This window comes from Methylobacterium marchantiae (assembly GCF_042679825.1).
Taxonomy (GTDB): Bacteria; Pseudomonadota; Alphaproteobacteria; order Rhizobiales; family Beijerinckiaceae; genus Methylobacterium; species Methylobacterium marchantiae.
In genome coordinates, this window is the sequence record NZ_JBHTND010000008.1 from 112,610 (window position 1) to 164,469 (window position 51,860).

The 51,860-nt window shown below is 65.6% G+C and carries 43 protein-coding genes, 2 pseudogenes and 1 riboswitch (1 of these 46 cut by a window edge); of the genes and pseudogenes, 23 read left to right on the forward strand and 22 right to left on the reverse strand.

The features are described from left to right. A protein-coding gene (locus tag ACFQ4G_RS08145; RefSeq protein ID WP_238205447.1) for an FAD-dependent monooxygenase crosses the window boundary here: on the forward strand, positions 1-110 show its end. The gene continues 1,141 nt to the left of window position 1, outside the view; 110 of the gene's 1,251 nt are visible here — the last part of the coding sequence; its start codon lies off the left edge, out of view; its stop codon occupies positions 108-110. Between the two features lie 21 nt (positions 111-131). Here ACFQ4G_RS08145 and ppa read toward each other — a convergent pair whose 3' ends face one another. The 3 genes from ppa to ACFQ4G_RS08160 all read right to left on the reverse strand — a co-directional run bounded on the left by ppa (position 132) and on the right by ACFQ4G_RS08160 (position 1,832). Beyond that, positions 132-668: an inorganic diphosphatase gene (gene ppa / locus ACFQ4G_RS08150; protein WP_238205449.1), complete on the reverse strand. Its 537-nt coding sequence runs from the start codon at positions 666-668 to the stop codon at positions 132-134. A 192-nt stretch (positions 669-860) separates the two neighbouring features. Next, positions 861-1,202, reverse strand: coding sequence for a hypothetical protein (locus ACFQ4G_RS08155; RefSeq protein ID WP_238205450.1), 342 nt, complete (start codon positions 1,200-1,202; stop codon positions 861-863). Between the two features lie 123 nt (positions 1,203-1,325). After that, on the reverse strand, positions 1,326-1,832 hold the full coding sequence (locus tag ACFQ4G_RS08160) for a GNAT family N-acetyltransferase (RefSeq protein ID WP_238205452.1): 507 nt from the start codon (positions 1,830-1,832) through the stop codon (positions 1,326-1,328). A gap of 205 nt (positions 1,833-2,037) precedes the next feature. Here ACFQ4G_RS08160 and ACFQ4G_RS08165 point away from each other — a divergent pair, with 205 nt between their 5' ends. Beyond that, on the forward strand, positions 2,038-2,763 hold the full coding sequence (locus tag ACFQ4G_RS08165) for a fused DSP-PTPase phosphatase/NAD kinase-like protein (RefSeq protein ID WP_238205453.1): 726 nt from the start codon (positions 2,038-2,040) through the stop codon (positions 2,761-2,763). Between the two features lie 4 nt (positions 2,764-2,767). Here the strand turns inward: ACFQ4G_RS08165 and ACFQ4G_RS08170 are convergent, their stop codons facing one another. Then, complete coding sequence (locus ACFQ4G_RS08170) at positions 2,768-3,625, reverse strand: prephenate dehydratase (protein ID WP_238205454.1); 858 nt, start codon at positions 3,623-3,625, stop codon at positions 2,768-2,770. An 18-nt stretch (positions 3,626-3,643) separates the two neighbouring features. Next, a complete protein-coding gene (locus ACFQ4G_RS08175; protein ID WP_238205455.1) occupies positions 3,644-4,387 on the reverse strand; it encodes a 3-deoxy-manno-octulosonate cytidylyltransferase in 744 nt (247 codons plus the stop codon). Between the two features lie 241 nt (positions 4,388-4,628). Between ACFQ4G_RS08175 and ACFQ4G_RS08180 the strand changes: the two are divergent. The 7 genes and pseudogenes from ACFQ4G_RS08180 to ACFQ4G_RS08210 all read left to right on the forward strand — a co-directional run. Continuing rightward, positions 4,629-5,276: pseudogene (locus tag ACFQ4G_RS08180) on the forward strand (c-type cytochrome); the annotation flags it as partial. Positions 5,277-5,722: 446 nt separating this feature from the next. Beyond that, positions 5,723-6,988: an alpha-hydroxy acid oxidase gene (locus ACFQ4G_RS08185; RefSeq protein WP_379040046.1), complete on the forward strand. Its 1,266-nt coding sequence runs from the start codon at positions 5,723-5,725 to the stop codon at positions 6,986-6,988. Between the two features lie 150 nt (positions 6,989-7,138). Continuing rightward, entirely contained in the window at positions 7,139-9,007 is a 1,869-nt protein-coding gene (locus ACFQ4G_RS08190; RefSeq protein ID WP_238205458.1) for an extracellular solute-binding protein, read from the forward strand. Next, positions 9,004-10,866: an extracellular solute-binding protein gene (locus tag ACFQ4G_RS08195; protein WP_238205562.1), complete on the forward strand. Its 1,863-nt coding sequence runs from the start codon at positions 9,004-9,006 to the stop codon at positions 10,864-10,866. The genes ACFQ4G_RS08190 and ACFQ4G_RS08195 overlap by 4 nt, the downstream gene beginning before the upstream one ends. 9 nt (positions 10,867-10,875) lie before the next feature. Further along, a complete protein-coding gene (locus tag ACFQ4G_RS08200; protein WP_238205459.1) occupies positions 10,876-11,982 on the forward strand; it encodes a microcin C ABC transporter permease YejB in 1,107 nt (368 codons plus the stop codon). Continuing rightward, on the forward strand, positions 11,979-12,482 hold the full coding sequence (locus tag ACFQ4G_RS08205) for a GNAT family N-acetyltransferase (RefSeq protein WP_238205461.1): 504 nt from the start codon (positions 11,979-11,981) through the stop codon (positions 12,480-12,482). Before ACFQ4G_RS08200 ends, ACFQ4G_RS08205 begins: the two co-directional genes overlap by 4 nt. 36 nt (positions 12,483-12,518) lie before the next feature. After that, positions 12,519-13,465: pseudogene (locus tag ACFQ4G_RS08210) on the forward strand (alpha/beta fold hydrolase). A 129-nt stretch (positions 13,466-13,594) separates the two neighbouring features. On the opposite strand, the gene ACFQ4G_RS08215 reads toward ACFQ4G_RS08210, so the two are convergent. The 4 genes from ACFQ4G_RS08215 to ACFQ4G_RS08230 all read right to left on the reverse strand — a co-directional run bounded on the left by ACFQ4G_RS08215 (position 13,595) and on the right by ACFQ4G_RS08230 (position 20,641). After that, the gene (locus ACFQ4G_RS08215; protein WP_238205463.1) at positions 13,595-15,679 is read right to left on the reverse strand and encodes a hypothetical protein; all 2,085 of its coding nucleotides are present in this window, start codon (positions 15,677-15,679) and stop codon (positions 13,595-13,597) included. 196 nt (positions 15,680-15,875) lie between these two features. Further along, positions 15,876-18,701 carry a DUF4159 domain-containing protein gene (locus tag ACFQ4G_RS08220; protein ID WP_238205465.1) on the reverse strand — a complete coding sequence of 942 codons (2,826 nt, stop codon included), beginning with the start codon at positions 18,699-18,701 and terminating at the stop codon, positions 15,876-15,878. Between the two features lie 10 nt (positions 18,702-18,711). Next, entirely contained in the window at positions 18,712-19,626 is a 915-nt protein-coding gene (locus ACFQ4G_RS08225) for a DUF58 domain-containing protein (protein WP_238205467.1), read from the reverse strand. Between the two features lie 4 nt (positions 19,627-19,630). Continuing rightward, positions 19,631-20,641 carry an AAA family ATPase gene (locus tag ACFQ4G_RS08230; protein ID WP_238205469.1) on the reverse strand — a complete coding sequence of 337 codons (1,011 nt, stop codon included), beginning with the start codon at positions 20,639-20,641 and terminating at the stop codon, positions 19,631-19,633. Positions 20,642-21,243: 602 nt separating this feature from the next. Here ACFQ4G_RS08230 and ACFQ4G_RS08235 point away from each other — a divergent pair. Both ACFQ4G_RS08235 and ACFQ4G_RS08240 read left to right on the forward strand, forming a co-directional pair. Further along, complete coding sequence (locus ACFQ4G_RS08235) at positions 21,244-21,444, forward strand: hypothetical protein (RefSeq protein WP_238205471.1); 201 nt, start codon at positions 21,244-21,246, stop codon at positions 21,442-21,444. A gap of 98 nt (positions 21,445-21,542) precedes the next feature. After that, the gene (locus tag ACFQ4G_RS08240; RefSeq protein ID WP_238205472.1) at positions 21,543-21,935 is read left to right on the forward strand and encodes a hypothetical protein; all 393 of its coding nucleotides are present in this window, start codon (positions 21,543-21,545) and stop codon (positions 21,933-21,935) included. Between the two features lie 91 nt (positions 21,936-22,026). Here the strand turns inward: ACFQ4G_RS08240 and thiL are convergent, their stop codons facing one another. The 8 genes from thiL to ACFQ4G_RS08280 all read right to left on the reverse strand — a co-directional run bounded on the left by thiL (position 22,027) and on the right by ACFQ4G_RS08280 (position 28,642). Continuing rightward, entirely contained in the window at positions 22,027-23,034 is a 1,008-nt protein-coding gene (gene thiL, locus ACFQ4G_RS08245) for a thiamine-phosphate kinase (RefSeq protein WP_238205474.1), read from the reverse strand. Then, positions 23,031-23,510, reverse strand: a complete 480-nt coding sequence (gene nusB / locus ACFQ4G_RS08250; protein ID WP_238205476.1) for a transcription antitermination factor NusB — start codon at positions 23,508-23,510, stop codon at positions 23,031-23,033. Before nusB ends, thiL begins: the two co-directional genes overlap by 4 nt. Positions 23,511-23,516: 6 nt before the next feature. Continuing rightward, positions 23,517-24,026, reverse strand: coding sequence for a 6,7-dimethyl-8-ribityllumazine synthase (gene ribH, locus ACFQ4G_RS08255; RefSeq protein ID WP_238205478.1), 510 nt, complete (start codon positions 24,024-24,026; stop codon positions 23,517-23,519). 207 nt (positions 24,027-24,233) lie between these two features. Then, on the reverse strand, positions 24,234-24,869 hold the full coding sequence (locus tag ACFQ4G_RS08260) for a riboflavin synthase (protein WP_238205480.1): 636 nt from the start codon (positions 24,867-24,869) through the stop codon (positions 24,234-24,236). Beyond that, positions 24,870-25,997 carry a bifunctional diaminohydroxyphosphoribosylaminopyrimidine deaminase/5-amino-6-(5-phosphoribosylamino)uracil reductase RibD gene (ribD, locus tag ACFQ4G_RS08265; protein WP_238205481.1) on the reverse strand — a complete coding sequence of 376 codons (1,128 nt, stop codon included), beginning with the start codon at positions 25,995-25,997 and terminating at the stop codon, positions 24,870-24,872. After that, entirely contained in the window at positions 25,994-26,566 is a 573-nt protein-coding gene (gene nrdR / locus ACFQ4G_RS08270) for a transcriptional regulator NrdR (protein ID WP_238205483.1), read from the reverse strand. The genes ribD and nrdR overlap by 4 nt, the downstream gene beginning before the upstream one ends. A gap of 112 nt (positions 26,567-26,678) precedes the next feature. Continuing rightward, on the reverse strand, positions 26,679-27,983 hold the full coding sequence (gene glyA, locus ACFQ4G_RS08275) for a serine hydroxymethyltransferase (protein WP_238205485.1): 1,305 nt from the start codon (positions 27,981-27,983) through the stop codon (positions 26,679-26,681). 515 nt (positions 27,984-28,498) lie between these two features. Next, complete coding sequence (locus ACFQ4G_RS08280) at positions 28,499-28,642, reverse strand: DCC1-like thiol-disulfide oxidoreductase family protein (RefSeq protein WP_379040052.1); 144 nt, start codon at positions 28,640-28,642, stop codon at positions 28,499-28,501. Positions 28,643-28,998: 356 nt separating this feature from the next. Here ACFQ4G_RS08280 and ACFQ4G_RS08285 point away from each other — a divergent pair, with 356 nt between their 5' ends. Continuing rightward, on the forward strand, positions 28,999-29,406 hold the full coding sequence (locus ACFQ4G_RS08285) for a hypothetical protein (protein ID WP_379040054.1): 408 nt from the start codon (positions 28,999-29,001) through the stop codon (positions 29,404-29,406). 126 nt (positions 29,407-29,532) lie between these two features. On the opposite strand, the gene ACFQ4G_RS08290 is transcribed toward ACFQ4G_RS08285, so the two are convergent. Next, positions 29,533-30,831, reverse strand: coding sequence for a L,D-transpeptidase family protein (locus tag ACFQ4G_RS08290; RefSeq protein WP_238205489.1), 1,299 nt, complete (start codon positions 30,829-30,831; stop codon positions 29,533-29,535). 305 nt (positions 30,832-31,136) lie between these two features. Here ACFQ4G_RS08290 and ACFQ4G_RS08295 point away from each other — a divergent pair, with 305 nt between their 5' ends. The 7 genes from ACFQ4G_RS08295 to ACFQ4G_RS08325 all read left to right on the forward strand — a co-directional run bounded on the left by ACFQ4G_RS08295 (position 31,137) and on the right by ACFQ4G_RS08325 (position 38,879). Beyond that, the gene (locus ACFQ4G_RS08295) at positions 31,137-31,475 is read left to right on the forward strand and encodes a hypothetical protein (protein ID WP_379040056.1); all 339 of its coding nucleotides are present in this window, start codon (positions 31,137-31,139) and stop codon (positions 31,473-31,475) included. A gap of 41 nt (positions 31,476-31,516) precedes the next feature. Next, positions 31,517-32,518 (forward strand): DUF1775 domain-containing protein, encoded by a 1,002-nt coding sequence (locus ACFQ4G_RS08300; RefSeq protein WP_238205490.1) that lies wholly within the window; start codon positions 31,517-31,519, stop codon positions 32,516-32,518. Between the two features lie 133 nt (positions 32,519-32,651). Further along, complete coding sequence (locus ACFQ4G_RS08305) at positions 32,652-34,739, forward strand: TonB-dependent receptor family protein (protein ID WP_238205492.1); 2,088 nt, start codon at positions 32,652-32,654, stop codon at positions 34,737-34,739. 400 nt (positions 34,740-35,139) lie between these two features. Further along, positions 35,140-35,661 (forward strand): hypothetical protein, encoded by a 522-nt coding sequence (locus tag ACFQ4G_RS08310; RefSeq protein ID WP_238205494.1) that lies wholly within the window; start codon positions 35,140-35,142, stop codon positions 35,659-35,661. A 625-nt stretch (positions 35,662-36,286) separates the two neighbouring features. Beyond that, positions 36,287-37,228, forward strand: coding sequence for a helix-turn-helix domain-containing protein (locus tag ACFQ4G_RS08315; protein ID WP_238205496.1), 942 nt, complete (start codon positions 36,287-36,289; stop codon positions 37,226-37,228). Between the two features lie 165 nt (positions 37,229-37,393). After that, positions 37,394-37,954, forward strand: a complete 561-nt coding sequence (locus ACFQ4G_RS08320) for an HAD domain-containing protein (RefSeq protein WP_238205498.1) — start codon at positions 37,394-37,396, stop codon at positions 37,952-37,954. Positions 37,955-38,141: 187 nt separating this feature from the next. Continuing rightward, a complete protein-coding gene (locus tag ACFQ4G_RS08325) occupies positions 38,142-38,879 on the forward strand; it encodes a hypothetical protein (RefSeq protein WP_238205499.1) in 738 nt (245 codons plus the stop codon). Between the two features lie 129 nt (positions 38,880-39,008). Here ACFQ4G_RS08325 and ACFQ4G_RS08330 read toward each other — a convergent pair whose 3' ends face one another. Both ACFQ4G_RS08330 and ACFQ4G_RS08335 read right to left on the reverse strand, forming a co-directional pair. Further along, positions 39,009-41,432 carry a penicillin-binding protein 1A gene (locus ACFQ4G_RS08330; RefSeq protein WP_238205501.1) on the reverse strand — a complete coding sequence of 808 codons (2,424 nt, stop codon included), beginning with the start codon at positions 41,430-41,432 and terminating at the stop codon, positions 39,009-39,011. A gap of 173 nt (positions 41,433-41,605) precedes the next feature. Beyond that, the gene (locus ACFQ4G_RS08335; protein WP_238205503.1) at positions 41,606-42,898 is read right to left on the reverse strand and encodes an N-acetylmuramoyl-L-alanine amidase; all 1,293 of its coding nucleotides are present in this window, start codon (positions 42,896-42,898) and stop codon (positions 41,606-41,608) included. Between the two features lie 761 nt (positions 42,899-43,659). Here ACFQ4G_RS08335 and ACFQ4G_RS08340 point away from each other — a divergent pair. Together ACFQ4G_RS08340 and ACFQ4G_RS08345 are read left to right on the forward strand one after the other, a co-directional pair. Next, positions 43,660-46,797 (forward strand): Rne/Rng family ribonuclease, encoded by a 3,138-nt coding sequence (locus ACFQ4G_RS08340; protein ID WP_238205505.1) that lies wholly within the window; start codon positions 43,660-43,662, stop codon positions 46,795-46,797. Between the two features lie 297 nt (positions 46,798-47,094). After that, positions 47,095-47,204: riboswitch (guanidine-I (ykkC/yxkD leader) on the forward strand. 60 nt (positions 47,205-47,264) lie between these two features. After that, positions 47,265-48,239: a TorF family putative porin gene (locus ACFQ4G_RS08345; protein ID WP_238205507.1), complete on the forward strand. Its 975-nt coding sequence runs from the start codon at positions 47,265-47,267 to the stop codon at positions 48,237-48,239. Positions 48,240-48,380: 141 nt separating this feature from the next. On the opposite strand, the gene ACFQ4G_RS08350 is transcribed toward ACFQ4G_RS08345, so the two are convergent. Next, a complete protein-coding gene (locus ACFQ4G_RS08350) occupies positions 48,381-48,698 on the reverse strand; it encodes a DMT family transporter (RefSeq protein ID WP_238205509.1) in 318 nt (105 codons plus the stop codon). A 121-nt stretch (positions 48,699-48,819) separates the two neighbouring features. On the opposite strand from ACFQ4G_RS08350, the gene ACFQ4G_RS08355 reads away from it, so the two are divergent. Together ACFQ4G_RS08355 and ACFQ4G_RS08360 are read left to right on the forward strand one after the other, a co-directional pair. Further along, entirely contained in the window at positions 48,820-49,371 is a 552-nt protein-coding gene (locus ACFQ4G_RS08355) for a TetR/AcrR family transcriptional regulator (protein WP_238205511.1), read from the forward strand. Between the two features lie 495 nt (positions 49,372-49,866). Then, positions 49,867-50,694 carry a hypothetical protein gene (locus tag ACFQ4G_RS08360; protein ID WP_238205513.1) on the forward strand — a complete coding sequence of 276 codons (828 nt, stop codon included), beginning with the start codon at positions 49,867-49,869 and terminating at the stop codon, positions 50,692-50,694. A gap of 515 nt (positions 50,695-51,209) precedes the next feature. Here ACFQ4G_RS08360 and ACFQ4G_RS08365 read toward each other — a convergent pair. Beyond that, complete coding sequence (locus ACFQ4G_RS08365; RefSeq protein ID WP_379040061.1) at positions 51,210-51,470, reverse strand: hypothetical protein; 261 nt, start codon at positions 51,468-51,470, stop codon at positions 51,210-51,212. Positions 51,471-51,860: the final 390 nt, after the last annotated feature.

A 51,860-nucleotide genomic window follows, 5' to 3' on the forward strand; every position in this document is an offset into this window, starting at 1 on the left:
TCGGTCTCGGGCTGGTCGACCGACTACCCGGATTGAAGACGTTCTTCATCGGTGAGGCCTCGGCGTCGCGGAGAGCCTCACCCCGGCTGTTGCGGGGAGAAGCCCTGTAGGGGGTCCGTAGAAGACCGGCTTTAAGCTTTCTCTGCCTTGGCCCGCTCGATCCCCTCGAGGATCAGGCGGTGCGCCTCGGCCTTGTCGCCCCAGCGCTTGATCTTCACCCACTTGCCGGGCTCGAGATCCTTGTAATGCTCGAAGAAGTGCTGGATCTGCTGGATCGTGATCTCCGGCAGATCGGTATAGTTCTCGATCCGGTTGTAGCGCATCGTCAGGTGACGGGACGGCACCGCGATGATCTTCTCGTCCTCGCCAGCATTGTCCTCCATCACCAGGACGCCGACCGGACGAACGCTGATGATCGCACCCGGAGCGATGGCGCGGGTGTTGGCGACGAGGACGTCGCAAGGGTCGCCGTCGCCCGACAGGGTATGGGGGATGAAGCCGTAATTTCCCGGATAATGCATCGCGGTGTAGAGAAAGCGGTCGACGACCAGGGCGCCGGATTCCTTGTCCATCTCGTACTTGATCGGATCACCGCCGATCGGCACCTCGATGATGACGTTGACGTCCTCTGGCGGGTTCTTTCCGATCGAGACAGAATCGATGATCATGGGGTCCTCTCCCAGCCTGCAGCAACCTTGAGCGCTGTTTCCGCGTCTCTTAAATCCCTTCCGACATAAAGGAAATCGGCCGCGGTATGATGCGTTGAGCTTTTGCCGGAAACGTAACATGGAGGCGGCGGTACCGAAACGACAACGCCGTTCTGGCGGCCATATCCGCCGTCGACAACGCTCCGCCCCGCGTCAGGATTTCTCGTTACGTGAGCCGAACCAGCGGTTCCAGATCCTCTCGCACCAGCGAGCGGCGCGTTCGAGCGGGATCTTCAGGAAAGGGACGTCCTGACTGAGGAGAGCCAGACCCACCGGCAGCATCCATAGCCCGAGCACGGGCAGGATAGAGAAGATCCCGCCGAGAATGAACAGGATCGCCGCGCCGATGCGCAGCCAGCGGCGGGACGGCACCCGAAGCCACTCGATCCCGCGCCGTATCCTGTCAGGAAGTTTCTCGGTGAGGCGGGTGACCCGTTCGTCCCAATCCTCCGCCGTACAATCCTGACGGGATGCATCATGCGGGCTGGCGGTCATTCTAGTCCTTGATCCAATTCGTGAAGCGGCGCGTTCCCGGCATATGGGGACGCGCCGCACCGAGATCAGGTCGTCAGACGTTGGTAATCCCCGAGGTGGTCGCAGAGCGCGACCTGCCAGGCCTCACTCGAAACGGTACGCCACTTTGGGAAGGACAGCGCCGGCCATGCGGTCGACCGCTTCTGCGACGCGCTTGCCGCCGAGGCCGGCATAGAAACCGCAGGCGCGCTCGTTGCCCGAAAGCGTCCAGACTCCGACCCGCGTCAGGCCGTGATCGGCGAGATCGTTGCGGATCGCGCGGAACAGCCGCCGGCCGAGGCCCAGCCCCTGATGGGCCGGCAGGATGTAGAGTTCGTCGACCTCTCCCGAAGCCTTGAGGGCACTCCCCCTCGCCTGCCCGTAGATCGCGTATCCCACCACTTCGTCAGCAGTCTCGACGACGACCAGGGGGCGGTTACGCTGCGCCGCGCCGAGCCACCATTGCGAGGAGCGCTGGGAGATCATCCGTTCCAGGGAGATGCCGGGGATGATGCCCCGATAGGCCTCCCGCCACGCTTCGTCGAACACGTCACTCAACCGATCGGCGTCTCCCGAGCGGGCGCGGCGAATGCTGGTGGTACTCGTTCTCATGACTGTCCCTGCGCGCGTTGGAAACGGGAACGATCTCGCATCGAAATGGACGATGCGGGCATGATGAAGGCAAGCCGGATGCCGAGTTGTAAAAGGCGACTTCCAAAGGCTTGCGCGGGCCAATCGGGCCCCACGCGTTTGCCCGGCGCTCCCTCGGCTGTTAGAGCCGCGTCATTCCCCTCTCGACCGGTCCTTGCCGCCACCCGTGTTCAACAGATTCATCAAGCCCGAGATCCGCTACGCACGGCGTATGGCGCGGATCGCCCGGTTCGAGCAGCCGATCGCCGGTCGCGGCGCGCGCATGCGGGCCTGGGCGAACATGCTGCTCGTGGATCACGGCGTGTTCCGATTGGCCTATCTCAACCGGCACAAGGTCGGCACCGGCAAGATCTGGCGCTCGGCCCAGCCGACGCCGCACCAACTGGCGTGGTTCCGACGCCAGGGCGTTCGCACGGTGATCTCCCTGCGCGGCGGACGCGAGCACGGCTCCTGGCCGCTTCAGCGCGAAGCTTGCGTACAGCAAGGGTTGGAACTGGTGGAATTCGTGCTGCGCTCGCGCGAAGCGCCATCGAAGGAGACCATCCTCGGCGCCAAGGCCTTCTTCGACGGCGTGCAGTATCCGGCGGTGATGCATTGCAAATCAGGAGCGGATCGGGCGGGTCTCGGCGCCGCTCTCTTCCTCATCCTGCACGAGGGCATGCCCGTCTCCGAGGCGAGGGGGCAACTCTCGGCTCGCTACGGCCATTTCCGCTTCGCCAAGACCGGGATCCTCGACGCGTTCTTCGATCTCTACCTACGCGAGGGAGAGGCCAGGGGCATGGACTTCCTGACCTGGGTCGAGACCGTCTACGACCCGGAGGCGCTGAAACGCGACTTCAGGCCGGGCTTCTGGTCCGACCTTGTCGTCGATCGGGTGATCAAGCGGGAATAGTGCGCTATTCCGCCGCCAGCCGCGTCATCTCGCGGAACGGATGAGCCGGGTAGGTGCCGATGATCCGCAATTCGCGCGAGAAATAGGCAAGCTCGTCCAAGGCACGGGCGAGGCCTGGATCCTTTGGATGTCCGTCCACCTCGGCATAGAACTGCGTGGCCGAGAACTGGCCCTCCACCATGTAGCTCTCGAGCTTCGACATGTTAACGCCGTTGGTGGCAAAGCCTCCGAGCGCCTTGTAGAGCGCGGCTGGAATGTTGCGCACGCGGAAAATGAAGCTCGTCACCGTCGGCCCGAGATCCGGCGGGATCGGTACGGCATCGGGCGAGAACACTACGAAACGGGTGGTGTTGTGGCTCTCGTCCTCGACATCGCGCGCTAGGATGTCGAGCCCGTACACGCCGGCCGCCATGGCCGGGGCCAGGGCGCCGCGACTCGGATCGCCGGCCTCTGCCGCCTCGCGGGCCGCGCCCGCCGTATCGCCGGCCACCACCGCCTTGAGGCCGAGGCGCCGGATGATCTTTCGGCACTGGCCCAGGGCGTGGACATGGCTGTGCACCGTCCTGAGCGCCTCGATCGGCGTTCCGGGAAGCGCCATCAGTTGAAAATGGATCGGCAGAAAATGCTCGGCCACGATATGCAGGCCCGAGGTCGGAATGAGATGGTGGATGTCGGCGACGCGGCCGGCGATGGAATTCTCGATCGGGATCATCGCCAGGGCGGCGCGGCCGTCATTCACCGCGGCGAAAGCTTCCTCGAACGAGGCGCAGGGCAGCGTCGTCCAGTCTGGATAGGCCTGGGCGCAGATGATGTGCGAATTCGCGCCGGGCTCTCCCTGATAGGAGATCGTGGTGCTGGACATGGATTGAGGCCCGGTTCGTCAGTTGAGGCGCCGGGCCAGGAGCACGGCCCGCGCCCGCTCAAGGTCGGCCGGTGTGTCGACGCCGAGCGGCAGGTCGTCGACGATGATGGCGTCGATCCGCATGCCGGCTTCCAGCGCCCGCAATTGTTCCAGCTTCTCGCGGGTCTCGAGTTCGCCGGGCGGCAGCGACATGAAGCGGGCGAGCGCCCGGCGGCGATAGGCATAGAGGCCAATATGATGAAATAGCGGCCCCTCGCCCCAAGGGGCCTGCGCCCTGGTGAAGTAGAGCGCACGCAGGCGGTTCGGCCCGACATGATGGCCGACGAGCTTGACCACGTTGGGGTCATGCCGCTCCTCGTCGCGGGTGATGACGGCGCATAGCGTGGCGATATCCACCGCGCGATCGGCGAGCGGCGTGATCGCGGCACCGATGACGGCCGGGTCGATCGTCGGCAGATCTCCCTGCAGGTTCACCACGACGTCGTGATTACCCTGTGGATCGATGATCTCGAGGGCCTCGGCCAGTCGGTCGGATCCCGATGGGTGGTCCGGCCGGGTGAGAACCGCGAGGCCACCCACCCGCTCGATCGCATCGACGATCTCGTTGGTGTCGGTGGCGACGACCACGGGGCCGATGCCGGCCTCTACGGCGCGGCGCCAGACATGCACGATCATCGGCTCGCCGGCGATGTCGGCGATCGGTTTGCCGGGCAGCCGGGTGGCCGCCATGCGTGCGGGGATCAGGACGAGGGGATCTGACATCGACCGGCGGATTTATCCAGCAAGCGGGCGGATTAGCAGGGGCGATGCAGGTTGTCATCGTCGCCCGGATGCCACGCCGCGTGACAGCTTTGCCTCTGCGACTACGCGACCGACGACTCCGCCATTGTCAAGGTCGGTCCAGTACCGCTATTCACCCTCGAACATTTCCAGAGTCCGGGGCACCTGCTCGCCGGGCCTCGCCTGCCGCCGAAACCGGCGGACGCCCCCGGAGTTGTCGAGAATGGACTCTTTCGAGCTGAACAAGGTCGCGGGCGCCGTACTCGGCACCCTCCTTCTGGCCCTGGGTTCCGGGTTCGTCGCAGAACTGATCTACTCTCCGAAGCCGGCGGGAAGTGCCGGTTACGCGCTGCCCGAGCCACAGCCGGAAGCGGCCGGCGGGGCGGCTCCCGCCGCCGCCAAAGCGGAGCCTCTTCCGATTCGCCTTGCGAGCGCCAGCGTCGAGAAGGGTACGAGCGCCGCCAAGAAATGCGCAGCCTGTCACAGTTTCGAGAAGGGCGGTCCTAACAAGGTCGGTCCTCACCTGTGGGGCGTCGTCGATCGTCAGCGCGCCCATGAGGGTGGTTTCGAATATTCCGCGGCCCTGAAGGAGAAGGGCGGCACCTGGACCTATGACGAGCTCGACCACTTCCTCGCCAATCCGAAAGGTTATGTGCCTGGCACCAAGATGGCCTTCGCTGGGATACAGGCCCCGCAGGAACGCGCCGACGTGATCGCCTATCTGCGTTCGCTCGCGGATGCACCCGCTCCCCTCCCGACTGTGGAGAAGGCTGCGGCGGCCGAGGACAAACCTGCGGACGCCAAACCTGCTGAGCAGAAGCCTGCGGATCAGAAGGCTTCCGACGGGAAGCCCGCCGAGGCACCGGCAGAGAAGCCAGCGCAATAGTCGCTGCGCGCAGTCGGAGTCTGCCCTTTCACGAATCCTCGAACAGGCCGGGCATCGCCCGGCCTTCTTCGTTTCAAACGCTGCTTTTCTCGGAGGTGTCGCGACTGGCCGTACGACCATGTTGCGGTGCCGCAACAAGTTCCAACTCGCATCTCTGCTGTGACGGGATGTCAGCGTACATCGCGCCATCGTGAACCAATGGCGAACCATCCATCCCGCAAACCAATCCTTCGGGCGGCAGCCTAAGGGCGCAATTCGATAATAATACTGCACGAATCGGATGTTTCACGCGACTACTGTGAAATTTCGCCCCTGAAATAAGAATTATACCAGTTATTGCAATGCACAATGAAAATGGTGCAGGAAGGCGTACCTTTTCAAAGCAATTAAGAGCAGAACGAATGTCTAACGGGGTCGCTGGAAGGTACGGAATGGACGAACAGACGTCGATCCACCGCCGGAAACTGTTGGAGTTCTTTTCCGCCAGTCCCCTACTGGCCCCGAGCGCAGCCCGGGCTTTGGCCGGTATCGCGGCCTTTGGAACGACCGAGGCGGTGGCACAAAGCTACGATGTGCTTCGAGCGGCGCCCGTGATGAACGGCGATCTCATCGCCTCTCCGGCACAGGCCCTCAACGTATTCGACTTCGAGCCCGTAGCGAAGAAGGAATTGCCGCCGGCGCATTACGGCTATCTCGCCAGCGGCGTCGACGCCGACAAGACGCTGAAGGCCAACCGCGACGATTTCGACAAGATCCATGTCCGTGCCCGTCGCCTGATCGACGTCCGCAAGATCGACACGACCGTGAAGATATTCGGAGAGACCTGGGCGAGCCCGATCGCGCTGGCGCCCGTCAGCAGCGTGGGTGCCTTCCACCCCGAGGCCGAGGCTGCTGCCGCCCGCGCCTGCAAGGTGAAGGGCCACCAGATGATCCTGTCCACGGTGGGCAGCACCTCCATCGAGGATGTCATCAAGGAGCGTGGGGCCCCCGTCTGGTACATGCTCTACCCCACCGACGACTGGGCCGTGACCGAGAAGCTGGTGAAGCGGGCCGAGGCGGCGGGCGCCCCGGCCATCGTCCTGACCGTCGACCGGCAGGGCGGCCGCAACACCGAGACGCTTTTCCGCGAGCGCCGTTCCGACACCCGCACCTGTACCGATTGCCACACGCCGGGCTTCAAGAACGAAGTCAGCCGCAAGCCGATGTTCGACGACATCGACGTGTCGAAGGTGACGAACCTCTACGGCACCGGCATGACCTGGGATTACGTGAAGCGCCTGCGCGGCATCGTGAAGGGCAAGCTCGTGCTCAAGGGGATCATGACCCAAGAGGACGCCAAGATCGCCCTGACCCACGGCGTCGATGCGCTCATCGTCTCGAATCATGGCGGCCGCGCCGAGGAAAGCCTTCAATCGACCATCGGCGCGCTTCCGGAGGTGGTCGGAGCGGTGAACGGCAAGATCCCTGTCCTGATCGACGGCGGCTTCCGTCGTGGTACCGACGTGCTGAAGGCCCTGGCACTCGGCGCGACCGCCGTCTGTGTCGGCCGTCCCTACGTCTGGGGCCTCGCCGCATTCGGCCAGCCCGGCGTCGAGATGGTGCTCACCCTAATGCAGCGCGAGTTCGAGACGATCATGCGACAGGTCGGAGCCACGAAGCTCTCCGAGATCACGTCGAAGAGCGTCCGGATCGTCTGAGATCCTTCACCTGACGGATCCTCCGGTGCGTTCGACCGACGCGCCGGAGGGTTGTCCGCTTGGCGTGGCCTGTCCCGACGTCCTAGAAGGATATCCCGCCCGCGTCCTCGACGGCACGGGCAACGGAATTCGGGAGACAGCCGCCTCGTGATGCGAACAGCCCTGATCGGACGCTTTCTCGCTGCCTCCCTTGCGGTGGCCACCTTCGTCGGTGACGCGCGGGCCGCCGCCCAAGACGGAGGATGGGCGCACGCCCTCACGCTCATGGGTGAGCCGAAATACCCGGCGGGTTTCAAGCAGTTCGACTACGCGGATCCGAAGGCCCCCAAGGGCGGCCTCGTCCGCCTCGGCGCCCAGGGCGGCTTCGACAATTTCAACCTCGTCGTATCGGGCCTGAAGGGCGATCTCGAAGGCGGGGTCGCGCAGATCTACGATACGCTGATGACGGAATCCCTCGACGAGCCGTTCACCTCCTACGGGCTCCTCGCCGAAGGGGTGAAGCTCGCCGACGACTTTTCCTCGGTCACCTACCGCCTGCGCGAGAACGCCCGCTGGCACGATGGCAAGCCGATCACGCCTGAGGACGTGGTCTGGTCCTTCGAGACCCTGAAGGCCAACAGCCCGTTCTACGGCGCCTATTACCAGACCGTGACGAAGGGCGAGGTCTCGGGTCCACGCGAAGTGACCTTCACTTTCGCCGAGAAGGGCAATCGCGAACTGCCCCAGGTCCTCGGCCAGCTCCGCGTGCTGCCCAAGCACTGGTGGACGGGCAAGGATGCGGAAGGGCGCCAGCGCGACGCTACGCAGACCACACTCGAGATCCCCCTCGGCTCGGGCCCTTACCGCCTCGCCAAGTTCGAACCGGGCCGCAGCGTCACCTACGAGCGCGTGCCTGATTACTGGGGCGCCGACCTGCCGGTGAATGTCGGCCGCAACAACTTCGGCACGATGCGCAACGAGTACTTTCGCGATTCCACCGTGCTGATCGAGGCGCTGAAGGGTGACCTGTTCGACTTCCGAGCCGAGAACATCGCCCGCAATTGGGCCACGGCCTATGACGACTTCCCCGCCGTGAAGGAAGGCCGCCTGATCAAGGAGGAGTTTCCCGATCGCGGCAACGGCAACATGCAGGCCTTCGTCTTCAACACCCGCAAGGGCAAGTTCGCCGACGAGCGTGTCCGGCGCGCCTTCAATCTCGCCATGAACTTCGAGGAGATGAACCGGTCCCTGTTCTATGGACTCTACAAGCGGATCGATTCCTACTATTTCGGCTCCGAGCTCGCTTCCTCCGCCCTGCCCCAGGGTGAGGAGTTGGCGATCCTCGAAGGCGTGAAGGACAAGGTCCCGCCCTCCGTCTTCACCACTCCTTACGTGAACCCGATCAACGGCACGCCGGATGCCGTGCGCGCCAACCTGCGCGAGGCGGTGCGCCTGCTGAAGGAGGCCGGCTACGAGCTGCGCGACGGCCGGATGACCAACATCAAGAGCGGCGAACCGCTCACCGCTGAGTTTCTTGAGTTCCAGAGCGTGTTCGAGCGGGTGATCCTCCCGTTCTCGGCCCAGCTCAAGCTCATCGGCATTCAGACGTCACTGCGCGTCATCGATCAGGCGCAATACCAGAACCGGCTGCGCGCTTTCGATTTCGACATGACCACGAGTTCATGGCCCCAATCCCTCTCGCCCGGCAACGAGCAGCGTGAGTATTGGGGCTCGGCCACCGCCGACAAGCAGGGCTCGCGTAACCTGATCGGGATCAAGGACCCGGCCATCGACACGCTGATCGAGCAGGTGATCTACGCCAAGGACCGCCCCGGCGTGCTGGCTGCGACTCATGCCCTCGACCGGGTGTTGCTCGCCCATAACTACGTCGTACCGCAATGGGCGGCGAATGTGTCGAGGACCCTGCGCTGGAACCGGTTCGGGCACCCGGCGACCCTGCCGCTCTACGGCTCGTCCGGATTCCCGGCCACGTGGTGGTACGACGAGGCGCTGGCCGCCAAGACCGGGGCGCCCCGGTGACCGGCGCGCCGACCCGCCGGGACTTCGTCGTCGGGGCCGGCGCCCTCGGCATCGCCACAGCCCTGCCGAGGGCGGCTCACGCCGTCCTCGCCGGCCCGAGTCATGGAATGTCGAGCTTCGGCGAACTGAAATACGCGGCGGACTTCCCGCATTTCGCCTATGTCGACCCGACTGCCCCGCGCGGCGGCCGCTTCTCGGCGCAGCTTTCCTCAACCCTCGGCAATCAGGCAAGCGATACGTTCAACACGTTGAATGTCTACGTCCTGCGCGGCGACGGCGCGGCCGGAATGAACCTGACCTTCGATTCGCTGATGGTGCGGGCGCTGGACGAGCCTGACGCACTCTATGGCCTCGTCGCCCGCAACGTCGAGGCGAGCGAAGACGGTCTCACCTATCGCTTCGCCCTGCGCCCACAGGCGCGATTCCATGATGGTTCGCGTCTTACTGCCGCCGATGTCGCCTTCTCGCTGAACCTGTTGAAAGAGAAGGGGCATCCCGAGATCGCGCAGGTGATCCGAGACATGACGGAGGCCGTCGCAGAGGGCGACGAGATCGTCATCGTGCGTTTCGAGAAGGGCCGCAGCCGCGACCTGCCGCTCTTCGTTGCGACCCTGCCGATCTTCTCGAAGGCCTATTACGCCAATCGGGATTTTGAGGCTTCCACGCTTGAGCCGCCGAGAGGATCCGGCCCCTACAAGGTCGGTCGCCTCGAAGCGGGCCGCTTCATCGAGCTGGAGCGAGTGGCCGATTACTGGGCTGCGGAATTGCCGGTCACGGTCGGCCACAACAATTTCGACCAAATCCGCTACGAGTATTTTCGCGACCGCCAAGTGGCGTTCGAGGCATTCAAGAGCGGCATCTTCACCTTCCGCGAGGAATTCACCGCTCGCGTCTGGGCCACCGGTTACGACTTCCCCGCCTTTCGCGAGGGTCGCGTGCGCCAGGAAGTCGTGCCGGATGCGCGCCCCTCCGGCACGCAGGGCTGGTGGATGAACACCCGTCGGGAGGCCTTCCGCGACCGTCGCGTCCGCGAGGCTATCGGCTTGTGTTTCGATTTCCCCTGGGCGAACAGAAATCTGATGTTCAGCGCCTATATCCGAACGGCCTCGTTCTTCGAGAATTCGAACCTCAAAGCCACCGGCAAACCCTCGTCGGAAGAACTCGCCCTTCTCGAGCCCATGCGTGCCGACCTGCCCGACGAGGTCTTCGGCGAGGCTTGGCAACCGGCCCAATCGGACGGGTCTGGCCAGGATCGGGCGCTCCTCAGCCGCGCCGTGGCGCTCTTGCGCGAGGCGGGCTGCACCCGCGACGGCGGCACCATCAAGCTGCCGAACGGCAAACCCTTGGAGATCGAGTTCCTGGATGCCGACCCGGCCCTCGAGCCGCATACGCAATCCTTCATCCGCAATCTCGGCCTGATCGGGATCAGAGCGAGCATCCGGCGGGTGGACACGTCCCAATATCAATCACGCCTCAAGGATTTCGACTTCGACATCACCTCGCGCCGCTACGGCAGCGGCCCGACCCCCGGCCCTGAGCTGCGGCAGGTCTACGGCTCGGGCAGCGCGGCGACGCCGGGTTCGGACAACCTCGCCGGCGTATCGAGCCCTTCGGTGGATGCGCTGATCGGCCGGGTGCTCGATGCCTCGTCACGGGCCGACCTCATCGTCGCCGCTCGCGCCCTCGACCGCGTGCTGCGCTCGGGGCGCTACTGGATACCGATGTGGTACAAAGCGGATCACCGGCTCGCCCTGTGGGACGTCTACGGCCACCCTGCCCCGGGCCCGGCCTACGATCTCGGCGCGCCCGCGATCTGGTGGCACGATTCCGACAAGGCCCGGCGCATCGGCAGGAACTGAGGACCACACGTGCTCGCCTACATCCTGCGCCGCATCGCCCTCATGGTCCCGACGATCTTCGGGATCATGCTCATCACCTTCGTCATCGTGCAGTTCGCCCCCGGCGGCCCAGTGGAGCGCGTGCTGGCGCAGTTGCAGGGGCAGAGCGAAGGCAGCCTGTCCCGCGTCACCGGCGGTGCGGGCGATCTCGGTGGTGGCGGACGCAGCGCCGGCGGCGGTTCTGAGGCCAATTCGCGCTATCGTGGCGCGCAAGGTCTGGACCCGGCCTTCATCAAGAAGCTCGAACAGCAATTCGGCTTCGACAAGCCGGCGCCCGAGCGCTTCGCCAAGATGCTGTGGGACTACGCCACCTTCGATTTCGGCAAGAGCTACTTTCGCGATGTCTCGGTTCTGCAACTGATCCGCGAGCGCCTGCCGGTCTCGATCTCCCTCGGCCTCTGGATGACGCTCCTGTCCTACGCGATCTCGATTCCGCTCGGCATCCGCAAGGCGGTGAGGGACGGGTCGCGCTTCGACCTTTGGACATCGACCGTCGTCATCATCGGCTACGCCATCCCGAGCTTCCTGTTCGGCATCGCGCTCATCATTTTGTTCGCCGGCGGCTCGTTCCTGCAGGTCTTCCCGATCCGCGGGCTCACCAGCGAAGGCTGGGAGAGCTTCACACTTTGGGGCAAGATCGTCGATTACGCTTGGCACATGACGCTGCCGCTCACCGCCCTGGTGCTCGGCGCCTTTGCCACCTCGACGCTGCTCACCAAGAACTCGTTCCTCGACGAGATCCGCAAACAGTACGTGCTGACGGCGCGGATGAAGGGACTCACCGAGCGGCGCGTCCTCTACGGGCACGTCTTCCGCAACGCCATGCTGATCGTGGTGGCGGGCTTTCCCGGCGCCTTCATCTCGGCCTTCTTCGCCGGCTCCCTGCTGATCGAGACGATCTTCTCCCTGGACGGGCTCGGGCTCCTGTCCTTCACCTCCATCGTTGGGCGCGACTATCCGATCGTCTTCGCCACGCTCTACATCTTCTCGCTGATGGGGCTGGCGGTGAACCTACTCTCCGACCTGATCTACACCTGGATCGATCCGCGCATCGACTTCTCGGCGCGGGCGACATGACCAGCCTACCCCTGGTCATCCGGCCCGAGAGGCCGGGCGACATCGACGCCATCGACCGCCTCCATGCTCGCGCCTTTGGGCCGGGACGCTTCGCCCGCACCGCGTATCGCCTGCGCGAGGGCACTTTGCCGCTCGTCGAGCTCTGCTTCACTGCGCTGGTCGGCACCTACCTCGTCGGCTCCGTCCGTGTCGGCCCGGCCCAGGCGGGTGGTCTTCTCCTTGTTCTGGGACCGCTCACCGTCGACCCGAGTTTCGAGAAGCGCGGCATAGGCGGATCGCTGATGCAGGCGAGCCTCGATGCGGCGCGGGCCGGCGGCCACGGGCTCGTCGTGCTGGTGGGCGACGCGCCGTATTACCGGCGCTTCGGCTTCGTGCCGGTACCGCCCGGCCGCCTGTCGACTCCCGGTCCGGTGGATCCCTCGCGTTTTCTCTGGCTCGAACTCCGCCAGGGCGCCCTCGACACCGTATCGGGAAACGTCAGCGCTGTCCGTCCGCGTTGACCTCTCTGGCGCCAATCGGCGCCGCGGGAGCGATGAATGACGGGATCGAACCACTCCATCACACACCGGACGATCGGGGTGAACGGCGTCACGCTGCATGTGGCATCCGCCGGCAAGGGGCCGGCCCTCGTCCTGCTCCATGGCTGGCCGGAATTCTGGCTCACTTGGGAGCCGGTCATGCAGCGCCTCGCCGATCGGTTCGAACTGATCGTTCCCGATCTCAGGGGGTTCGGCGCCAGTGAGAAGCCGACTATCGAGCCATCGGACGAGGCCAGGGCGAAGGTTCATGCTGCGGATGTGGCGGGGCTTCTCGACGCCCTTGGGATCGAGCGCGCCGGGTTCGTCGGCCACGATGTCGGCGCTTATGTCGGGCAGGCGTTGGGGCGTCGCATACCGGAGCGTCTCACTGGGCTATTCTTCTTCGATTGCCCCTATCCTGGCATCGGCTCCCGCCTCGCGGCCCCGGAGATGCTGAGCGAGATCTGGTACCAGTCGTTCCACCTCAAGCCGTTCGCCGCCGCCACGGTCGGCGCATCGCGCGACTCCTGCCGATTGTATATCGGCCACTTCCTACGTCATTGGGCCGGCGGTAACCCAGCCGCTTTCGACGATGTGCTAGAAGAGTTCGTCGACAATTTCCTGGTCGCCGGTAACCTGCAGGGTGGCTTCAACTGGTATGTCAGCGCACAGGCCGGGCGGCTCGCCATGATCCGTGGCGAAGCGCCCGCATTGCCGACAATCTCCGTGCCGACCTGCATCCGCTGGGGCACGCGCGACCCCCTCTTCCCCTCTTTCCCTATGCCCGGACCGATCGTCTCGGCGAGACATTTTCGAATCTCGACCTCGCACCCTTCGAGGGCGTCGGTCACTTTCCGCACCGAGAGGCGCCGGATGATGCGGCGGCGGAGATAGCGCGATTCTTCGGGCGATTGATCGGGCGGACACCCGTTAATCGTCACATTCGTTGTCCCGGGTCCGCGTAGCGGAGCGCAAGATCCTGATCCGCCAACGGATTAGGATGAGGTGCATCGGCGGCTCTGGATTCCGGGTTCCGCTATGCGGCCCCGGACCGACGGTGCTCAGCTATCCAATCAGGATTGACGTCCGCGAACTTACGCGGCTCGCCCGCGCCGCCCTTCCACGAGCCACATCGCCAGCACTGCCCCGGCAAGAGCCACGAGCGCCCACAGCCCAAGCGCGAGGGGATAGACCTCGACACCGCGGATAACGGCGCTGTCGCTCGGGCGGAAGCCGATCCAGTCGGCTCCGGCGAGCCGCCCGCTGCGCAGGGATTGCAGGCGGGGCACGACGGTTCCGCCGCCGGCATCGGCCAAGCGACGGATCGAGCCACCCGTCCCTTCGGCCAGGGCCTTGAGGCGTTCCGTGTCGCTGAAGACGTCGGTGAGTTCACGCGGATTCGGTGGTCCGACGCTGACGAAGGCGATGAGCGAGCCCGAGCGCAGGGTATGCAGGCCGAGTTCCGTCGCCTCGAATGTCGTCGTGAACAGGCCGGGCTCGGCCGGGCTGAGACTCAGTGTCCGCTCCGGCCCGGTGGGCCCTTTCACGGTAACGGGTTCGGCGGTCTCCGCCATGGTCTGCCGCTCGACACGGACCTCCCGGCCATGCCCCGTCATCTGAGCCCGCAGGGTCTCCTCTTCGAGCGCCGGCTCCTTCATCAGCCAGTGACCCAGCCGGCGCAGGAGGTCGAGATAGGGGCCGCCTTCCTGGTAGCCACGCGCCCAGAGCCAAGCATGATCGGACAGAAGCAGGGCGACGCGGCCTTTTTCCTCCCGTGAAAGAGCCAGGAGCGGCAGGGCGTTCGGCCCCTGCAGGATCGGCTGCACACCGGCTTTTGTCTGGGCGGAGACGATACGGAGCCAGTCGCCCCAGGCCGGGGGCGACGCGTCGGAACCGGGTAGTGCGCGGGTAACGGGATGCCGCGTTCCAGTGCTCGTCAGAGTCGCCTTGTAAGGCTGTTCAACGACGCGCCCGTTGGGCTCGCCCGGCAGGATCTGCGAGAGCCGGGTACGCGACAGGCTCGCCGACGAGGCGAATTCCGGACCCGCCGCGATGAGGAGTGCGCCGCCATCCCTGACATAGCGGACGATGTTGTCAAAATAGGCCGAGGGCAGCACGCTCTGGTTGGCGTAGCGGTCGAAGATGATGAGGTCGAAATCCTTGATCTTCTGGACGAACAGTTCGCGCGTCGGGAAGGCGATGAGCGAGAGTTCGGAAATCGGCGTTCCATCCTGCTTCTCGGGCGGCCGCAGGATCGTGAAATGAACGAGATCGACGTTCGCGTCGGATTTCAGGAGGTTTCGCCAAGTGCGCTCGCCCTGGTGGGGCTCGCCCGAGACCAGCAGCACGCGCAGTTTCTCGCGTATACCCTCGATGGGCAGCACGGCGCGGTTATTGATGGTGGTCAGCTCGCCCGGCAAGGGCTCGACCTCGATCTCGACCACGTTGGGCCCGCCATGCTCGATCTTCGTCGTCAGGGAGAAGGGCTGGCCGGTGGGGAAGGTGCGGCGCCCGATCTCTTCGCCGTCCCGCCGCACCGTGACGGTGGCGCTCCCGGTGCCGCCTCGCTCCATCACCTCGGCACGGATGGTGAGATCGCGCCCGACGATGCCGAAGCGCGGCGCTTCGATCAGCTTGATCTGTCTGTCGCGCTCGTCCGGATGCCCGGTGACGAGGACATGGAGCGGCGCCTTGATGCCGAGTGCCGCGACGGAGGCGGGGATGTCGTGCACGACGCCGTCGGTGAGCATGACCACGCCTGCGAGCCGGTCGGGCGGCACGTCGGCCAGCGCCTGGGACAGGGCAGTGAACAGTTTCGTGCCGTCATCGCCGTCCTTGGCGTCGGGCACGTCGATGAAGCGCGGCTCGATATTGGTGAGTGCTCCGAAGCGCCGCTGCAATTCGGCGCGGACCGCATCGGTCATGGCAGGACGATCGCCGAGGGTCTGTGAGCCCGAGCGATCGACCACGATGGCGGCGATATCTTTGACCGGCTCCCGGTCCTCGCGCACCAGCGATGGGTTGGCGATGGCCAGCAGCACGAGCCCGAGAGCTACTGCCCGCAGGATCGCCGTGCGACCGCGAGCAGCGAAGGCGAGGACGATGAAGACGGCCACCAGCACACCGAAGCCGGTGATGACTGGCCACGGTATCAGGGGGGTGAAGCTCAGGCTCAGCATGGGCTGGCGACTTCCGAGTTTCGCATTCCAACGTTCTGCTGCCAGGTCACCTCATCTCGAGATGCCCGCTTGGCGGGCCTCGGAGAAGCCTTCCAAACCCCGCCGATCGGACTGGAGGGCTCCTTCGAGGCCTCCGCTGCACTCCGGCGCCTCAGGATGAAGTCCAAGGAGAGGATGCCGCGCTTAATGTGACCCATCACTGTCCCAACCGCTCCAGCAGGGCCGGCACGTGGACCTGATCCGCCTTGTAATTGCCGGTGAGCGTGTAGATCACGAGATTGATCCCGCCGCGGAAGGACATCTCTCGCTGACGCTGATCACCGCCGACGATTGGGTAGAGAGCTTCGCCGCGCTTGCCCACCGCCCAGGCTGCGGCGAGATCGTTTCCGGTGATGACGATGGGAGAGACGCCATCGCCGGCTCTTGCCGGTCGACGCTCCGCTCCGTCTCCGGCCGGCGGCAGAGTTTCGACCCAGGTCTGGCCGGTGGCATAGCGACCCGGGAAACTGTCGACGAGGTAGAACGCCTTCGTCAGCACGTGGTCCGCGGGAACGGGCTCGAGTTCCGGCACTTCCAGCGTCGAGAGCATCTTGCGCAGATAGGCCGCCTCCGGCGTCGGCGGACCGCCCGGGCGCGCTGTCAATGCATCGCGAGTGTCGAACAGGACAGTGCCGCCGTTGCGCATGAAGGCGTCGATCCGGCGGATCGCGGCTTCGCTCGGTTGTGGGCGGCTGGCCACGATGGGCCAGTAGATGATCGGGTAGAAGGCGAGCTCATCCTTGCCCGGATCGATGCCGATCGGGTTGCCCGGCTCCAGCGCCGTGCGGCTCGCGAGCATCTGAGTCAGGCCGTTGAGCCCGGCCCGGCTCGCCGTATCGGTCGCCTCGTCTCCGGTGACGATGTAGGCGAGGCGCGTGGCAAGGGCGGATTCGAAGGCGTTGGATCGCGCGGGTTCTTGCGCATGCGTGCCATGCGACGAGGCCGTTATGCCGATGCCGGCCAGGAGAAGCACTGCCGCCGACCGACCGGCGAGGCGACCGAGCAGCCCTCCGCGCGATCGGTTGAAGAGGCCGCCCAGCCACAGGCCGGCGAGGGTATCGAGGATCAGGAGCATCAGCGCCAGCGTAAACAGCGCGGCGCGCAAGTCGAGGGTATCTCCGCCGGCGAGCGACCCGGTGCGCGCGTCGGTGAGAGCCGAGAAGTCCAGGGGCTTCAACCGATCGTCGGGTCTCAGCGCGTTCACGGCCACGCCGCCATCGGCCGGCCCATAGAATCCGGCCGGGTGTTCGAGGTTGGCGCGCTCGCCGTAATCGGCCGGAACCGCCGTGGCTCCCGCAGGCGGGCTGCCGAGCGCACCGAACCCGTCGAGGGTCAGGCGCGGTGCCAGGACGGCGGCAGCAGGCCGTGCCGTCCCATCGCTGCCATTCGGTGATGTGCTGCCCGACAGGGCGACGACCCGGCGCAGCATGTCGATGAAGAGGCCCGAGAGGGGCAGGTTCGACCAGGTCGTGTCAGCGGTCACGTGGAACAGGATCACTCGGCCCTGACCGCGTTTCTCGGCGGTGACGATCGGTGTACCGTCCTGGAGCGACGCCCAGGTCCGTCCCGGCAAGTCCCCATCGGGCTCGGCGAGGATCTGGCGGCGCACGCCGATATCGGCCGGCGGCACTAGCCCGGCGAAGGGACTCTCGGGCGCAAAAGCCGCGAGGGTCTTGGGGCTGTCCCAAGAAAGGGTGCCTCCCAGCGTCCGGCCGCCCCGGCGCAGGCGGACTGGCACGAGCGTGTCGTTGCCTGCAGCGAGGCGGGGCCCGGCGAAGCGCACAAGCAACCCGCCTTCGTCCACGAACTTCGCCACGCGGCGCATCGTCTGTTCGTCGAGGGCGCCGACATCGGCGAGCACCAATACGGAAACCTGGTTGTCGAGGAGCTGAGCCACCGAGTCGGCGACACCCTTGGCCCCGCGTGCCTCCTGAACATCCGCGAAGGGTGTGAGCGCGCGTGATAGGTAGTAGGTGGGCGCCAGGAGTGGCTGAGCCTGATCGCTGGTGCCGCCGAAGACGAGGCCGACACGGCGCCGCTTGCCGCGCTCGTCCATCAAAGTCACGGCGCCTGCCGAACGTTCGGCAGCGATTTCGAGGCGACTGATGCCGTTGCGAAGCTCAACCGGAAGCTCGAACATGATCTCCGCGTCGGTGGCACCGTCTCGGAAGGCGAAATCATGCTCGGCCAAGGGCAAGCCCTTCTGGTCGAGGGCGCGGACAAGCCCGGTATCACGTCCGTTGGGCGAGGCGCGCAGCACGTGCGCCGTCAGCTTGCCGGCGGTCTCGGCAGCGGATAAGGCCAGCGCCGGCGGCTGATCGGCTCGAAGGATCGTCAGCCGGCCGCCCGCCTTCTTCACGGTGTCGGACAAGTTTTTCCCGAATTCGTTGGCGCCGATCCCGGCGATCCCGTCGCTGATCCAGACCACGGCCGCTCCTGGGACACGGTCGAGAAAGGTGCCGATCGCGGACAGATGCCCGTCGCGATCGGCCAGATGTGAGCGTGGTGCGATCGCCCGGATCCTATCGAGAGCGGCGGCCGGCGTCTTCGCCTCGAAGGCAGCTGGAGCATCGGCAAGAGCGATCACCGCCACAGGACGGCCATCGCGAGAGGCCGCTTCGATTTCATCGGTGGCGACGCGCATGCGCTCTCGCCAATCGTGCGCAGCGGAAAATCCGTTGTCGAGCATCACGAGGAGCGGCGTCCGCCCCGACGCCGCGCCGATGCCGGCCGGATTCCAGACCGGACCGGAGACCGCGAGGATCAGGCAGGCGGCCGCGATCATCCTCAAGATCAGCAGCCAGGGCGGGGTCCGCGCCGGTGTCTCGCGAGTGCCGATTAGGTCGGCCATTATCCGCAGGGGCGGAAACTCGATCCGCTGAGGACGCGGCGGCGTCACGCGAAGCAGATACCATAGAGCCGGTAGCGCGATCAGCGCCGAGAGGGCCAGGGGGGCGGCGAAGGTCAGAGGCAAACCGAACACGCGAGGCTCCTCAACCCGTGCCGCGGGCTGCGGCGACCAGGGTGAGGAGGCGCAAGGCCGCCTCGCTCGCAGGTCGATCGGTGCGATGGATCGTCAGGGTCCAGCCCTGGACACGGGCGATGTCGGCGAGACCTTCGCGATGTGCGGCGATGCGCATGCGGTAGGCCGCTCCCCAGGATGCGGCATCGCCGATATCGAGGCTCAGTCTGGTCTCGGGATCGTGCAGCACGGCCTGTCCGGCGAAAGGGAAGGTCTCCTCCACCGGGTCCACCACCATGACGAGATGGCCGCGCGTGCCGGCTCCGGCGATGGAGCCCACAGCTTCTCGCATCGTGTCCAGAGGGGAGAGGAAATCGCTGATCAGGACCGCCTCGTCGAAGCGGCCGGGCGCTGCACGCGGCGGCGTGTCTTGGTCGAGACCGGCTTTGTCCGCCACGAGGGCATGGGCCATGGTCTCGACGATGCGACGCGAGGCGGTGGCGCGGGTGAGGCCGAGCAGCCCCGCGCGTTCGCCGCCATCGACGAGGGCGTCGGCCACCGCGAGGCCAAGCACCAAGGCGCGCTCCACCTTCGGCCCTTGCCCGAGATTCGAGGCAAATCCCATCGAGGCGGAGCGGTCGATCCAGAACCAGATATTGTGGGTCGCCTCCCATTCGCGCTCACGCACGTAGAGCCGGTCATCGCGGGCCGAGCGGCGCCAATCCACCCGCGCCGCCGCCTCGCCGGCGACGAAGGGTCGGAACTGCCAGAAGCTTTCCCCTTGGCCGGCTCGGCGGCGACCGTGCAGGCCGTGAGCGAGAGTGGATGAGACTCGTCGCGATTCTAGGATCAGGCGAGGCATTCGCTCGGCGAGAGAGAGCGCGCCTTCGGTCTCGTGCCGTCCAGGAATGCGCTGGGTCGCTTCGAGAACCCGGGTCGCGATCATCCAGTTAAAGCTTCGCGGCCAGTTGAGCGATCAGGCCGGGGATGGTCTCGCCATCGGCGCGGGCCGCGAAGCTGAGAGCCATGCGGTGCTTGAGCACGGGCTCGGCGAGCGCCTTCACATCGGCAATGGAGGGCGCGACGCGGCCTTCGATCAGGGCCCGGGCACGCACCGCGAGCGTCAGTGCCTGGCTCGCACGAGGGCCGGGTCCCCAGAGCAACTTGCCCTTCAGAGATGGGTCGCCCCCCTCGGGACGGGCCGAGCGGACAAGGTCGAGAATCGCGTCCACCACCGCGTCACCCACCGGCAGGCGGCGCACGAGGCGCTGGGCGGTGAGGAGGGCGTCGGTGGACATCACCGCCTGCGGGGTATGGTCGCCGATGCCCGTGGTTTCGATGAGGATACGGCGCTCGGCGGCGCGGTCGGGATATCCGACATCGATCTCGAGGAGGAAACGATCGAGTTGCGCCTCGGGCAGTGGATAGGTGCCCTCTTGCTCGATCGGATTCTGTGTCGCCAGCACGTGGAACGGGCGCGGCAGGTCATGACGCTCGCCCGCCACCGAGACGAAATTCTCCTGCATCGCCTGCAGCAGTGCCGATTGCGTGCGCGGGCTGGCGCGGTTGATCTCGTCGGCCATCAGCAATTGCGTGAAGACCGGGCCACGCACGAAACGGAATGAGCGGCGCCGATCCTGGTCCTCGTCGAGGATCTCGGTGCCGAGGATGTCGGACGGCATCAGGTCGGGAGTGAATTGCACCCGGCGGGCGTCGAGACCGAGCACCGTGCCGAGCGTCTCCACGAGCTTGGTCTTGGCGAGGCCGGGTAGGCCGACGAGAAGACCGTGACCGCCGGCGAGGATGGTAATGAGGGCAAGGTCGACCACCATCTCCTGGCCGAAGATGACTTTGTAAATCGCCTCTCGCGCCTGTCCCACCTGACCGAGACACGCTTCTGCGGTGGCAACGATGCCGTCGTCGAGGGAAGTCGTCACTGCCGGCGTGGAGGCTGAAGTCATGCGTTCGATCCCGGTTCCACCGGCGCCTGAAGGACGGGCCGGTGCGGTAAGGCAGTCCACCCTAACGGTCGCCTTTGGAGAGAGTGTGGCGTCCTTTGAGGCACGCTGGCAAGGTCGGCGCGACGACGCAGGCATTTTGCCAGCTTGTCCTTGAAGGACACACCGTTTTCCGAACGCGCGAAATCGGTGGAGCCAAACGGCGTCTTCCCGCCCACGGGATCAAGAGCAAGGAGTGTGGCGGCCGAAGATGATTGGAAGCCGTACCGAGGCTCGAATGTCGCACGGCTCCAACCGCGGGGTTGTCCAAGGCAAGGCTGCTCAGGGCTGCCAGTGTACCTAAAGCCTGCGTACTTGCATGAGATGCAAGGCGTAATTGTAGCCAAGATTATCCAGATGCGCGTCTGGATGTGATGTCGTCCGCGACCCTGCCAGTCGTTTCCGGGCGTTTTTGCGCACATGGATGCATCATTTAATTGATTATACCATTATAATGCGAAATAAAACTTCTTATCTACTCTCATACAGAAGAATTTTGGTGAATTCTCATGAAAAAATTATTATAGTCATTGGCATTTATCTCAGAGAGAACTGGTGTCCGGACGATGAGCAACCAACACAAGGCCGCGTCAGCCATCGTCGCACAGGTGCTCTTCGACCAGATGGCTGCGAATGAGCAGGCGGTGGTCCGAGCCGAAGCTGTCAGCAAGGGCGTCAGCGCGGTCGAGATCGTGCGCCGGTCGCTCGACATCCTGATCGCTGAGGCCGGCTCGCCGGCTGCAAAAGGGAGAAATATCGAAACGTAGACGAACCGAGCCGAAGAAGACCCTTCGGTCGTCGCAGGGTCGGTTTCCCGTCAGGCAAATCTGGACCTCCGCCTATGAGCCAAGACATTCGAGCGACGATGCTTCGCAAAAGAGCGAAGGTTCTCCTTTTTGCGTTCTGCATCTCTTTCGGGACAGTCGATGCCAATGCGCAGACCGTCGAAGACGGGTCCGATGCCGTCGTCGGAAAAGCGGTCGCCAGCACGGTTCTCGACCTGATCGGCCAGCGGTTCAAAGAATTGGACCCGAGAGTCAGTGGCCTCCGCCGGGCCAAGGGGTCGTGGATATGCGGGTCCGTCAACGTCAAGAACCGAGACGGGCTCTACATCGGTGAGCGCGGCTTCGTGGTCGATCTTTCGAACGCATTCTTCGGCCGCGTTCCGGAAGGGCCGGAACTCCTCAACCCGCGGGCGGCGGGATTCGCTTCCCTGGAAAGGATCAGGCAGCTCTATTTCGACATGTGCCTCGATTGATTGCGCAGCATCCGCCGATAACGGCGCGGACCATGGTGCGATGTGGGATCGGCGGTCTCGGTGACGGCATCGACTTACCGTGATGCAAGGCTCAGAAGTGGCTGAAGGACCGCACGGCGAAAATGTGCTCGCTGCCGTCCTGACAGCGAAAGATTGGAGGGCCATGTCCGGCTATGACGACGCCGATCGGCGTCAGGGAGATGCCGGCCGTCCGAGCCTCGGAGATGCATGCCTCCGCTCGATCGGGCGGAATCGCGCAGAGGATCTCGTAGTCGTCGCCGCCGGTAAACGCCGTGTCGGCGAGTGCTGGCTCCAGCGTAATGGCGGCACGAACTGCTACGGAGATGGGCACGTCGGAGAGCGTGATTTCGGCGCTTCGGTCACCGCCCACCAACATCTTCGTCAAATCGCCGACCAGCCCGTCCGAGACATCCATGGCGGCCCGCGCCTCACGGAGGAGAATTGGCGCAAGGGCGAGGCGCGGGCGGGGATGGCGATAGCGGTCGATGAGGAAATCGCGCGCCGCTGGTCCGATGCCCTCGCCCCATACCGGCGATTGGCCGGTCAGGAGCGGTAGGCCAAGGGCTGCGTCGCCGATCGTGCCGCTCACGCATAGGAGGTCGCCGATCCGCGCGTTCATGCGCCTGACCATGCCACCGCTGGGCACCTCGCCGAGGGCCGTCACGCCGATCAGCATCGGTCCTGCGGCGCGGACGGTATCGCCCCCGAGCAGCTGGCATCCGAAATCGGTCGCGGCCGTTCTAAGGCCTGCAGTGAAGCCGGCGAGCCAGTCTTCGGTCCAATCATCCGGCAGGGCGAGCGTCAGGAGAAAGCCACGCGGGGTTGCCCCCTTTGCCGCGAGATCGGATAGGTTCACAGCGAGCGCCTTGCGGGCGATCGAGGCTGGAGGATCGTCGGTCAGGTAATGGACGCCCGCGACGATGGCGTCGGCTGTGAGGACGAGATCGCAGCCGGGGCTCGGCGTCAGCGTGGCAGCATCGTCCCGCAATCCGTCGGCGCCCTGCCCCGCCAGCGGCGCGAAATAGCGAGCGATGAGTTCGTCTTCGCTGGAACGGGCGCCGGACGTCGATGTGGTCACGCGCGACCGGAGCCGGGAAGCCCGGCGAATTCCGATCCGCGCATCTCGCGGGCGACCTTATCGAGCACGGCGTTGACCATGCCCGGTTCGTCGCCGGCGTAGAAACTATGGGCGACGTCGACATATTCCGAGATCGCCGCTCGGGCGGGCACGTCCTTGCGGAACATGATCTCATAGGCACCCGCCCGCAGGATCGCGCGCAGGACCGCCTCTATTCGCTTGAGCGGCCATCCCTGGGACAGGGCCTTGTCGAGTTGCGGATCGATCGCGCGCTGTTCCTCGACCACGCCGCGCAGGAGATCACGGAAGAACGCGATCTCGGCTGGGGGCTGCTCGATTCCCTCCACCTCCCGGCCGATCCAGAAGGTTTCGAATTCTGCGAGCGCCTCGATGACGCCCTTCTCGGAAATTTCCATCTCGTAAAGGGCCTGCACCACGGTGAGGCGTGCGCCGCTGCGCTCGATCGTTTTGGCCATGGGTTCTCAGTCCTCTCCCACCGGCGCGGCGGCTGCGGCGCGTTTCAGCGCCAGGACGGACAGGGCCGCCTCCGCGGCGCCCGCGCCCTTGTTCATCTCGGAAACGCGGGCACGGGCGAGTGCCTGCTCCATCGTCTCCACTGTCAGGATCCCGTTGCCGAGGGGCAGGCGACCGAGCACGGAAAGGTCCATGAGCGCACGCGCGCTCTCGCCCGCGACGATGTCGTAATGACCGGTCTCGCCGCGGATGACGCAGCCCAGTGCCACGGCGGCATCGTAGGGTTGTCCGGCTCTGGCGGCTTCCTCCACGAGGATGGCGATGGCAGCGGGTATTTCGAGGGCGCCGGGCACCGTCACGACCACGCCTTCCGCCTCCGCCGCCTCGATCGCCTCCGTCGCACCGGCGAGGAGTTCATCGGCGATGTCGTCGTAATAGCGCGCTTCGACCACGAGGACGCGCGCGCCCTTCACGTTTACTGGGGCGGCCGATCGGGCAGCGGGTGGGGGCGAAACCATCGTGGGCCTTGTCTGCGGTGGCGGAGGACGACATCGGCACGGACCGTGACGATGAGCTCCGCGCGAAGTGTTGGCGTCGCCACCCTGTACGACCGGGTTAGCCCGGCTCCGATTCTCGTGACCGAGCGCATAGAGGACGTAGTTGGGCTGCCCCTCGTTCGATGGGCGAGCGATAGACCGAAGGGGGCCGCATCACAAGACGGCCGCTCAGGAGGTCCGACTCTCGGAAAGGCGTGCCGCGTAGCGGGCGATCAGGTCGACCTCGATGTTCAGCCTGTCACCCTCTCGGCGTTCCCCCCAGGTGGTGACCGCCAAGGTGTGGGGGATCAGCAGGACCGAGAAAAGATCGCCGTCGACGGAGTTCACGGTGAGCGATGTGCCGTCGAGGCAGACCGAACCCTTCTCCGCGATGAAACGGGAGACCGAAGACGGTGCGCGAAGGAGGAACCGGTCGCTCGGCGCCCATTGTGGATCGCCTGCTCCACCGGTGACGCTTTCGCGAGCGACGATCTCGGCCACCCCGTCCACATGCCCGGTGACGAGATGGCCGCCGAGTTCGTCGCCGATCCTCAGCGAGCGTTCGAGGTTGAGCCGGGTGCCCTCGGCCCATGTACCGACGCTGGTCCGCGCCAGGGTCTCGGCAGCCGCATCGACGGAGAAGATGCAGCCCTCGCTCGCAGGCTCGACCGCCACCGCGGTGAGGCAAGGGCCGGAACAGGCGATGGAGGCGCCGAGTGCGATGGTCGCAGGATCGTAGGAGGAGCGGATGCGGATGCGACGCAGGCGATCGTCGCCCTGCACGCCGAGAACCGATCCCACATCGCTGACGAGGCCGGTGAACATCTAGACGCTCCGTTCGTAGGTGACGGACAGGTCGGATCCGAAAGCGCGGGCTTCGGTCACACTGAAGCCGGCCCCGCGGAGACGCCCGTTCAGGGCCTCGCCCACGGCAGGCAGCCCGCCTGCGCCGATGGCACGTGGGCCGGTGATGAGGGTGCAGACGTCGACGAGATCGGAGGCTGCCAGAGCCTCGGCAAGGTGGGGCCCGCCTTCGCAGCAAAGCCGCGTGAGGCCGCGTTCGGCTAGCTGCGACAAGGCCGAGGACAGGTCGATCCGGCCATGCGGACAAGCATCGACCTGGATCGTCTCGACGCCGAAGGACCCCAGCATCCGTTTTGCATGGATGGGCGCGGAGCGCGTCGTCACAACCAGGGTCGGAATATCACGGGCGCTGCGCACGAGGTGAGAAGCGGGAGACAGCCGCAGGTTCGAATCGAGGACGATGCGCAGCGGTGAACGTTGCCACAGGCCCGGGAGCCGCACCGTCAAAGAAGGATCGTCCGCGCGCGCGGTACCGATCCCGACCAGGATCGCGTCGGCATGGGCGCGCCAGAGATGAACCGCGCCATCGGCTATGGGACCGGTGATGCGCAGGCGCTCATCGGGCGCACCGGCCGCGAAGCCATCCTTCGTGCGAGCGAGCTTCAGGTGAAGACTCGGACGCCCCTGCGTCACGCGGGTGATGTGCCCGCGATGATCGCGAGCCGCCTCGTCCGCCAGGATACCGCTTGCCACGGCGAGGCCGGCCTCGGCGATGCGGGCATGTCCTCTTCCCGCAACGCGTGGGTCCGGATCGTCGATCGCCGTGACGACGCGCGTGATCCCGGCGGCGATGATGGCGTCGACGCAAGGGGGTGTCGCACCGTAATGCGAGCAGGGCTCGAGAGTGACGTAGAGCGTCGCGCCTCGGGCTGCGTCCCCCGCCATCTCCAGGGCGAGAGGTTCGGCATGGGGGCGCCCGCCGGGCGCCGTCACACCTTGCCCGACGATCCGCTCTTGACCCTTCGCGCCAGCGACCACCACCGCGCCCACTGAAGGGTTCGGCCAGGTCCGTCCGAGATTGCGCCGGCCCAGCGCCAGGGCCAGGCGCATGAAGCGGTCATCCACGGTGCCGCCCTCTGACGTACTCATGAACGCACCCGCGACGCGCGCTTCGTCGGCGGTTTCGGCGGCTCGTCGCCGGGCAGGTCGTCATTGCGCGGCAAGTCGCCGGCCAAGCCGTCGTCGGGTCTCGCTCCGGCGACTTCCGTGGATTCTCCGAGCGTGCCGAGGAGTGCCTTGAAGTCGCTCGCTTCGCGAAAATTCTTGTAGACCGAAGCGAAGCGCACATAGGCCACATCGTCGAGACCCTTCAGCCCTTCCATCACGAGCTCGCCGATCGTTTCGCTGGCAATCTCGGCCTCGCCTCCGCTCTCCAGTTGGCGGGTGATGCCGCTGACCAGCCGCTCGATCCGCTCCGGGTCCACCGGGCGCTTGCGCAATGCGACGCCGATGGAGCGCTGGAGCTTGTCGCGGTCGAACGGCACGCGTTTGCCGGAGCGCTTCAGTACGATGAGTTCACGCAACTGCACCCGTTCGAAAGTGGTGAAGCGGCCCCCGCAATCCGGGCACACCCTGCGGCGCCGGATCGCCGCCGAATCGTCGCTGGGGCGGGAATCCTTCACCTGAGTGTCGGGGCCGCCGCAATAGGGACACCGCATCGGGCCGGCACCTGCGCTGGGGATCGGGGAAAACGAGAACGGCCGCGGATCATCGATCCGCGGCCGTTCTCTATCATGACGTGACCCGCGGATGCACCCGCAGATGAAGGCTTCAGCCGTAGATCGGGAAGCGGTGGGTCAGGGCGTGAACCTTGTCCTTCACCGCGGCCTCGATGGCCGGATCACCGCCTTCGCCCTTGGCCACCAGACCATCGAGCACCTCGATGATGAGGCTGCCGATCTGCTTGAACTCGGCGACGCCGAAGCCGCGCGAGGTTCCGGCCGGAGTACCGAGGCGGATGCCCGAGGTAATCGTCGGCTTGGCCGGGTCGAAGGGCACTCCGTTCTTGTTGCAGGTGATGTGAGCGCGCGACAGAGCGGCTTCCGCCGCCTTGCCGGTGAGGCCCTTCTTCTGCAAGTCGACCAGCATGAGGTGGTTGTCCGTGCCGCCCGAAGTGATGTCGTACCCGCCGGTGATCAGAGTGTCGGCGAGCGCCTTGGCGTTCTCGATCACCTGCTTGGCGTAGATCTTGAACTCGGGCTTCAGCGCCTCGCCGAAGGCGACCGCCTTGCCGGCGATGACGTGCATGAGCGGACCGCCCTGGAGACCAGGGAAGATCGCGGAGTTGAACTTCTTGGCGAGTGCCTCGTCGTTCGTCAGGATCATGCCGCCGCGCGGGCCGCGCAGGGTCTTGTGGGTCGTCGTCGTCGCGACATGCGCGTGGGGGAACGGCGACGGGTGGACGCCGGCGGCGACCAGACCCGCGAAATGCGCCATGTCGACGAAGAAGTAGGCGCCGACGGCGTCGGCGATCTCACGGAACTTGGCGAAGTCCCAGTGGCGCGGATAGCCGGAGCCGCCGGCGATGATCACCTTTGGCTTGTGCTCGTGGGCGAGGCGCTCGACCTGCTCCATGTCGATGCGCTGGTCGTCGCGGCGCACGGTGTACGAGACCGGCTTGAACCACTTGCCCGAGACGTTCGGCGGGGCGCCGTGGGTGAGATGGCCGCCGGCGGCGAGGTCGAGACCGAGGAAGGTATCGCCCGGCTGCATCAGGGCCATGAACACGCCCTGGTTAGCCTGGGAGCCCGAATTCGGCTGCACGTTCGCGAAGCCGCAATCGAACAGGCGCTTGGCACGCTCGATGGCGAGGTTCTCGGCGATGTCGACGAATTCACATCCGCCATAATAGCGACGGCCGGGATAGCCTTCGGCATACTTGTTGGTGAGGACGGAGCCCTGTGCTTCGAGCACCGCCCTGGAGACGATATTCTCCGACGCGATCAGCTCGATCTCGTGCTGCTGCCGGCCGAGTTCCTGGCTGACCGCCTTCGCCACTTCCGGATCCGCATCGGCCAGGGAAGCGCTGAAGAAGGAATTCGAAAAATGCTTGTCGCTTGCGGTGCCGGCGCTCATGGAAAGCCTCGATTGTTGAACGGGCGAGGGCGTCCGTTATCCGCTGGCGTTAGGGCGGGCGGGCGCTCGAAGCGCAATTTACTACACGGGCGGGCAGGCGAGGCCAAGCGCAGCTAATTTATAGTCCGGACCAAAAAAAATTCCGTGCGTCAGGTCTTTGCAACGTCTCGACCTTGGTTGAGCGAGTCTTGGTCGACATTGCCGCAGCGTGGGCGACCCTTTGTCACGACCTTGGTGCCATCTGAAGCGGGAAAGCGGTCCGCGTCTTCCGAGCCAGACCTGTGGCAAACGCTGCGTCGTCCGAAAAGGCCGTAGCGGTTCCTGGCGGCGAGATCGTAAAGGGCGTCCTGACAGCCTTCCGGCAGGGATCTCAGTACCTTTGCCAGGGATCAGGGAAAGCCGAGGATCGCGGCCATCCCCACCGATCCCTCGAGCCTGAACAGGGCACGCCCGTCGGTCGGCAGGATGTTCGTCTCGAAACTCGTCGTATCCAGGCCGCAACGCGCGCAGATCGCTCACCCGAGCGCCGATTGCGCCGGCAGGAACCGAAACCGCCTGTCGCGATCGCACCGCATGACGAAGCGGATCCGGCCGACGCAGAGCGCGCAGTGGCCGTCGAAGACGACAATCGGCCTGTCCTCAGCGAAAGGCGGGACCATCTCGTCCGACCGGGAACTATAGGGCGGCAATTCCGATCGCACGGACGACAAGATGGCGCGATGGCGAGCGCGCGTCGGCCACGAAGGTCACGACCTCCGGGGATCTGCCGCGAGCGCGATCTTCGACCGGGACCGACTGCGCTGAAAATCCAGGATGAAACAAGATCCTTTCGGCTTGACAAATTAAGAACATATCGGGAACATACTTCTGGTTGCGCCGACGATTCTGGACACGTGGCGCGCCCGTCAGGCCTCGCTATCCCGCGGGACCCCGCGACTCGATCTGACCCATCGATACGGAGATCGCCCGAATGAGCATGAGTTGTTTCGTATTCAGCAACCGGCACCTCGCGACCTTGGGGGAATGGCAGGCCGCCATCGATGCCCTCGGGTTCGACCTCAAACTCGACGGGACCGCTGACGACCTGGTGGAGGAACTGCTCGGCCATCTGCCGGCAGCCTGGCGGGAAGTCGAAGCGGGGTTCGAATGCTATGTGAACGGCGAGGAAGGGACCCTGGACCTCGTCGAGTCGAACGACGGGTTCGATTTCGGCGGGCCTTGGACATGTTCGCTTGAGATGTCCTATGCGCAGGAGCCGAGCATCGCCGGCACCATGATGGCCGGTGCAGCTTATGCGCAGGCCACCGGCGGCATCCTCTGGGAGGCAGAAGGTGGCGAGATCCTGACGGCGGACGCCGCTGTTGCGATGGCACACCGAACCGCGATCGATATCGCACACTCTCTGACCGGGACCGACGCCTGAGACCGCCCGGCGCCATCGGACGATACGATGGACATGCGGAAGGGACGGACGATGGCTCGCCCGCCCCTTCCGGCATTCGCAGAATGGCCGCGGCCGGAGACCGTAGATATGATCCGTGCCGCTGTCTCAGTTTTCTTCGTCGCCAGGCTCGAAGGTCTGGACCTGCTCGGCGCTCGCGACCGGAGTCGGCCCCGACAGTGTCGAAGGCACGTTGACACCGTCGCGCTTGTAGATGTCGTCGCGGAATTGCACGAGGCCATCCGGGGTCGCCCAGGCGGTGATATAGGTCCAGTAGACCGGTACCGGGGTGCTCAAGGTGGCGTCGACGCGCTTGCCGCTCTCGATGGCCTGCTCGACTTGGTCGCGGCCCCAGCCGGGCGTGTCTTTGAGGAGCCAGGTGATATACTCGCGCACGTTCTGCACGCGGACGCAGCCCGAGGAGATGAAGCGGAAGTCGTCGCCGTACACGCCCTTCGAGTTGGTGTCGTGCATGAACACGCCGTGCGGGTTCGGGATGTTGATGCGCACGATGCCCATCGAATTGAAATCGGCGCCCGAATCCTGACGGTAGCGATAGCGCGTGCCCTCGTCCGAGTTCCAGTTCACCGAGGCCGGGGAGATCTCGGTCTCACCGGTGAAGATGCGGATCTTGTTCTCGGTGAGGTAGTTTGGATCCTTCTGCATCTTGGGGATGAGGTCCTTCTTCACGATGGAAGCCGGGACCGTCCAGAACGGGTTGAAATTGATCTGCGTCGCCTTGGTATTCATGATCGGCGACTGGCGATCGATCTTGCCGACGCCGGCAGCGTGCAGGGTGACGACCTGACCGTTCTCCACCGTCTGGACCAGGGCGGCGGGAATGTTGGTGATGACGAAGCGGTTGCCGAGATTGCCCGAGTACGAGCGCAGGCGGACGGCGTTCACTTCGAGTTGCTTCAGGCGGATGTCGGCCGATACGTTCATCGCCTGTTGGGTCGCCGGGCTCATGGAGCCGGTCTGACTCAGCCCGTGACGGGCCTGGAAGCGCTTCACACCGGCGGCCACGTAGGAATCATACACACTCGATCCGCCGGATGCGGAATCCAGGTCGCCGGTCACCGCGAGGCGCTGGCGCAGGGCGGCCACGGCAGGTCCCTTGCTGCCGATGCGCAGGCGGTCGGCGCCGGAAACCGGCCTCCAGCCGCCGCGTGCCACGATGTCCTTGTAGCGCTCGACCATCTGCTCCGTGGTCGCGATCGTCTGCGGAGACAGGATCGGCGTCGAGGAGCGCTGCACCTGCATGGCGGACGGCGCGGCGTAATCCTGTGCCCATTCCGCCTGGGCGAAACCGGCCTGTTCACGCGCCGAGGCCGTCTGAACGAAGGCAGCGGCGCCGGCGAGGAGCGCGAGGCTCAGCGAGCGGATGGGATAAGCCTGTTTCAGCATCGGACGGAAAACTCTGATCTGACCTGTGGAGCGGCACGAGGCCGTCGGGGCATGGCCGGAATGGTTACCGGCCACCGAAAGTCCTGTGCCGCGAACGTGTCGGGGCACGGTTAAGAAGTCATGCAGTCCGGGCTAGAATGTGGCACGGCCACGTCAAATCACGGCTTGTCCTGTACTGCAGCGCACATGCAACAGAATCCCGCGGCGGCTGAGGAAAGAGATGGCGGGATTATGTCCGTTGGGCTAAGCCCAAGGACATGATGTCGGGAGACTCAGCGGCGGCCGTTTGGCGCGCGATCACGTCGGTGATCGCGCTCTACGCGTTCGTGCTCCAGGTCTTTCTCGGAACGCTGATGCCGCTGCCCATGTCGGGCCACGCAGATCCTCTCTGCTCCGGGCTGCTCGACGGCATGGATGTCGATCGGGTACCGGTCGATGAGACGCCCGCTCATGGCGCGCACAAGCTGTGCTGCCCCCCCGCCGCAGCGATGGCCGGGATGGATCAACTGGGAGGCCCTGCCTCGATCGCCATCGCATGGTCGGCAGCGTCCGTCGTCCGATTTGCTTGGCGGGACGAGGACCGCCCCGGTGCCCGAGGGCCGCCGGGATCGATCCCGCATCCGAGAGGGCCGCCCATCGTCTGAAGCGATTCGATCATCGTTTCCTTCAGCAATGGACACCCATCATGAACCGGATTTCTCGGCCCACGATTGCCGCCGCCGTCATCGTCACGCTCTCCGTCACCGCCGCCCTCTCGCATGCGGTGCTCGATCGCCGGGAAGCCAGCCCGAATGCCAGCTATCGCGGCGTGGTCCAGATCACGCATGGATGCGACGGCGAGCCGACCAATCGCGTCAGCGTCACCATCCCCGAGGGTGTGATCGGCGCCAAGCCGATGCCGAAGCCCGGCTGGACCCTTGCCACGCAGAAGGGCCCCTACGCCCGCGCCTATCCCTCTTATCACGGCGACGTTTCCGAGGGCGTGAAGACCATCACCTGGAGCGGCGGTTCGTTGCCCGACGATCAGGTGGACGAATTCACCTTCCTGGCGCGCGTGTCGGATGCCTTCGCCCCCGGCGCCACGATCCACTTTCCGGTGGAGCAGGATTGCGCGAGCAAGACCACCCGCTGGAGCGAGATCCCGGCGGCGGGCCAGGATGCGCACGCCCTGAAATTCCCGGCCCCCGCCGTGATGATCGTCGCCGCACAGGGCAAAGCCTCCTCGAAAGCGCCCGTTGCGGCATCGAGCACGGTCAAGGCCGGCGATCTCACCATCGACACGCCATGGATGCGCGCGACCCCCGGCGGCGCCACGGTGGCGGGCGGCTATGTCCGCATCGGCAATGAGGGCCGGCAGGCGGACAGACTGCTCTCCGCCTCGATTCCCATCGCCGCGTCCGGCTCGATCCATTCCATGACCATGGAGGGCGGGGTGATGAAGATGGCGGCGGTGGACGGTGGCCTCGTCATCAGGCCCGGCGAGACCGTGGAACTCAAACCCGGCAGCTATCACCTGATGTTCGAAGGGCTGAAGACGGCCCCCAAGGTGGGCGAGCCGATCTCGGGCAGCCTCACCTTCGAGCGTGCTGGCACCGTGGCGGTCACCTTCGGGGTCGCCCCGATCGGGGCCAGGGCGCCGAACGCACCTGCCGCGCCGGAGCCGGCCGCGGGCAGTCACCAGCACTGATCGCCCGCCCGGGATCGCCCGTGAGGCGTGACCCCGTAGGATCGGACGATTCCCCCTTCTCTTTCGGGACCCGCTGCTCCTCCGCCTCGATCGGGTGGAGTGATCCAGGGCGCGCGGTCCGGAGTCTTTCGACATGCCGTCTTCCCTCTTCCGGGGTGCGCTCGCGCTCCTGCTGCTCTCCTCGACCTCCGCTTTCGCCCAGAGCGTGGCGAATGCCGAACTGCCCGAACTCAGCGTCCAGGGGGCGTCGGCCGGATCGCTGACGGTGCCGAGCGTCGCCGAACAGCGGGCGGCGGTGAACGCCACCGTGGGCTCGGTGGCCTTCGTCGATGCGAAGGAGTTCCAGAACCGCTACGCCAACACCCTGCGCGACGTCCTGAAGGACACGCCCGGCGTGTTCGTGCAGCAGCGCTACGGACAGGAAATGCGGCTGTCGGTGCGCGGGTCAGGCATTTCGCGAGGGTTCCACCTGCGGGGGCTGGAGCTTCTGCAAGACGGCATCCCGGTGAACGCGGCCGATGGAAGCGGCGACTTCTACCAGATCGATCCGCTCGCCCTGCGATCGGTCGAGGTCTACAAGGGCGGCAACGCCCTGACCTTCGGCGCGACGACGCTGGGCGGGGCGATCAACTTCGTGACGCCGACGGCGCAGACGGCCTTCGCGCCCAACGTCCTGCGCGTCGATGGCGGCAGCTTCGGTACGATCCGCGAGCATTTCCAGTTCTCGCGCATCTCCGGCCCGGCCGATTTCCTGATCAGCGGCACGGTCACCAATTCGGACGGCTTCCGCGATCACGAGACCCAGCGGACCCAGAATTTCAACGCCAATCTCGGCTACCGGCTCGCTCCCGGAATCGAGACGCGGTTCTATGTCGGCATCTATCTCACCGACCAGAAGTTGCCCGGAACGTTGAGCCTTTTCAATGCGCTAGCCAATCCGACCATGGCCAATCCGAGCGCCGTCTCGGGCAACCAGTCGCGCAAGGTCGAGACCGAGCGGGTGGCCAACCGCACCTCCTTCGCGCTGGATGTGGGCAAGCTCGACATCGACACCTGGGCGATCCACAAGTCGCTTTATCACCCGATCTTCCAGGTGATCGACGAGGATGGCTGGACCTACGGGATCTCGCCGCACTGGGCCGGCACGTTCGACGTCGCGGGCTACCGCAACGACACGATCCTCGGCTTGCGCGCCTTCGCCGGCCAGAACTCGTCCCTGCGCTTCCTCAACCAGGCGGGACAGCGCGGCGCGCAGACCCTGAACGCGTTGCAGAGCGCCTCCAACTACGAGGCCTATGGCGAGAACCGCTTCTGGTTCCTGCCAGATGTCGCGCTGATGACCGGAGCAAAAGCCTTCTCCTCGAACCGTACCTACAGCGACAAGGGCGGGTTCGGTGCCAGTCCCAGCGCCAAGTTCGGCAACCAGACCTATCAGGGCATCAACCCGAAACTCGGCCTGATCTGGCAGCCGCTTCCCGACATCCAGGTCTTCGCCGACATCACCCGCTCGCGCGACGTGCCGGACTTCACGGATCTTACCCAGACGATCGGCATGAACGCGCAATTCGTGCCGCTGCAGGCCCAGCGCGCCTGGACCTACGAGGCGGGAACGCGCGGTCGCCTCGACCGGCTGGCCTGGGATGTGACGCTCTACCGGTCCGAGATTCGGGACGAGCTCATCAATTTCAGCGTCAATCCCGGGCTGAACATCCCGGCCGCGACCTTCAACGCGCCGCGCACCATCCACCAGGGCGTGGAGGCGGCGGTCTCCCTCGACATCGTCCGCGACCTGACCGGGATCGGCGACCGGGTCTCGGCCTCGCAGGTCTGGACGCACAACGATTTCCGCTTCGTCGGCGACCCGCAATTCGGCGACAACCGCATCGCCGGCATCCCGCGCGACGTGCTGCGCAGCGTCGTCACCTATACCCACCCGAGCGGATTTTATCTAAGCCCATCAGTGGATTGGATACCGCAGGGCGCTTTCGCCGACCATGCCAACACCCTGCGGGTTCCGGGCTACACCCTGGTCAATATCCAGACCGGAATCGACTTTTCCAACGGCGTGTCGCTGTTCCTCGATGCGCGCAATCTCGGCGATCGGCGCTACGTCTCGGACGTCTCGGTGGTGAGCAACGCCGCGGCGATGGGCGGCAACCCGGTGGCGTTCTATCCGGGCGTCGGCCGCAGTGTCTTCGGCGGCGTGCGGGCGTCGTTCTGAGGCGCGGCGCTCCATCGCTCGCACGAAAATCGCCCGATCGGAGGGGCTTTGAACCCCGGATTCGAAGAGGGTTCAAAGCCGGATCGGAGAGGGTTTGAACCCGGATCGGGAAGCCGATCGTACCGGATCGCGACGCTCTCGCGTTTTCCGGCGCGATGCACCCATCTCCGGGCCGACGAGCCGGCCGACGGCTGCCCGCCTCCTCATCGATTCGTGCGGCACCGGCGAGCGGGATTCCGGCACGATCCCGTCAAGGAGATTCGAGCCGCTGCCATGCCAAATATTCGGGCCGGGGGTCGCTCACCATCCCCACGGAAACCGGTGGATGAGCCTGCGACATTCCGAAAGCTCCTCGAAACTCCCGGCTATGCCTTCCTCCTCGGTATCGAGGGGGCTCACCGTGTTGTCCAAACGTTTCGCACAAGTGGCCATCGGCGCCGCCGCTCTCCTGATGCTGGCCGGCGGGCCGGCCCTGGCGAAGAAGGTCAAGGTCGTCCCCGGCGACCCGCCGATCACCGTCGACATCCCCGCCACCTGGGAGGTCTCGGACAGTAAGCGCGGCATCGAGGCCAAGACGGCGGATGAAGAAGTCTACATCTGGTTCGAGAGCTACAAGTCGACGCAATACGACAAGCTGATAATCGAGCACGAAAAGTATTTCGAGGAACAGGGTGTCACGATCACCGCCAAGCCCAAGCAGGAAGAAAAAGAACATCCCAATTTCGTCATCAAGAAATCGGACTTTCCCGCGCCATACGAGGGCAAGCCCACCGTCCTGCGCTACCCCTCGGTGGTGCCGCGGTCGGAGGAGAAGCGGAACCGTCTCGTCACCTACTGGACCTCGCCCGACGGCGACAAGGAATATGCCGACGAGCTGACCAAGATCATGAAAAGCCTCGGAGCCTCGATCGACGAGCAGTGATCCCGGCGATCGTTCGTCGCCGAACACTTTATTCGACTCTGGCAGAGCCTGTTTGATCGGCTGTCTCAGCGGATGCTAATGTCGAGGTCGATCATCCGATCAGTCCACCTCATCCTGAGGTGCCGTTTGCGAAAGCAAAGGGCCTCGAAGGAGCCCTCCAGACACCAGAGCGATCCCTGGAAGGCTCCTTCGAGGCCGCTGCGCGGCACCTCAGGATGAGGTAAAGCCTTGGAAAAACAGCTCGAATAGGCTTTAGGCGTCAGATTTCCACTACTACGGTTGGCTCCTTACCCCAACCTGTACGTTCGTAGTGGATATCGCGCGTCAGATGTCGACCACTGCCGGGACAGAGAATAAGACCGGGTCCGGTAGAAATTTCCCCGCTGGCTTCCTCACCAGTTTCGCAGAAAATTACCGGCGGAAATCCCGGTGCGATGCCCCGAATTGAATCGAAGACTTTGCATGGTCGGTCCATATGCTTCGGCCGATTGAAAACTTTTTTTGCAATCGGCCGTGATCAAATAAACCTCTGTCGAGAGGCATCCATGAGCGCTCTGGGCGACTTATCGGGCGTCGGGTTCTCTTCCGATGGACCTTCAAGCCGATTTGCTGGAGCGCGCGTGTTTTGGCCGACCCGTCCGACGTCAAGACGCTTGTCCAAAGCACGGCCGAGATCGAACCCGTCCGGGCCTTCGAGTTCTGGCGGGATTCCATTTCGGCGCTGAGCGGTGTCGACATCCACAGGACGAAGAAGGTGCGATCCTTCGCGGCCGATCGCTTCGTCGCCAACGCCACGCACAGCGTCCTGCTGCACACGAAGAGCGATCCGGTCGATGCCACGCGTTTGGCACATCACGTCCGACGGGACGACGTCGATGTGGTGACCATCGCGGTGTTCCTGCGGGGTGACGGGTATTTCGAGCAGGGCAATCGCGGGGCGCGGATGGACCCCGGCGACATCAGCATCGTCGACACCAGCCGCCCCTTCCAGGCCGGCGGATACGAAGCCTACGAGGAGATGCGGCTCCGCGTGTCACGCTCGGTCTTCCGGACCCATGTCGGCGAACCGGACGCCTTCGCCGGGCGCATCATCCGCAGCGGTCCCCACTCCGCCCTCTTCGCGAACTATCTGCAGACCTATGCCGGTCTGGTCGGACAGATGTCCGATGACGAGGCCAGGATCGCCACCGAGGGGGCCCTGCATCTGCTTCGGAGCTTCGTCGACACATCCGAAGGAATCGTCTCGACGGAGGCATTGCGGTCCCTGGCCATGGTCCATATCGCGCGCAGCCTGCACGATCCGGATTTCGGGCCGGACGCGATGTGCAAGAGCCTGTGCGTCTCCCGAACCCGGCTCTACGCCGCTTTTGCAGACGGCGAAGGGGTCGCGGCGACCATCCGCGACGCGCGACTGGACCGCGCCCGTGAATACCTGTCCGACCCGGCGCTGGCGACGGAGAGTATCGCGATCATCATGATCCGGTGCGGCTTCACCGATCCGTCGCTGTTCAGCAGGGCATTCCGACGACGTTTCGGGATGTCGGCGCGCGACGTCAGGCCTCGCTGACCCGAGGATGCGCTCGGAGGGCCCCATGGCCGGATGGCGCTTTCCACCATGCACCGCGCCGCCCGTGGCGGTGGTGCCCGTCATCTGCGTGCTGGACGGGTGCGGCGCCGCATCGTAGGCGTCCGCGGCGGCGGCGGAATCGCCGCATCAGACGAGGTTGGCCCCTTGAACGAGCATCGAGAGGCGGGATCGCCGACGATCTATCTCGACGTCGACGGCGTCGTGACGACGGTCGGCTATCAGCGGCGGTTCGGCAAGGACAGGCTCGACCCGGCCCAGGTCGCCCTTGTCGCCGGTCTGGTGCGGGAGTTCGACGCCAGAGTGGTCGTGTCGTCCACATGGCGCATCGACGATTGCCGCCCGACCCTGATCGAGGCCGGCCTTCCGGAGACCTGCTTCCACCTCGACTGGCGGACCGCCATCCTGCCGACCAGCCGGGATGCGGAAACGGGCGGCATGCTCGCCGCCGAGCGAGCCGGGCGTGGCGACGAGATCACCGAGCATGCGACGCGGAACCGCATCACGCATTACCTCGTCCTCGACGATGTCGAGGTCGGCCCCGACCACGTGAACCGGCACGTCCGGCCGGTCGCGGAATTCGGCCTTAGCGAAGCGGACGGGGTCCTGGCCCGGAGGCTGCTCGCCGGGATGGGCGACGTCCGCCACACGATGGATCGGAATGGCGCATGTGCCACGCCCGCCGATTTACATTTCTGCAGGGATTGAACTTTCCCGAGGCTCGGGTCATTCCATGACAGCGGTGTGACAGGCGCGTCACGCTGCCCCCGATATCGACACGGTCACCTCGACCTTCGCCGGACCTGCCCGTCCGGTCCCGCCTCGACGCCGCACCCGTGCGGCTCGCGAGCGCGCGTCGCGTCGGATCATCGAGTGGCAGGAAGGAGTGGCGGCGATGTTCGGTTTTGGAAAACGGGAAACGACATCGGGTCCCTCGCTCGCCGCCATGGGTATCGTCGAACGGTCGGCCGCAGGAGCCTATGCCGCGCTGATCGCCGGAGGATGGTCCGAGATCGGTTTCGGGTACCATGGCACCGTCCATGCCCATCCGGATCACCCGGACGTCGTCGTGCGCTTCGCGCGCAAGGCCGATGGGTTCGGCGACTATGCGGCACTCCTCCGCAAGGGGTTCGCAGGCTCGGATGGACCGCATGCGCCGCGTATCCACGACATCCATGTCAGCCGCTGCGGTGCGCTGATGACCGTGGGGTCGCGACTGACCGATCCGGCGCGCGACGCGTGGTGGCTGGCCTACGCCCATGCCGTCATCGCGGACCATCCGGGCGTCGCCATGGATGACGGCGTGCGCGATCGGTTCAAGGTGGAATGGCCGGCGCACGAACCCCGTGTCGATCATGCGAGCTTCGACGGCATCCGCGAGGCGTTCAGGACCGCCTGGCCCGGATACGAGGCCTATGTCGCCGGATTGCGGGCCGTGTCGCCGCAGGGGCTCGACCCGAACATCGGCAACGTCCTCGTCGGCGACGACGGCAGTCCCGTGGTGAACGATCCCCTGTGCGACGACGGACACGGGCTGTGGCGCTCGCCCCTCTCACGGGCCCTGGCCCGCTACGCGGATCTGCTGCGTCGGCGGCTGAGCGACGCATCCGGCAGGGCGCCGGTCCCCGCCTGACCGCCGCCATGGACGCAGGTCCATCGGTCCGGCTTGCCGCGCTTCGCCGCCGTTAGGTGCGCAAGACGAGGAGCGGAAATCCTCCACCCCGAACGCCCGGCGATAGGCCGGGCGTTCGTCTGTGCCGCGCTAGTACAATCCGCCGGCCTGGGCCGCGCGGTCCGCGTCCGCCGGGACCGCGGCGGGGGCGGCGGACGGCGCGGCGACGTAGGCGTCCGGCGGGGCGGTGCCCGGCTTGAAGGCTTCGAGGATCGTGCCGGCGCCCTCGCCCGAGCCGGCGCGCATGCCGGAGGCGACGTTGACGCGGATCAGCTTGATGCCGGGGGGCACGCGGAACGGCGTCGGCGGCTTGTCCTTGAGGGCCTGTTTCAGGAAGTCGAGGGCGATGGGCGCCGAGAGGCCGCCGCCGGTGGCGCGATCACCGAGGGAGCGCGGCTTGTCGAAGCCGAGATAGACGCCCACCGCGAGGTCGGGGGAGAAGCCGACGAACCACGCGTCCTTGGCGTCGTTGGTGGTGCCGGTCTTGCCGGCGAGCGGCTTGCCGATCTGCTTCAGGATCGTGGCGGTGCCGCGCTGGACCACGCCTTCCATGATCGAGGTCATCTGGTAGGCGGTGAGCGGGTCGAGGACCTGCTCGGAATCGTCGACCAGCTTCGGCTCGTCCTGGCCCGACCATTTCTCGGCGTCGCAGCCGAGGCATTTGCGGTTGTCGTGCTTGTAGATGGTCTCGCCGACCCGGTCCTGGATGCGGTCGATCAGGGTCGGGCGGATGCGCCGGCCGCCATTGGCGAGCATCGAATAGGCGGTGACCATGCGCATGACCGTGGTCTCGCCGGCACCCAGCGACATCGGCAGGACGGGGAGCATGTCGTCGTAGACGCCGAAGCGGCGGGCATATTCGGCGATGAGCGGCATGCCGACATCCTTGGCCAGCCGCACCGTCATCAGGTTCTTCGAATGCTCGATGCCGTAGCGGAGCGTGTGCGGGCCGCCGGACTTGCCGTCGTAGTTCGAGGGCGTCCAGGCCTCCTGGCCGGGTCCGGCCTCGATGGTGATCGGCGAATCCTGCACGATCGAGGACGGGGTGTAGCCGTTGTCCAGCGCCGCCGAGTAGACGATCGGCTTGAACGACGAGCCCGGCTGGCGCTGGGCCTGGGTCGCGCGGTTGAACTGGCTCTCGTCATAGGAGAAGCCGCCGACCATGGCGTGGACGCGGCCCGTATAGGGATCCATGGCGACGATGGCGCCGGAGATCTCGGGGCGCTGGCGCAGGCGGTACTGGCCGCGGCCGCCGTCGATGGCCTCGACATAGACCACGTCGCCGGGATTGAGCGCGGCGGCGGGCGAGCGCCCGGTCCAGCGGGTGCCGTCGGCGGCGATGGTGCCGGTCTCGCGATCCTTGGAGACCTGGCCGGACGCCTCGCGGCGGGGCTGGAGGCCGATCTGGGCCGCGCCGCCCGTGGTGCTCAGCACCACGGCGAGGCGCCAGGGCTGGACGTCGCCGAGACCGGGGACTTCGGCGACGGCGAGACCCCAGTCGCGGCCGACGAGATCGACCTTGGCCTGCGCTCCGCGCCAGCCATGGGACTGGTCGTAGCGGATCAGGCCGTCGACCAGGGCCTTGCGCGCCCAGGCCTGCATCTTCGGGTCGAGGGTGGCGCGCACGGAGAGGCCGCCCTCGTAGAGCTTCTTCTCGCCGTAGCGCTCGGTGATCTCGCGGCGGACTTCCTCGGTGAAGTAATTGGCGTTGGCGGCGTTGGCGAAGGCGACGCGCGGGTTCACGCCCAGCGGCATCTTGCGGGCGCCCTCACCCTCTTCCTTGGTGATGTAGCCGTTCTGCGCCATCAGGCCGATGATCTCGTTGCGGCGGTCGAGGGCCTTCTGGGTCTGGCGATAGGGGTGGTAGTTGTTCGGGCCCTTCGGCAGCGCGGCGAGATAGGCCGCCTCGTTGATCGTCAGCTCGTGGACGGACTTGCCGAAATAATCGAGCGCGGCGGCGGCGACCCCGTGCAGGTTGCGGCCGGGCACGATGGTGCCGAGGAAGATCTCGTTGAGGTAGAGTTCGAGGATCTTGTCCTTCGAGTAGGTCGATTCGATCCGGAGTGCGATCAGCGCCTCCTTGATCTTGCGGTCGAAGGTCTGCTCGTTGGTGAGGAGGAAGTTCTTCGCCACCTGCTGGGTGATGGTCGAGGCGCCCTGCTTCTTGCCGCTCTTGGCGTTGGTCAGGATGGCGCGCACGACGCCCTCGGGGTCGATGCCGCCGTGCTTGTAGAAGTTCTTGTCCTCGGCCGAGAGGAAGGCGGCGACGACGATCTTCGGCATCGCCTGGATCGGCAGGTAGAGCCGGCGCTCGTTGGCGTATTCGGCGAGCAGGCTGCCGTCGGCGGCATGGACGCGGCTCATCACCGGCGGCTCGTAATTGGCGAGGGCCGCGTGGTCGGGCAGATCCTGGCTGTAGGTGTAGTAGAAATACGCGCCTGCCGCGGACAGCAGCACGAACAGCATCGCACCGACGCTGAACAGGAAGCCGAAGAAACGAAGGATGAAGCGCATCCGGGTCCCGTCCGTCGATGATCTGCCGCTGCCGGTCCGGCCGAGAGGCGAGGATGACCGAGACCGCGAATGTCCCGGAAAGGCAAGAGTGATGCGACGACCCGCGATCATCCGGAAGACGAAGAACGCCTGTTCCGGGCCGGGGCGCCGTGAGCCCCGGTTTCACACCGTATCTATGGTGAAACTGGGGCGATTGCCGCGGAGCGGCGCGGCGGCATCGGCCGGGTCAGGGAGGTGCGGTTGGCGAAGAACGCGTCGATGGCCTTCGCCATCCCGCCGGTGACGTCGGCCCGCCAGGCTTCGGACTGGAGCAGGTCGAGGTCGCGCTTGCTCGACAGGTAGCCGAGTTCCACCAGCACCGAGGGCACGTCGGGCGAGCGCAGGACGACGAAGCCGGCCTCGCGATGCGGCTTGTTGCTCATCTCCATGACGGGGCCGAGATAGGACATCAGCCCCTTGGCGAAACCCGACGAGAAGGTGCGGGTCTCGCGCAGGGTGAGTTCCTGCAGGATGTCGGCGATGTGGCCGGGCCCCTCGCTGGATTCGGTGCCGGCGGCGGCATCGGCCTTGTTCTCGCGCTCGGCGAGCTTGGCGGATTCGGCGTCGGTGGCCTTCTCTGACCCGGTATAGATGGTGGCGCCGCGCACCTGCGGTGCCGACGAGATCGAATCGGCGTGGATCGAGACGAACAGGTCGGCGCTGGCCTCGCGGGCGATCCGCACGCGCTCGGAGAGCGGCACGAAGACGTCGCGGTCGCGGGTCATCCGGACCCGATAGCGGCCGGAGGCCTCGAGCTTGCCGGCGAGCGCCTGGGCGAAGCCGAAGACGATGTCCTTCTCGAAGATGCCGGTGGCGGCGATGGCGCCCGGATCGATGCCGCCATGGCCGGCATCGATCATGATCAGCGGCCGGGAATCCGTCGGCTCGGCGGCGGTGACCTTGCGGCTCGGCGGGGCCGGGTCGTTCGAGACGGCGGCGCGGCGGAAGGCCTCGCGATCCGCCTTCTGGAATTCGACGGAGAGGAGGACGGCGCCGTCGCGCGCGCGCGTCGTCGTCTCGATGCGCCCCACATTCGCCGGCTGCGCGAGATCGACGACGATGCGGGAGCGGCCGGGGGCGAACAGGCCGTAGCGGAAGGAGGAGACCAGCCCTTCGCGGCGGCGCCCGGTCTCGGGGCCGAGCTGGAAGTTCACCTCCGCCAGGTCGATGACCACCCGGTCGGGCCGCTCCATCACGAAGGCGCGAGCCTCGATCGGCTTCGACAGGGTCAGGGTGAGCTTGGTCGAGCCGCCGGCACCGGCGGACAGATCCGCCGCGATGGCGACGGCCGATTGCTGGCCGGAGACCGCATGACTCGTGCCCGCATTCGTGCCCGTGCGCGATCCGTCCTGCGCGGCGACCGGAACGGCCATCAGGGCGGCGGCGAGGAAGAGTGCGGGGCGGAGCAGGCGAGCGCGAGGCGGCATCGATCCGTCAGTCGTTGTCCCGAAACCGTATGGTCTTTGGAAGCGAGGGCGTTCGTGAGCGTTCGTAAGGGATACGGCCGGGATGGTTAACCGTTCCTCTCGGTCGGCGGGCCGATGCGGGCTCGTTGTTGCCGCCGCGCGACAGGACCCGAGCGAAACTGCGGGCCGGACTGCCGCATCCGCGCGACGTCGGCAAAGTTGCGGCGGCGCGAGCGTTGCTGCTTGCCAAGCGCCCGCGACGATCTGTAATGGTAATGTCCCCTTCCCGGGTGCCGTGCGGTCTCATCCGCGGCCCGCGAATGCGTCCTGGCTCATCGCCGTGTCGTCTTCGCAGTCGGCTCTCCGCGTCAAGTTCGTCGGCGTTTTCACGTCCGGGTGGGTATCGGTTCATGCGGCGGTTTCTCGCCGACGCGCCGTTCTTGAAATCAGTGGCCGGCGTTTCGACCGGCCTCGAAATCTTCGTGAGGTCAGGGAGAGGATGGACGGACGCACAGCATCGGTTGCCGTTGCTCGTGTTCACAGCGTACGCGGTTCGCGTGGCGCCGGTTCGCCGTCGGCCCTGGCCAGGTTCAACCCCACGCGCGCCGATCGCCGGCGCCCAGCGGCGGTTGACGGCAATCCCTTCCCCAAAGCCCCCCTGGCCCGCGTCTTCGGGCCTTGGCGCGCGCTCCCCCCGACGGCCGATGGGCCAGGACCGGGCAGCGCTTCGCCGGGACAGTTCGGCTCCAGAAGGACGACGTCGACCGCCATGAAAGCTTGTCATGGCCAACAACAACAAGATGCTCATCGATGCGATGCACCCGGAAGAGACCCGGGTCGTCACGGTCCACGGGTCTAGGGTCGAAGAATTCGACTTCGAGGCGGCCAACCGGCGCCAGCTTCGCGGCAACATCTACCTCGCCAAGGTGACCCGGGTGGAGCCCTCGCTCCAGGCGGCCTTCATCGAATACGGCGGCAACCGCCACGGCTTCCTCGCCTTCAGCGAGATCCACCCCGATTATTACCAGATCCCCCTGGCCGATCGTCAGGCGCTGCTGGAGGACGAGGCGCGCGACGCCGAGGAGCACCGCGAGCGCGAGGAGCGCAAGCCGCGCCGCCGTTCGCGCGGCCGCCGCGCCGAGGCCGCCTCCGCCAAGACCGGCGAGACGGTGAGCGCGGAGGACGTGTCCGACGTCGTCGAGGCGCGCCGCCCCGACGAGGACGCGCCGCAGGATCAGGCTTCGCAGAATCAGGACCAAGCTTCGCAGAATCAGGACCGGGCTTCGCAGAACAACGAATCGGGCGAGCACGCCTTCGCGCCCGAGGCCTTCGGTGAGGCTCCCTCCGCCGAGCACGATTCCGATGCGGCCGCGACAGACGATGCCGTACCGGCGGAAACGGCGACCGCCGAATCAGCTCCCATCGAGCCCGGTTCGGACGCGTCGTCCGACCTGCCGCCGGCCGCTCTCGAAGGCGAGACGGTCGAGGCGACCGCGCCCGTGTCCGAGGATGCCGCCCCGGCCGAGACATCCGCCGCCGAGCCGGTGGCCGAGGGCCATCCCGAGGCACCGTCGGCGGTCTCCCCCGACGAGTCGGATGAGGACGAGGAATCCGACGAGGACGATTCGGACGAGGACGACGATTCGGACGACGAGGACGAGGACGAATCCGACGACGAGGATTCGGACGAGGATCATGAAGGCGAGGACGGCGAGCACAAGGTCTCGCAGGTCGGCGGCAGCGGCGATGCGCTGGCCGAGATCCCCGAGCGTCCCCGCACCTACCGCCGTCACTACAAGATCCAGGAAGTGATCAAGCGCCGCCAGATCATCCTGGTGCAGGTCGTCAAGGAGGAGCGCGGCACCAAGGGCGCGGCGCTCACCACCTACCTGTCGCTGGCCGGCCGCTACTCGGTGCTGATGCCCAATACCGGCCGTGGCGGCGGCATCTCCCGCAAGATCACCTCGGCCGCTGACCGCAAGCGCCTCAAGGAAGTCGCCCAGGACCTGGAGGTGCCCGAGGGGATGGGCGTCATCCTGCGCACGGCCGGCGCGTCCCGCACCAAGCCCGAGATCAAGCGCGACTTCGAATACCTGATGCGCCTGTGGGAGAGCGTGCGCGAGCTGACCCTGTCCTCCTCCGCGCCCGCCCTCGTCTACGAGGAAGGCTCGCTCATCAAGCGCGCCATCCGCGACCTCTACAACAAGGACATCGACGACATCCTGGTGGCGGGCGACGAGGCCTACCGCGAGGCGCGCGACTTCATGCGCATGCTGATGCCGGGCCAATCCAAGGTGGTGCAGCCCTACCGCGACCCGACGCCGATCTTCGCGCGCCACGGGGTCGAGCAGCAGCTCGACGCGATGTTCTCGACGCATGTCACGCTGAAATCCGGCGGCTACCTCGTCATCAACCCGACCGAGGCCCTGGTCTCCATCGACGTGAACTCGGGTCGCTCGACCCGCGAGCACGATATCGAGGACACGGCTCTGCGCACCAACATGGAGGCGGCCGAGGAGGTCGCCCGCCAGCTCCGCCTGCGCGATCTCGCCGGGCTTGTCGTCATCGACTTCATCGACATGGAGGAGAAGCGCAACAACCGCGCGGTGGAGAAGAAGCTCAACGACTGCCTGAAGAACGACCGCGCCCGCATCCAGGTCGGCCGGATCTCGCCCTTCGGCCTGCTCGAGATGAGCCGCCAGCGCATCCGCACCGGCATGCTGGAGAGCTCGTCGCTCCCCTGCATCCATTGCGGCGGCTCGGGCTATGTCCGCGCCACGGCGTCGGTGGCCCTGCAGATCCTGCGCGCCATCGAGGAATCGCTGCTCAAGAGCACGACCCACAACCTCATCCTGCGCACCCGCACCGAGACGGCGCTCTACATCCTCAACCAGAAGCGCGCGCATCTGCGCGAGCTGGAGATCCGCTTCGGCGTCAGCGTCACCATCGCCGCCGACGAGCGGCTGGCCGCCACCTCGGCGTTCCAGCTCGATCGCGGCGAGCTCGCGATCCGGAACGAGGGTCCGGTGACGGGGGTCCGCGCCGTGGCGATCTCGCCCCTGCACGAGGCCGACGACGAGATCGAGGGCGACGAGGAAGAAGAGGCGATCGTCGAGGCCGAGGTGGCGGAGCCGGAGGCCGAGGCGTCGCGCGAGAAATCGGCCGAGGGCAACGGCGAGGGCCGTTCCGGCGGTGGCCGCCGTCGTCGCCGTCGCCGTCGCGGCGGCCGTCACGAGACCGGTGAATCGACGGGCGAGCACGCCGCGAACGATGACGACCAGTCCGGCGACGACGATGCGGATGGCGACGGCCAGGATGGCGAAGGTCGCGACATCGAAGGTCGGGACAACGAGGGTCGGGACAACGACAACGACGAGGCCGAGCGGCCCGTCGCGGCCGAGGCCCAGGACGGCGAGACGGTCTCCGCGCCGCGCTCGGATGCGTCCGACGACGAGGGCGCCGGCCGTCGCCGCCGCCGCGGACGTCGCGGTGGACGTGGCCGCGAGCGCAACGAGAGCCGCCCGCGCGACGACGCGCGAGAAGACGCCGGAGAGGACCAGCGCGAGCCGGTCTCCGCCGAGGCGGCCGCTCCGGTCCTGTCCGATCCGCCGCGCGGGGCCGAGCCCGAGGCCGTCTCGGTGGACCTGCCGGTCTCCGAAGAGCCGTCGTTCCGGGCTCCCGGCATCGACCTTGAGGACGTCGCCCGGGAAGACCTCACCCAGCAAGACGTCGCCCGGGAGCCGGAGACCGCCGGCACCGTCCAGCCCGACGCCGAGACGGCGATCGAGCCGGCACCGGTCGCCTCTGCGCCGGCTCCCGCGCCCGAGCCCGTCGCCGTGGTGCTGACGCCGGCCGATCCCGATCGTCCCAAGCGCGCCGGATGGTGGTCGCGCACCAAGGCCGCCCTCACCGGCGAGTAGCTTCCCACTCCAGCGCAATCGTCGACGACGTGGCCGGGCCGCACCCCAACAGGGTGCGGCCCGTCGCGTTTCGCGCTCCCGCGCCGCCTGGAGGTGCCGGGGCGGAGGCCGGGATGGCCGGGCCGCTCTCGCCCATCGCGAAAATCAGCTATTTATTGTGCACGTCCAGTATCAATATTGTGCAACTTGCCGGTGATCGGCACGATTAAATCGGTTTTCAAGCAAGACGGCCGGATTGATTGGAACTGTTGCAGCAATGTCCTTTTGCTCACGTCCATCGTCCCATACGGTCAAGCCTGAGTTGGAGGCTAGGGTTCCGGCGCCGGAGACGGCGCGACTGGTCCGAGAGCCTCCACCGGCACGCGAAGACCGCCGTGCCGGCACGGCGGGACAAAAGCCCGGGAGATCTCACGGAACGGGGATTGGCGCAGCCACGCCCTCACGTCTTTCACGAAAAGGACCGGGCCATGCGCCGCTTGACCACCTCGATACTGGCCCTCGGCACGCTCGCCGGCCTCGCAGTTTCTCCGGCCTCTTCGGCCGATCTCGCCATTCCGAAGGCCATGCCGGTGGAGGCCAAGGCGGCCGATCCGCTCATCGGCTTCTCCTTCGGCTCGCGCTACCAGACGGACTACAATTTCCGCGGCGTGTCGCAGTCGAACCTGCAGGGCAGCTACCAGACCTTCTTCGAGGCCCAGTTCTTCAACAACTTCGCCTATGCGGGCTTCGCGACCTATCAGGTCCGCCTGCCGACCAAGCCGGACATGGAGTTCGATCTCGTCGCCGGTATCCGCCCGACCTTCGACAAGTTCGCCTTCGACCTCGGCATCCTCTACTATTTCTACCCGAACGAGCAGCAGCTGTTCAACAATAACGGCAGCCCGTTCACGACGCGCAACACCGACTATTACGAAGCCGCCGGCAAGATGCTCTACACCGCGACGGACGCGCTCACCGTCGGCACCAACGTGTTCTTCTCGCCGAACTTCCTCGGCACGCACGCCAACAGCACCTACGCTTCGGGCACCCTGGCCTACACGCTGCCGGCGACGTTCTTCCCGTTCCTGCCGGAGGCCTATGCCGGCGGCTTCTCGCTGTCCTCGGAACTCGGCTACTTCTTCCTCGGCTCGGCCAAGAGCTCGGCCACCGGCTTCGATGCCGGCATCGGGCGCTTCACCTCGTTCAACCTGCCGAGCTACCTCTACGGCAATGTCGGCCTGTCCTACACCTACAAGAACATCGTCCTCGACGTCCGCTACCACAACACCGACCTGACCAAGACCGAATGCGCCGCCTTCACCGGCGACTTCCGCCAGATCACCAATGGCGGGACCTCGAAATGGTGTGGCGATGCGGTGATCGGCTCGATCACCTTCCAGACCTCCACCGCGGCTCCGGGCATCTATGCCGAGCCGGGCGGCTTCCTGAACCTGTTCCGCTGAGCGTCGAGCACGGCAGCGACGAAAAAGGCCCCGGAGCGATCCGGGGCCTTTTTCGCGTCGGGGCCCGGCGCGGCCTTCGACGGGGCGATGCTGCACGGGCAGGCACCACGCGCGGTCTCGCGGAACCGACACCGACGTGGATCAGTGCGCCAGCTTCAGGGTCGCCACCCCGGCGACGATCAGAGCCACACCCGCGTAGCGCGCCAGGGACGTCGGATCGCCGTAGATCATGATGCCGACCATGAACGTCCCCGCCGCACCGATGCCGGTCCAGATGGCGTAAGCCGTTCCGATCGGGATATCACGCTGCGCAAGCCAGAGCAGGAATCCGCTCGCCGCCATGAAGGCGACCGCCATGGCGGTGCCGGTCCAGCGGGTCTCGGACGTCTGAGCCATCTTCAGACCGACGGGCCATCCGATTTCCAGCAGCCCCGCCCCTACCAGATAGAGCCACGCCATGACGCATTCCTTCCTTCGTTCGTGGTCACCGAACCGGCAGGGCCCCTGCTCCACCGTCCGGCTCACTTGTCCGAATTGAAATACGCACGTATTTTAATTTTTCAAGGAGGACCTGCGAGCGATGGGGCGACGCCAGACGATAGACCGTGACCATGTGCTCGCCGTCGCGGAGGACATCGTCGCGCAGCGTGGCGCGGCGGCCCTGACGATCGACGCGGTGGCGAAGGCGGCCGGGATCACCAAGGGCGGGGTGCAATCGTCCTTCGGCACCAAGGAGGCGCTGATCGCGGCCATGCTACGCCGCTGGATGCAGGATTATGCCGACCGTGCCGGTGCGCTCGCCGGAGGCGATCCCTCCCTTCTCGCGCGGGTCGCAGCGCATGTGGAGGTGACCCGCCGGGACGACGAAGACACCCAGCGTCGGGCCGCCAGTCTGCTCGCCCTCCTCCTTCAGACGCCGGAGCATCTCGTCGACCTGCGCCAGTGGTATCGGGACCATGCCGTCGGGCTGCATGCCGACGACCCTGCCGCGCGGCGTGCCCGGCTGGCCTTTCTCGCCACCGAGGGGGCCTTCTTTCTGCGGTTCTTCGGCTTGATGCCGATTCCGGCAACCGAGTGGGACGCGACCTTCGCGGACATCCAGGGCTTGATGACGTCTCAGGAAGCCAGGTGAACCGGGTGGCGAGGCGCGACGGCCGCCCGTCGAACCCGCTCGCCGGGCGAAACGCGATCACGGACGCCGATTCAGCCGACGCGCCGCGGGCCGGGATTACGGGCAGTCTCGCGGAACCGACATTGTGAGACCGCGATACAAGGCGCGGCAGCCCTGGCGCGGCCGAGGCGAGCGGCGATGTGGAAATCGCCTGGCGTCAGCCGACGTTTGGTGGCTGCTTCGAACGATCGAGTTGGGTGGTGAGCGGACGTTGGCTTCCTGCCCGCATTCAGACCTTTGGGACGTGGACGGTTTAGATTGAGCATGGGCTGAAACAAGAGCTGTGCATCTGAAGCCTTCCTGAAGCAGACAATCTTCGTCCACCTCTTCGTCGGAGGAGAATTGATGTGTAAACGCCACAGTGAAAAAATTTCACACTACAATCTTGTTGATCGATTGTAGTGTGTTCAAGCCCATGCCTGAATGCTCACATTGATTGCAGACAAGGCTAATGACATGAAGTGGCCCGCCCCGTGCGCGATTTTTGCTTTGCTATTGTCCGCCTGCGGGACTACCCCGCCTCGCTTCGATCTTTCGGACAAGGGCTGGACTGACGAAGCACCATTCGTTCAAGCGGTAACCTCGCACATCCATTGTGAAATGAGAAATGCAGTTCTTGACACCTATGACAATTTGACAAACAATCACAATGATGCGGAATGGATGAAGACGTGGTCGGCAAAAATTTCGCTAACTCTGAATGTAAACGAGATGACAGCGCTCAATCCGAGCGTGACAGTTGCAATGCCCAGCACCCTGGCGCTTGGTCTTGCCGGCTCACTTTCATCCGAGGCTTCGCGTGAGCTTGAGATAGACTGGTTCGCAGTGTTCAGCGAATATTTCAACGAGCGCCAGTTTCAGAATGTGCCCTGCGATACCGGAAGAGAACTTTATCCAATCGCGGGGACGCTGGGTTTGAAAGAAACACTTTTCTCGGCGGCGTTTCCCGCTAGTCTGAACAATAATATTTCTAATCCTTTTAAAAGTGGAGGGCGTCTCCAAGTAATTCAGCAAACAACGTACTTTTACATAAAGGCGGACGGAAATATAAACCCGGCGTGGAAATTTACTGAGGTATCTGCAAATCAGGGCGGCAAATTTTTCGACGTTTCGCGAAACCGCAAAGATACCCTCCTCGTGACCATGGGGCCGACTCAACTAAAGGCCGCAGGTCGTCCGCTCAGGATTCCAGCACAGCCCGAGCCGATTGGCGCGGTTACTGAGTCACATTTTGCAAAGCAGATCGGCAATGCAGTTGCCAATGGAATTAATAACTTAAGGTGAAGTTTGACCATGACGATTCTGCCATTCATGATGACCTACGAAGAAGCATTACAAGTTGACGGGTTCGAAGTCTTTTCAGCCGAAGATAAAGGTAAGCTGATACCGTCAACGAAAATGCAAGCTCTTATGATCAATTGTAATCTGAAAAAAAACTTTCATAAGGTTTGTGGGCAGTACACAGATTCTAGCACAGGGAAAACGGTCTATTCATACTGCGATGAGCGTGGACTATGTGGTGATCTGTTCCTGTCAGCGCCATAAGATTATAGTTGGCATTTAATCACTCATGACGCAAAATTGCTTAATTTACTGGCTTATAGGGTAATAATTGACTACGAACCGAATCTAGCTTGCGAACAAGTGGGCATTTGTAACCATCTTTGATGGATCGAAACCCGACCCTGAGCACGGGTGCCACCCATCCGACCTCGACCACTGGCCTGCTCCGGCGCCGATGCCTCGGCGGTGGGTGACCTGCTCTTCCGGGTTCGCGGAGAGGCAGGTGGCTTTTGGGATCAGGGCTTGGGCGTCTTCGCTTTCCCGGCCTCTGCCGCGCGGCTTTCCACCGAGGCCATGAAATCCTCCGGCGTCTTGTCGATGACGTCCCGGACGCTCCGCTGCAGCTTCGGGGCGTCTGGTGCCGGCGGGCAGCGGGGTTCCGGGCGCTTGGGTTCCGGGCGCTTGTCGAGGCCGGCCTGCAGCTCGGCCTCGAGGGAACCCCTCTTCTTGCACAGGATTCCGAGCTTCTCCCCGAAGGCGGCGTGCCTGTTCGGCACGACGTGACGCGGGAACGACCGTCTCTCACCATGAGTCACGGGCAGGTGCCGCCGGACGCCGCAGCGAGGGACAGGAAGCGCCCTCCGGTCCCGATCTCGCCGCTCGACCGATCCCGCCTGAGCCGCGCTGTCGGAGGGATGGATCAACCCGTGAGGGAGACCGGGCGGCCTGTCGGCGAAGGGCGAGCCGGCGATGCGCGTCGAGCCGGGTGATCCGGTCATTTTCCCCGTGACGCGATCGTGGGCTCGGAAGCCGCCCCGCCTGGTCTCCTCGACGCGCTTGACCGGCCTATCAGGGTGTTGAAGAAGCCGGCCAACGGCGGGCGATGAAGGGTATTTCGTCGCCGCGGTGGGCGCGGATTTCGCCTCGAAGCGATCCGTCAGCCTGGA

Coding starts and splice junctions, on each gene's coding strand:
- ACFQ4G_RS08330 (WP_238205501.1), bottom strand. CDS start 41,432: ATGCGCTTCATCCTTCGTTTCTTCGGCTTCCTGTTCAGCGTCGGTGCG.
- ACFQ4G_RS08215 (WP_238205463.1), bottom strand. CDS start 15,679: ATGCTGAGCCTGAGCTTCACCCCCCTGATACCGTGGCCAGTCATCACC.
- ACFQ4G_RS08155 (WP_238205450.1), bottom strand. CDS start 1,202: ATGACCGCCAGCCCGCATGATGCATCCCGTCAGGATTGTACGGCGGAG.
- ribD (WP_238205481.1), bottom strand. CDS start 25,997: ATGAGTACGTCAGAGGGCGGCACCGTGGATGACCGCTTCATGCGCCTG.
- ribH (WP_238205478.1), bottom strand. CDS start 24,026: ATGGTTTCGCCCCCACCCGCTGCCCGATCGGCCGCCCCAGTAAACGTG.
- nusB (WP_238205476.1), bottom strand. CDS start 23,510: ATGGCCAAAACGATCGAGCGCAGCGGCGCACGCCTCACCGTGGTGCAG.
- ACFQ4G_RS08350 (WP_238205509.1), bottom strand. CDS start 48,698: ATGGCGTGGCTCTATCTGGTAGGGGCGGGGCTGCTGGAAATCGGATGG.
- ppa (WP_238205449.1), bottom strand. CDS start 668: ATGATCATCGATTCTGTCTCGATCGGAAAGAACCCGCCAGAGGACGTC.
- glyA (WP_238205485.1), bottom strand. CDS start 27,983: ATGAGCGCCGGCACCGCAAGCGACAAGCATTTTTCGAATTCCTTCTTC.
- ACFQ4G_RS08205 (WP_238205461.1), top strand. CDS start 11,979: ATGACCAGCCTACCCCTGGTCATCCGGCCCGAGAGGCCGGGCGACATC.
- ACFQ4G_RS08235 (WP_238205471.1), top strand. CDS start 21,244: ATGAGCAACCAACACAAGGCCGCGTCAGCCATCGTCGCACAGGTGCTC.
- ACFQ4G_RS08360 (WP_238205513.1), top strand. CDS start 49,867: ATGAAGTGGCCCGCCCCGTGCGCGATTTTTGCTTTGCTATTGTCCGCC.
- ACFQ4G_RS08160 (WP_238205452.1), bottom strand. CDS start 1,832: ATGAGAACGAGTACCACCAGCATTCGCCGCGCCCGCTCGGGAGACGCC.
- ACFQ4G_RS08190 (WP_238205458.1), top strand. CDS start 7,139: ATGCGAACAGCCCTGATCGGACGCTTTCTCGCTGCCTCCCTTGCGGTG.
- ACFQ4G_RS08260 (WP_238205480.1), bottom strand. CDS start 24,869: ATGTTCACCGGCCTCGTCAGCGATGTGGGATCGGTTCTCGGCGTGCAG.
- ACFQ4G_RS08300 (WP_238205490.1), top strand. CDS start 31,517: ATGAACCGGATTTCTCGGCCCACGATTGCCGCCGCCGTCATCGTCACG.
- ACFQ4G_RS08185 (WP_379040046.1), top strand. CDS start 5,723: ATGGACGAACAGACGTCGATCCACCGCCGGAAACTGTTGGAGTTCTTT.
- ACFQ4G_RS08305 (WP_238205492.1), top strand. CDS start 32,652: ATGCCGTCTTCCCTCTTCCGGGGTGCGCTCGCGCTCCTGCTGCTCTCC.
- ACFQ4G_RS08280 (WP_379040052.1), bottom strand. CDS start 28,642: ATGGTCCCGCCTTTCGCTGAGGACAGGCCGATTGTCGTCTTCGACGGC.
- ACFQ4G_RS08240 (WP_238205472.1), top strand. CDS start 21,543: ATGCTTCGCAAAAGAGCGAAGGTTCTCCTTTTTGCGTTCTGCATCTCT.
- ACFQ4G_RS08345 (WP_238205507.1), top strand. CDS start 47,265: ATGCGCCGCTTGACCACCTCGATACTGGCCCTCGGCACGCTCGCCGGC.
- ACFQ4G_RS08170 (WP_238205454.1), bottom strand. CDS start 3,625: ATGTCCAGCACCACGATCTCCTATCAGGGAGAGCCCGGCGCGAATTCG.
- ACFQ4G_RS08230 (WP_238205469.1), bottom strand. CDS start 20,641: ATGACTTCAGCCTCCACGCCGGCAGTGACGACTTCCCTCGACGACGGC.
- ACFQ4G_RS08325 (WP_238205499.1), top strand. CDS start 38,142: ATGTTCGGTTTTGGAAAACGGGAAACGACATCGGGTCCCTCGCTCGCC.
- ACFQ4G_RS08340 (WP_238205505.1), top strand. CDS start 43,660: ATGGCCAACAACAACAAGATGCTCATCGATGCGATGCACCCGGAAGAG.
- nrdR (WP_238205483.1), bottom strand. CDS start 26,566: ATGCGGTGTCCCTATTGCGGCGGCCCCGACACTCAGGTGAAGGATTCC.
- ACFQ4G_RS08290 (WP_238205489.1), bottom strand. CDS start 30,831: ATGCTGAAACAGGCTTATCCCATCCGCTCGCTGAGCCTCGCGCTCCTC.
- ACFQ4G_RS08175 (WP_238205455.1), bottom strand. CDS start 4,387: ATGTCAGATCCCCTCGTCCTGATCCCCGCACGCATGGCGGCCACCCGG.
- ACFQ4G_RS08355 (WP_238205511.1), top strand. CDS start 48,820: ATGGGGCGACGCCAGACGATAGACCGTGACCATGTGCTCGCCGTCGCG.
- ACFQ4G_RS08335 (WP_238205503.1), bottom strand. CDS start 42,898: ATGCCGCCTCGCGCTCGCCTGCTCCGCCCCGCACTCTTCCTCGCCGCC.
- ACFQ4G_RS08225 (WP_238205467.1), bottom strand. CDS start 19,626: ATGATCGCGACCCGGGTTCTCGAAGCGACCCAGCGCATTCCTGGACGG.